Genomic DNA, 57,671 nt, shown 5'->3' with positions numbered 1-57,671 from the left:
CGATACTGGCCGCGCTGGCCAGCAAGGCGGGCACTTCGCGGCGCGCGCGCTGGAAGGCGAAAGCCAGCAGCGGGCAAAGCAGGCCCAGCGCAGGGGCGATCCAGGTCCACGGATGGGCGGCAAAGTTGAGGAACCAGGCGCCCACGTGCACTTCCGCCGTTTTCAGCAGCGGGTTCGACGGACCGTCGACCACCACCGTGCTGCTGATGCGGTAGCCATCGACCCACAGCCACAGGGCCACGCCGGCCAGCGCGTACAGCACGACGGTGGCAAGCGCCGCCACGCTGCCGTAGCGGCGCGCCCGCTCGGCAACCGGGCCGTCCGTTTTCAGCTGCAGCCAGGTGGCGCCGTGCATCACCAGCATGGCCACCGAGACAAGGCCGCACAGCAGGGCGAACGGGTTGAGCAGCGCAAAGAAGCTGCCGTCATAGAAGATGTGCATGTCTGGCGAGAAACGGAACGGCACGCCTTGCAGCACGTTGCCGATGGCCACGCCGCAAATCAGGGCCGGCACGAAGCCGCCCACGAACAGGGCCGCATCCCAGCGGGCGCGCCAACGCGGGTCTTCGCGCTTGCTGCGGAACTTGAAGGCCACGGGGCGCACGATCAGCGCCACGAGGATGACGAACATGGCCAGGTAAAAACCCGAAAACGAGACGGCGTACAGCTGCGGCCAGGCGGCAAAGATGGCGCCGCCGCCGAGGATCAGCCACACCTGGTTGCCTTCCCACACGGGACCGATACTGTTGATGACGACCCTGCGCTCGAGGTCCGTCTTGCCGACGAAGGGCAGCAGGATGCCCGTGCCCAGGTCGAAGCCGTCCGTGATGGCAAAGCCCACCAGCAAGATGCCGATCAGCAGCCACCAGATCAGGCGCAGTGTTTCGTAAGAAATCATTTCATGCAAAATCATGGTCTGGCCCTCCTTAGGCGCGTTGAGTATGAATGGCTGCGGGGGCTGGCACGGGGGCCGGCGCCTTCTCTTCCGGCCCCTTGCGGATGGCCTTGAGCATGAGCTTCATTTCAATAATCAACAGCACGGTGTAGATGGCGGCAAAGCCGGCAATCGTGATCAGCAGGGTCGAAGCGCCCAGGTTCGAGACGGCCACGGCCGTCGGCAGCACGCCTTCGATGACCCACGGCTGGCGGCCCACTTCGGCCACGATCCAGCCCGCTTCAATGGCCACCCACGGCAGCGGGATGGCGAACACGGCCAGCTTCAGCAGCCAGCGGTGCTTGTCCAGGGTGCGGCGCGTCGACAGCAGGAAGAACGTGCCAGTAAGCAAGATAAAGAACATGCCCAGGCCCACCATCACGCGGAAGGACCAGAACAGGGGCGCCACGGGCGGCACGGTATCGAGCGCGGCCTTGCGAATTTGCTCGGGCGTGGCCTGGCGCGGGTCGTCGACATAGCGTTTCAGCAGCAAGGCATAGCCCATCGACTGGCCTTTCGACTCGAACATGTCCTTCGCATCCTGCGGCACGGGGCTGCCCGGCGCCACGCTGCGGATGGTTTGCAGCGCGTCATACGCCTTGATGCCATCCTTGATCAGCAGTTCGCCGCGGTCGACCAATTGCTCGATGCCGGGGATTTCCGTCGTCAGCGAACGCGTGCCGATCAAGCCCATCACCATCGGGATGTGCACGGCGTAATGCGTCTCGCGCGCTTTCGCGTCGGGGAAGCCGAAGGCCGTGAAGGCGGCCGGGGCCGGCTCCGTGGTCCACATGGCCTCGATCGCGGCCAGCTTCATCTTTTGGTGTTCCGACGACAGGTAGCCGCTTTCATCGCCCAGCACCACCACCGACAGCGAGGCGGCCAGGCCGAACGAGGCGGCGACCGTCATCGAGCGCTTGGCCAGCTGCACGTGGCGCCCTTTCAGCAGATACCAGGCGGAAATACCCAGCACGAACACGGCTGCGGCCGTATAGCCGGCCGACACCGTGTGCACGAATTTCGCCTGAGCAACGGGATTCGTCAGCACGGCGCCGAAATCCGTCACTTCCATGCGCATGGTTTGCGGATTGAAGGCCGCGCCGACGGGATTTTGCATCCAGCCGTTGGCGATCAGGATCCACAGGGCCGAGAAGTTCGAACCGATGGCCACCAGCCAGGTCGTGACCAGGTGGCCCCGCTTTGACAGCTTGTCCCAGCCGAAGAAGAACAGGCCGACGAAGGTCGCTTCCAGGAAGAAGGCCATCAAGCCCTCGATGGCCAGCGGCGCGCCGAAAATGTCGCCCACGTAATGGCTGTAGTAGCTCCAGTTCATGCCGAACTGGAATTCCATGACGATGCCCGTCGCCACGCCCATGGCGAAGTTGATGCCGAACAAGACACCCCAGAACTTGGTCATGTCGCGCCAGATGGGGCGGTTCGTCATCACGTAAACCGTCTCCATGATGGCGAGGATCACTGACAAGCCTATCGTCAGCGGAACGAATATAAAGTGGTACAGGGCTGTCAGCGCAAACTGCAGTCTGGATAAAGCGACAATATCGAAGTCCATATGATTTCCTTGGTGTTTCCCTACTGTAATTGTAAACTTGGTATCTATCTGATGCTGTTCGGTTGGTTCCGCCGCCCTCGGGCTGGCGTGCGGCACCGCCTGTCTCCGTTCTTGTCAATCCCCCCGCAAGCCCGCCAGGGCCGCTTCGAAGCCATCCGTGCCGCGCCGCAGCTCTTCGACGATGCGGCCGTCGCGGATGCGCAGCAGCCGGTCCGCCAGCGCCGCTTCGCGCCGCAAGTGGGTTGCGATCAGCAAGCTGCGCCCTTCGCAGCGCGCGCGCAAGCGCTGCAGGACGTCGCTTGCCGTGCGCGCATTCAGCGCTTCCGTCGCTTCGTCGAGCAGCCACAAGGTCGATTCGTGCAGGAACAGCCGCGCCAGCGCCAAACGCCGCGCCTGCCCGCCCGACAAGCCCAGGCCGCCCTCGCCCAGCATGGTGTCGAGGCCGCCCGCCAGGGCGCGCACCTCGTCGTCCAGGCCGGCCGCCTGCAAGGCCGCCCACAGCTGCGCATCGCTGGCGGCGGGGTCGGCCAGGCGCAGGTTGTCGCGCAAGCTGCCCTGGAACAATTCCGTCTTCTGCGTGAACAGGCAGGCGCGCGGCGCGCTCACCTTGCCCGACAATGGCACCAGCTCGCGCGCGGCCAGGGCCAGCAAGGTGGACTTGCCCGCGCCGCTGGGGCCGATCAAGGCCACGCGCTCGCCGGCGGCGATGTGCAGCGATACGTCATGCAGGATGGCCACGTGGCTGCCCGCATGCGCGGCGCTGACGCGTTCCAGGCGCAAGCCCGGTGCGGCATCCAGGGGCAGCGTGGCGACATCCTGCTGCTCCAGGCGCGGCGCCAGGCGGCGCATCGCCAGCAGCATGCGCCCCGCCTCCAGCGCGCCGCGGCGCAATCCCGCAAACGGTTCCACGGCCGTCAGGGCGATCAGCAGGGCCAGCGCCGCGGCCGGCACGCTCAGCGCCTGCTGCTGCACCAGCGCGGCGACGGCCAGCAGCACCCCGGCCAGCGTCGCGCTGCCGGCCACGCCATACGCGGCGCCCGCCGCCGTTTCCAGGCGCAGCAGGGCGAAATCGGCTTGCGCCAGCGAGCGGTCGATCCGCCCCAGCGCCGCGCACTGGGCGTCGATGCGGCCCGCCATCACCAGGTCCGTCTGGCCCGCCACCAGGTCGATGGCGCCGGAACGCAGTTTTTCGATGGCGCGCGAGCGCATGATGGCCGGGCGGCGGGCGCGGCGCGCCACGCTCCAGCTGATGCCGCCGCCGGCGGCCAGCAGCCACGCGGCCAGTCCCAGGCCCAGCTGCCACTGCATCACGCCCAGCGCCACGCCAGCCAGCAAGGCCGCGCACAGGGCCGTGAAGGCGGGCACCAGCAGGCGCAGGTACAGCGATTCGAGCGCATCGATATCGGCCGTCAGGCGGAACAGCAGCTTGGCGGGCTGGCGCAGCAGGCGGCTGGCCGCTTCCGGGCGCGACCAGCCGCGAAACAGTTGCACGCGGATGCTGGCCAGCACGGCGAACGTGGCGTCGTGCGTGACGAGCCGTTCCGCATAGCGCGAACCCGTGCGGCCGATGGCCAGCAGGCGGATGCCGGCCGACGGGCCGAACACGTCGAACAGGATGGCCGTCGAGGCGTGCAGGCCGGCAATCGAGGTGGCCGTGATGAACCAGCCGGACAAGCCCAATAAGGCCATGCCGGACACCGCCGTCAGGGCCGCCAGCAAGGCGCCCCCGATCAGCTTGCCGGGTTGGGCCAGCAGCAATTGCCGCAGGACGGGGTTCGAGATCAGTGTAGTGTTCATGCGCGCAACTCCTGTGCCTGCGCCCGGGCATCGACCTGCACCGTGCCCTGCAGGCGCCCGGCCAGCACGGGGTCGTGCGTGGCGACGATCATCGTCTTGCCTTTCGCCAATTCCAGCAAGGCGTCCGTCACGCGCGCCGCCGTTTCGCTGTCCAGGTGGGCCGTCGGTTCATCGACCAGCAGCAAGTCCGCATGCGGATGCAGGGCCACGCGGGCCAGGGCCAGGCGCACGGCTTCGCCGCCGGACAAGCCCTGCCCGCCATCGCTGAGCATGACGGCCGGCTGCGCCTGCGCCACGGCAGCCAGGTCGGCCAGGTGCAGCGCCTGCGTCACTTGCGCGGCATGCGCGCCGACGCGGCCCAGGGTCACGTTCTGGCTGACGGAGGCGGCAAACACATGGGGACGCTGGCCCATCCACGCCATGCGCTGGCGCAAGGTATTCACGGTGCCGTCGGTCAGGCGTACGCCGCCGATGCGGATCTCGCCGCCGCTGGCGGGCAGCAAGCCGGCCAGCAAGGACAGCAAGGTGGTCTTGCCGGCGCCGCTGGCGCCCAGCAGCGCGACATGTTCGCCGGCGCGCACGGTCAGGTCGAAGCCGTCGAAGACGCGCGCCTCGCCGGGATGGGCAAAGCGCAGTTGATGGATATCAATAGCGGGCGGCGGCGCCACGGCCATGGCGGCGGCGGAGACGGCAGCGGCTGCCACGCCGGCGCCGGGCAGGGGCACGCCTTCGGCCGCCAGGTCGTGCAGGCCGGCCAGGCCCGCTTCGCCGGCCGCCTTGTCGTGCCAGACGGCGGCCAGTTCGCGCAAGGGTTCGAAAAACGCGGGCGCCAGCAGCAGGATGAACAAGCCCTGCCCCAGGCTCAGTTCGCGGCCCCAGGTGCCGAAATTGATACTGCCCAGCAAGGAGAAACCGATAAACGCGGCCACCATGGCGACACCGAGCGCGGAAAACAGTTCCAGCACGGCCGACGACAGGAAGGCGATGCGCAGCACGACCATCGTGCGCCGGCGCACGGATTGCGACGAGGCATCCAGCCGCGCGGCCGTGGCATCGACGGCGTCGAGCGCGCGCAGGGTAGCCAGGCCGCGCAGGCGGTCCAGCAGAAACGCGTTCATGCTGCCCATTTCCACCATCTGCGCGCGGCTGGCCGCTTGCGCGCCCATGCCCACCAGGGCCATGAAGACGGGAATCAGGGGCGCGGCGATGAGCAGGATCAGGGCAGCGATCCACGACAGGGGCGTCACCACGGCGAGGATCACGAGCGGCACGAGCATGACTTTCCAGCGCGCGGGCTTGTAGCGCACCAGGTAGGGCACGATGGCTTCGGCCTGTTCGGCGATGACGCTGGCCGCCTGGCCCGACTGGGCGCGCTGGCGGTCCAGCGGCGAACGGTGCGCCAGCGCTTGCGCCACTTGCGCACGCAAGGTGGACAGGTGGTCGCGCGCCGCCGCATACATGCGCCGCGCGCCCCACGCTTCGCCGCCGGCGCGCAGCACGCCCAGCAGCAGCACGCCGGCGGCCGGCAACAGGGCCGCGCGCCACGGTGCGCCGGCCAGCATGGCTTGCACGGCCCAGGCCAGCAAGGCCGCTTGCGGCAGCCACAGCAAGGCGGCGCCGCCCTGCGCCAGGCTGGCGGCGCGGGGAAGGATAAAGCGGGGCAAGGACAGCGGCGTGGTCGGCATATCTATACTTTTTGAGTTTTCAGAATTTTCTGTAAATTCGATATTTTGTATAATACTGCGAAACATGACATATATCAATTGACCCTGCGGGTGTGGCGTGAAAAAATTCAGATAATTATGAAAACTCAACATATCCAAATGACGCCGCTGATCCTGACCTTCGTCAGCCATTTCGGCGAGATGGGCAGCCGCTGGGGCTTTAACCGGACAGTGGGGCAAGTGTACGCCTTGTTGTTTGTCGCAGAGCATCCTTTACACGCGGATGAAATCGCGGAACACCTGAGTTTTTCACGCTCGAACGTGAGCATCGGCTTGAAGGAATTGCAGGGCTGGGGCTTGATCCGCCAGTCGCGCATCCCCGGCGACCGGCGCGAGTATTTTTCCTCGCTGGGTGATGTGTGGCAAATCTTCCGCGTGGTGGCCGCCGAGCGCCGCCGCCGCGAAGTGGCGCCGACCTTGACGGTGCTGCGCGAATCGCTGCTGGCGCCGGCCACGGAACCCGTCGACCAGTATGCGCAGGAGCGCATGCGCGAAATGTATGAACTGGTCGACCTGGCCAACACCTGGTTCGACGACTTGCAGCGCCTGTCGCCCGAATCGATGGCGCAGCTGATGAAAATGGGCGCCAAGGTGCAAAAGCTGCTCAATGCCAAGGATCGCTTGTTCGGCGTCAGCAATAACAACGACTGAAACCCGCCCCCCCTCCCTAATCAAGGCATTGCTAGCACAGGCTGGCATGCCTTGTCACGCCATTTCCGCTCGCCGTACAGGCTTTCGCCAGCACAGCCATACATAGCCGTATGCGATGTTGTCAAGCATGCCAATAGCATTATTTAAATTGTATTAATTTACATCAAGACTAAGCTTGCATATGCGTACTCACGCAAAGGCGACCGGGCGACAAGTCGACCTCCCTGACCGGACGGCGCGCACCCTGAAGCAGTGAAATGTCTGCAATAAAATAAAAGGGGATTTTCATGAAAAGCATAACAAGCATTGCCATACGGGCATCCATGCTGGCCGCCCTGACGGCCTGCATGGGCGTGGCACAGGCTGCTACATGGGTCGATGTGGGACCGGCCAGCGGTTTCAGCATCGAAGGCAGCACCGTCACTTACTCGCCGTCACCTGCCCTCATGGTGAAATACTATAACGACAATCTCGTGCCGCAGAGTCCCACCGACATCCAGGGCTATATCAACGGCGTTTTCGGCACCAGCCTGGGTGCGGCCGTCTCGTTTTGCGACAATGCCACCTCAGGCTGCACCGCCGGCACCACGGCAGGCGCCAGCGGCGGGGTGAATTCCTTCACGAGTGCGGCGGCCTATGATTACCTGGCCATCCATTTCGGCCAGGGCGAACTGGTCTTCCAATGGGCAGCGCCCGTCGCAGCCGGCACGACCTTCACGGTGGCAGGCTTGCCCAAGGACCTGAGCAATTACCGCGCCTACGTTTCCGCCGTCCCTGAACCGGAAACCTATGCCATGCTGCTCGCCGGCCTGGGTCTGCTCGGCGTCATGGCGCGCCGCCGCCAGGCAAAATAAGAGCATCGGGCAAGACCCGCAACACGGCGTCGGCGCACCCATGTTTACAGCGCGCTTGCGCCGCGCCGCCCACTCTTTACACCGCCTTTATGCCCCTCCCGCTATGCTGACCGGCATCTTCAGTCACCGTTGCGAGGGAGCCCACATGCATGAATCCCCATTCCAGCCGCGCGCGCGCCATGCGCTGCGCCAGCACTTGCCCGTGCGCGAACGGCTGCGCCTGGCACGCCTGGCCAGCAAGAAAGTGCTGTCGCTGTGTTCCGCGCTGCTGTGCGCGGCGCCGCTGCTGTATTTGCTGAGCTTAGTGCTGGGCGCGCAGCCCTGAACCGCTGCGCGAAAACCGGATGTGGGGGAAAGATGGGGTGCGTTGCGGCAGCTTGGCGCCGCATGATCGTGGCCAGTATGAAACTGGTCCGCCCAGAGGGAATCGAACCCCCATTCACGGTTTAGAAGACCGTTGTCCTATCCGTTGAACGATGGGCGGAGAGGTGCAGTATTTTAATCCATGCGCGCCAGCAATGAAATGCCAGCGCGGAATAGAAAACGGGCTGTCATTTCTGACAGCCCGCTTATGACTTTGGTCGGAGTACAAGGATTCGAACCTTGGACCCCCTGGTCCCAAACCAGGTGCGCTACCGGGCTGCGCCACACTCCGAAGACAAGATAATAACGCCCCCATCCAATTTCGTCAATTGCCATAGACGAATTAGATGGAAATAACTATCGGCGCCTGCCTTTACACAGCCACTTTATCCGCAATGCGGCGCGCCATCGACTCGGCCTTTTCCTTATCTTTCGCCTCGACCATCACGCGGATCAGCGGCTCGGTGCCGGAAGCGCGGATCAGCACGCGGCCCGTGTCGCCCAGTTCGGCCTCGACCAGTTCTTTCTCGGCCACCATGGCGGCATTTTTTTGCCAGTCGAAACCGGGCGCCACGCGCAGGTTGATCAGGGTTTGCGGGAACAGCACCAGTTCGGCCAGGCATTGCTGCAGGCTCTGGCCGCTGCGCTTGAGGGCGGACAATACTTGCAGCGCGGAAACGATGCCGTCGCCCGTCGTGTGCTTGTCCAGGCACAGCAGATGGCCGGAACCTTCGCCACCCAGTATCCAGCCCTTTTCCTTCATGACTTCCAGCACGTAGCGGTCGCCCACCTTGGCGCGCGCAAAGCCGATGCCCTGCTGCTTGAACAGCACTTCCAGCGCCATATTCGTCATCAGGGTGCCGACGGCGCCGGCCACGGGGCCTGTCGCCAGGCGGTCCTTGACCATGACGTACAACAACTCGTCGCCGTTATACAAGCGACCCGTGGCATCGCACATGATCAGGCGGTCGGCGTCGCCATCGAGGGCGATGCCCAGGTCGGCGCCGTGCTCGACGACGGCTTCGGCCATGGCCTTGGTTGCCGTGGCGCCGAAGCCCGCATTGATGTTGAAACCGTCCGGCTTGTTGCCGATGGCGATGACTTCCGCGCCCAGCTCATGGAACACGTGCGGCGCGATATGGTAGGCGGCGCCATGCGCGCAATCGACGACGATCTTCAGGCCGCGCAAGTCCAGCTCGTTCGGGAAGGTGCCCTTGCAAAATTCGATGTAGCGGCCCTGGGCATCGTCCAGGCGCTTGGCGCGGCCCAGCTTGTCCGAGGGCACGCAAGCCATGGGCTCGTCGAGTGCCGCCTCGATTTCCAGTTCCACGCTGTCGGGCAGCTTGGTGCCCTGGCCGGAAAAGAACTTGATGCCATTGTCGTGGTACGGGTTGTGCGAAGCGGAAATGACCACGCCGGCCGACAGGCGCAGCGCCCGCGTCAGGTAGGCGATTGCCGGGGTCGGCATGGGGCCGGCCAGCATCACGTCCACGCCGGCGGCCGACAGGCCCGCTTCCAGCGCCGCTTCCAGCATGTAGCCGGAAATGCGCGTGTCCTTGCCGATCAGCACCGTCGGTCGCGTCTTGCCGCCTTGCGACTTGGCCAGCACCTTGCCGGCAGCATAGCCGAGGCGCATGACGAAGTCGGGGGTGATCGGAGCCGTGCCCACCAGGCCGCGGATGCCATCCGTGCCAAAATATTTACGCGTCATAGTATTTCTCTTTTTGTTGTTTATGATAAATCTTACAGGCTCAGTGTGCCATGCGCCAGACCTTCAGTGCATCGACGGTTTCAGCTACATCATGCACACGGATAATTTCCGCACCTTGCGCTACCGCAGCAAGTGCACCGGCGACACTGCCGGCCAGGCGCTGCTCGACGGGACGTCCCGTGACGGCGCCGATCATCGACTTGCGCGACAGCCCGGCCAGCACAGGCAGGCCCAGTTCGCTGCGCAACTGGCGCGTGGCGCGCAATAAGGCATAGTTCTGCTCCACCGTCTTGCCGAAGCCAAAGCCGGGATCGACGCACAGGCGCTCGCGGGCGATGCCGGCCGCCGTCATCGTGTCGATGCGCTCGCGCAGGAAGTCGATGACTTCGCGCACCACGTCTTCGTACTGCGGCTGGGCTTGCATGGTTTCCGGCACGTTTTGCATGTGCATGATGCACAGCGCGCAATCGCTGTCCCGCACGACGTCGATGGCGCCCGGCGCGCGGAAACCGTTGATATCGTTGATCATGTCGGCGCCCGCCAGGATGGCTTCGCGCATCACTTCAGGCTTGTAGGTGTCGACGGACAGGGGTTTGCCGCAGTCGCGCAAGGCGTACAGTACCGGCATGACGCGCTGCAGCTCGTCGTGCAGCGGCAGCGGCGGCGCGCCGGGACGGCTCGATTCGCCGCCGATGTCGATGATGTCGACACCGTCCATGATCATCTGCTCGGCGCGGGAAATGGCAAATTCCAGGTGCTGGTACTGGCCCGCATCGGAAAACGAGTCGGGCGTGATGTTCAGGATACCCATCACCAGCGCCTGCGTGCCCTGCAGGTTGAAGCCGAAACGGCCGAATTGCAAATAGTGTCGCATGTGAATCTTTGTAGTCGTCAGGAAAAAACTGCGGCGGCAACGAAAAAGGGCAAGGATTGCTCCTTACCCTTCTCTTGCATGCCGCTAATCAGGCAGTGGTCGCTATCAGGCTGGCGCCGTCACGTTGGGCGAGATGCCGCCCGTGCCGCTGTCGCCCGCATTGCGGCGTGGCGGGATGACTTTCGGTGGACGCGGCTCCAGGCCGGCCATGATGTCATTGATTTGCTCTGCATCAATGGTTTCCCATTCCAGCAAGGCTTTTGTCATCATTTCGACCTTGTCGCGGTTGCCTTCCAGCAAGGTGCGCGCCAAAGCATATTGCTTGTCGAGAATGTTGCGGATTTCAGCATCGACCTTTTGCTGCGTCGCTTCCGAGATCGTCTTCGTGGCGCCACCGAAGAAACCTTCGTTTTCGCTGTCTTCGTAGACCATCACGCCCATGCTGTCGGACATGCCGAAGCGGGTCACCATGGAACGGGCCAGCTTGGTGGCGCGCGAAAAGTCGTTCGACGCACCCGTGGACATTTGGCCCACGAAAATCTCTTCGGCGATACGGCCACCGAACAGGATGGAAATTTCTTCCAGCATCTTGTCCTTGTAAGCGGACAAGTTGTCGTGTTCCGGCAACTGCCACGTCAGGCCCAGGGCCCAGCCACGCGGCATGATCGTTACCTTGTGCACGGGATCGGCCTTCGGCAACAGCTTGGCGACGACGGCGTGACCGGACTCATGGTAAGCCGTATTGCGACGCTCTTCCTCGCGGATGATCATCGATTTACGCTCGGGACCCATGTAGATCTTGTCTTTCGCATCTTCGAAGTCCGCCATTTCCACCAGGCGCTTGCTGCGGCGCGCGGCGAACAGGGCTGCCTCGTTGACCAGGTTGGCCAGGTCAGCGCCCGAGAAACCGGGGGTGCCGCGGGCCAGGATATCGGCTTTCACGTCGGTACCGATAGGCACTTTGCGCATGTGCACGTTCAAGATCTGCTCGCGGCCGCGGATATCGGGCAAGCCGACGGACACCTGGCGGTCGAAACGGCCCGGACGCAGCAGCGCTTTGTCGAGCACGTCGGCGCGGTTGGTGGCGGCCACGACGATCACGCCGGAGTTCGCTTCAAAACCGTCCATCTCGACCAGCAACTGGTTCAGGGTCTGTTCGCGTTCGTCATTGCCGCCACCCATGCCGGCGCCGCGGTGACGGCCGACAGCGTCAATCTCATCGATGAAGATGATGCATGGCGAATGCTTTTTCGCGTTTTCGAACATGTCGCGCACGCGGCTGGCGCCGACGCCGACGAACATTTCCACGAAGTCGGAACCGGAAATCGAGAAGAACGGCACCTTGGCTTCGCCGGCGATGGCGCGCGCCAGCAGGGTTTTACCCGTGCCCGGAGGACCGACCATCAGCACGCCGCGGGGAATGCGGCCGCCCAGTTTCTGGAATTTGCTCGGGTCCTTGAGGAAGTCGACCACTTCGTTGACTTCTTCTTTCGCTTCGTCGCAACCGGCGACATCGGCGAAGGTGACGGTGTTGCTGGCCTCATCCATCATGCGCGCCTTCGACTTGCCGAACGAGAATGCCCCGCCCTTGCCGCCGCCTTGCATCTGACGCATGAAGAACACCCAGACGCCGATCAACAGCAGCATGGGGAACCAGGAAACAAAAATAGTTTGCAGGAAAGACGCTTCCTCGGGCGGACGCACATCGAAATGCACGCCATTGTCGCGCAAGTCGCCGATCAAGCCCTTGTCGAGGCTGGTGGCGGTGGTACGCACCTTGGTGTCGTCCATCAGCTTGGCGGTGATCGACGAACCTTCGATCACGACATCCTTGACGCGCTTGGCTTTGACTTCATCCAGCAAATCGGAATAAGCGATGGCCTTGCTGCCGCCTGTGGCGCCATGACTGTCGAATTGCTTGAACAGCATGAACAACAGCAGCAATACGACTACCCAGATGGCAGATTTGGAAAACATGTTATTCACGAAGACTCCTTGGATGCAGTGCGCATCTCTTTACCTATAGCTAGAAACACGATTTTACTCGCAATAAGCGGGCCGTGCCAAAGCCCGCCGATCCGTGCGCGCGAAAAAATCGCGTTCACGCAAAAAAATGCAGTATAAACAATTTAGGCTTTTATGCCATCAGACGCTACTGCACTTCTCGTTCCCATGTGCGGATTCCCGCTTAAATATCAAGGGCGGAATCATCTTCTTCCACGGCATTTTTCAGCGGATTCTTGATTCCACGGCCCATCAGGAAGATTTCCGACGATTTATCGCGGCTGGCCTTGGGCTTTTTCTGCACCACGACCTTGAATTCAGCGCGGAATTTCTCCACGATCTGGCTGAAACCCATGTCTTTAAAGCATTTCACCAGCAGCACGCCAGACGGCTTCAGGTGCAATTGCGAAAATTCGATGGCCAGGTCGATCAAGTGCTCCATGCGCGCGGCATCCGCCGTGGCGATGCCCGACAGGTTGGGCGCCATGTCCGACAGGACCAGGTCGACCTTGCGGCCCTGCAACACCACTTCCAGCTGGCGCAGCACGCGCGCTTCGCGGAAGTCGCCCTGGATGAAGTGGAAATCGGCGATCGGCTCCATTTCCAGCATGTCCAGGCCAATCAGGGTACCATTGACCCCGCCGCCGTCCTTGCCGGCCAGCTTGCGCCGCGTGTACTGGGCCCAGCTGCCGGGAGTGCAACCAAGGTCGACAATCACCTGGCCAGGTTTGATCAGTTTCTCGTCTTCATCGATTTCTTTGAGCTTGTATGCTGCCCGGGCGCGGTAGCCCTCTTTTTGCGCCAACTTCACATAAGGATCATTTATGTGGTCGTGCAACCAGTTTTTGTTTAATTTCTTCTTTGCCATTCGCGTAGAATACTGCTTTTAAGGGAATTACTAAATATTATTATGCTAAAACTTACACCCGTAGAGCGCAGCGCACTGCGCGCCGAAGCACACGCGCTGAAGCCTATCGTCATTATTGGCGAAGCGGGCTTGACACCTGCTGTCCTCAAAGAGATCGACCTTGGCCTGGATTCGCACGGCCTGATTAAAGTCCGCGTGTTCGGCGACGACCGCGAAGCGCGCGTCGGAATGTACGATACGATTTGCGGCAATCTCGGCGCCGCCCCGGTACAACATATTGGCAAACTGCTGGTAATCTACCGTCCGAAAAAAGAAGTGGTTAAGGAGAAGGTCAGCGCCGGCAAAGGCATGCGCGAAGTGACCATCGTCAAGGCCAGCGCCAGCGGCACCAAGCGCCCGAGCGTGACGAAAGTCATGATCAAGGGCAATGAGCGCGTTACCGAAGGCGGTTCCATCAAGCGTGCCAAGCCACGTCAGAAAAGCGCCAAGAAAAGCGCACTGGGCAGCAAGTAAGCCTGTTCACCCGGCAACCGCAAGGCGGCCGGGCTTGAAACAAGAAGCGGAGCACGGGATATTCCCTGCTCCGCTTTTTTATTGCTATTACGATATTCACACGCCGGCGATTGTCGGATTACGCGTGGCCTGCGGCCTCGCTAATCCGACAACACCCGAGGCGATTACTGCTGTTTCCAGATCAGCACGCCCGCCAGCAAGCTCTGCACGGCAAAGATCAGGGTCGACACGCCATGCAGCATGCCGAAGCGGCTGCGCATGGCCTCGTCCATGATACCCGACGGCGCCTGCGCCTTGAGTTCAGCCATCAGGGGCGAGATGCCGAAATGGCTGAGCAATGCGCACACCAGCATCGACAGCACCAGCGCGCCCAGAAGGCGCCGGCGCTTGAGTTCCAGCGCGCCGGGAGCCCATTGCAGCAAGGCCAGCAGCACCAGCGCACAGGCGATCGACAGCCAGGCTTCGGCACGGAACATGCTGCCGGCGATATTGCCCGCCAGCACGCGGTCGCTCAGGGTGCCAAACAGGGTCGGCGCCACGATGAAGCCGATGGTCCACAGGCTGCCGGCCCACAGGGTGGCAACGAGGATGCGCACGCGGCCCAGCATCAGATGTACAGTACTTCCAGGATTTCGTATTCGCGCGGGCCGGACGGCGCCTGCACTTCCACCACGTCGCCGGCGTACTTGCCGATCAGCGCGCGGGCGATCGGGGACGTCACGGAAACCTTGTTCATTTTCAGGTCGGCTTCATCGAGGCCGACGATCTGGTACGTGACTTTCTGGCCCGATTCCAGGTCTTCCAGGTTCACGGTCGAGGCAAACACCACGCGGCCTTCCGCGTCGAGCGCGGTCGGGTCGATGATTTGCGCTGCACCCAGCTTGCCTTCAAGTTCGGCGATGCGGCCTTCGACGAAGGCCTGGCGTTCCTTGGCGGCATCATACTCGGCATTTTCCGACAAATCTCCGTGCGAACGCGCTTCGGCGATCGCATCGATGACGATGCGGCGTTCCTTGGTCTTCAAATGATGCAGCTCTTCCTTCAAGAGTTCTGCGCCGTATTTGGTCAATGGGACTGAGGTCATGTTATCTCTACTATCTGCTAGTTATCGGCGCCGCTGTCCGTGTTTTGCCACGGTTAACGGACTTACCAAGTGAAAACCACAGAGGCCGCGCGCTGCTCTGCACGGAACTCTGTGGTTGATAAGCATGCAGTGTACCGCCTAACGGCGGCCACTGCAAACGCACTTAGTTCAAGGTCTTGTGCAGACCTTGCAAATCGTACACACGCAGCTCATCCAGGTGGCGGATGCCTTCGACGGCCGCTTCCGCGCCCGCGATGGTGGTGTAGGTCGTCACGCGCGACGCCAGGGCCGACGTGCGGATGGCCCGCGAATCGACGATGGCGCTGCGCTTTTCTTCCACGGTGTTGATCACCAGCACGATTTCATGGTTCTTGATCATGTCGACCACGTGCGGACGGCCTTCGATCACCTTGTTCACTGGCGTGACGGCGATGCCGGCAGCAGCGATCACGGCGGCGGTACCCTTGGTGGCGACCACGGTGAAACCGGACTCGACCAGGTCACGCGCCACTTGCACGGCGCGCGGCTTGTCCGACGCTTTCACGCTGATGAAGACCTTGCCCGATTTTGGCAGGTTCACGCCGGCACCGAGTTGCGATTTCACAAACGCTTCGCCGAACGTCAGGCCCACGCCCATGACTTCGCCCGTCGATTTCATTTCAGGGCCCAGGATGGTGTCCACGCCAGGGAACTTGACGAACGGGAACACGGCTTCCTTGACGCTGAAGTATGGCGGCACGACTTCCTGCGTGATGCCTTGCGACGCCAGCGACTGGCCCACCATGCAGCGCGCGGCGATCTTCGCCAGTTGCAGACCGGTGGCTTTCGAGACGAAAGGCACGGTGCGCGAGGCGCGTGGATTGACTTCCAGCACGAAGACGACGTCTTTCAGCTGGCCATCGATCTCTTGTTTCTGGATCGCGAACTGCACATTCATCAGGCCGACCACGTTCAAACCCTTGGCCATCAGCGCCGTCTGGCGTTTCAGTTCTTCAATGGTTTCCGGTGCCAACGAGTATGGCGGCAGCGAGCAAGCCGAGTCGCCCGAGTGGACGCCAGCCTGTTCGATGTGTTCCATCACGCCGCCGATGAACGTCGTTTCGCCGTCGGAGATGCAATCGACGTCGCACTCGATGGCGTCGTTCAGGAAGCGGTCCAGCAGCACCGGCGAATCGTGCGACACCTTGACGGCTTCGCGCATGTAGCGCTCGAGGTCGCGTTGCTCGTGGACGATTTCCATGGCGCGGCCGCCCAGCACGTACGATGGACGCACGACCAGCGGGTAACCGATTTCCTGCGCCAGCGCCAAAGCGTCGGCTTCCGTGCGCGCGGTGCGGTTAGGCGGCTGGCGCAGTTCCAGCTTGTGCAGCATTTGCTGGAAACGTTCGCGGTCTTCGGCCGCATCGATCATGTCGGGCGAGGTGCCGATGATGGGCACGCCATTCGCTTCCAGGTCCAGCGCCAGTTTCAGCGGGGTCTGGCCGCCGTACTGCACGATCACGCCCACCGGTTTTTCGATGGCGACGATTTCCAGCACGTCTTCCAGCGTCAAGGATTCGAAGTACAGGCGGTCCGAGGTATCGTAGTCGGTCGAAACCGTTTCTGGGTTGCAATTGACCATGATGGTTTCGTAGCCGTCTTCGCGCATGGCGAGGGCCGCGTGGACGCAGCAATAGTCAAACTCGATACCCTGGCCGATACGGTTCGGGCCACCGCCCAGCACCATGATCTTTTTCTTGTCGGTCGGATTCGATTCGCACTCTTCGTCGTACGTGGAATACATGTACGCCGTGTCGGTCGAGAACTCGGCCGCGCACGTGTCGACGCGCTTGTAGACGGGACGGATATTCAGCGCATGGCGCTGCTGGCGCACGGCCGTGTCGGTCGTCTGCAGCAGGAAGCCCAGGCGGCGGTCCGAGAAGCCCTTCTGTTTCAACTTGTACAGGGTGTTCTTGTCCAGGTTTTCCAGCTTCTGCGTGTCCAGCCACAGTTCCAGGTCGACGATCTCCTTGATCTGGATCAAGAACCATGGGTCGATCTTGGTCAGGTTGTGCACTTCTTCCAAAGTGAAACCCTGGGCAAACGCATCGCCCACGTACCAGATGCGCTCAGGACCAGGCTCGCCCAGTTCTTCTTCGATCTTTTCGCGGTCCTTGGTCTTTTCATTCATGCCGTCCACGCCCACTTCCAGGCCGCGCAAGGCTTTCTGGAACGATTCCTGGAAGGTACGGCCGATGGCCATCACTTCGCCGACGGATTTCATCTGCGTCGTCAGGTGGTGGTCGGCGGTCGGGAATTTCTCGAACGTGAAACGGGGAATCTTGGTGACGACGTAATCGATCGACGGTTCGAACGATGCCGGCGTGGCGCCGCCCGTGATTTCATTGCGCAGCTCGTCCAGGGTGAAACCGACGGCCAGCTTGGCGGCGATCTTGGCGATCGGGAAACCCGTCGCTTTCGATGCCAGGGCCGACGAACGCGATACGCGCGGGTTCATCTCGATGACGATCATGCGGCCATCGACGGGGTTGATCGAAAATTGCACGTTCGAGCCACCCGTGTCGACGCCGATCTCGCGCAGCACTGCCAGACTGGCATTGCGCATGATCTGGTATTCCTTGTCCGTCAGGGTTTGCGCAGGCGCCACCGTGATGGAGTCGCCCGTGTGCACGCCCATCGGGTCGAGGTTTTCGATCGAGCAGATGATGATGCAGTTGTCCGCCTTGTCGCGCACCACTTCCATCTCGTACTCTTTCCAGCCCAGCAACGATTCTTCGATCAGCAACTCTTTCGTCGGCGAAGCTTCCAGGCCGCGCTTGCAGATGGTTTCGAATTCTTCTTCGTTGTAGGCGATGCCGCCGCCGGAACCGCCCATGGTGAACGATGGACGGATGATGGTCGGGAAGCCCAGGGTGCGCTGCACGGCCCACGATTCTTCCATCGAGTGCGCCACGCCGGAACGGGCCGAACCGAGGCCGATCTTGGTCATCGCGTCCTTGAACTTGGAACGGTCTTCGGCCTTGTCGATGGCTTCCGGCGACGCGCCGATCAGCTCGACGTTGTATTTTGCCAGCACGCCATTGTTGAACAGGTCCAGCGCGCAGTTCAGCGCCGTCTGACCGCCCATCGTCGGCAGGATGGCGTCAGGACGCTCCTTGGCGATGATGCGTTCAACGACCGACCAGGTGATCGGTTCGATATAGGTCACGTCGGCCATTTCCGGATCGGTCATGATGGTCGCAGGATTGCTGTTGACCAGGATGACTTTGTAGCCCTCTTCGCGCAGGGCCTTGCACGCTTGCGCGCCGGAATAATCGAATTCGCAGGCCTGGCCGATCACGATCGGGCCAGCGCCAATAATCAGAATACTTTTGATATCTAAACGTTTAGGCATTTTTCTTTTTCTCCTCCGCAGCCATCAAGTTGATGAAGCGGTCAAACAGGTAAGCAACATCCATCGGGCCCGGCGACGCTTCAGGGTGGCCCTGGAAGCAGAAGGCCGGCTTGTCCGTGCGGGCAAAGCCCTGCAGGGAACCGTCGAACAGCGATTCATGGGTCACGCGGCAATTCGCGGGCAAGGTTGCCGCGTCGACTGCGAAACCGTGGTTTTGCGAGGTAATCAAGACCTGTTTCGTTTCCAGGTCTTGCACCGGGTGGTTGGCGCCGTGGTGGCCGAACTTCATCTTCAGCGTTTTCGCGCCGGAAGCGATCGCCATGATCTGGTGGCCGAGGCAGATGCCGAAGGTCGGGATGCCCTTCTCGATCAGCTCTTTCGTCGCCGCAATCGCGTAGTCGCACGGTTCCGGGTCGCCGGGGCCGTTCGACAGGAAGATGCCGTCCGGATTGAGCGCCAGGGCGTCGGCAGCCGTCGCTTGCGCGGGCAGCACGGTGACTTTGCAGCCGCGCGCCGTCAGCATGCGCAGGATATTGCGCTTGACGCCGTAGTCGAAGGCGACCACGTGGTATTTCGCGTCCGCGTCGGCCAACTGGCCATAGCCTTCGCCCAGGGTCCATTCCGTTTCGCGGTACTCGTAGGCATCCTTGCTGGACACGACCTTGGCCAGGTCCATGCCGGCCAGGCCGGGGAAGGAACGGGCCAGTTCCAGCGCTTGCGCGGCGGATGGCTCGTTGCCTTGCGTACCGACGAGGATGGCGCCGCCCTGCGCACCTTTTTCACGCAGGATGCGCGTGAGCTTGCGTGTATCGATGCCGGCGATGGCGACGATATTTTCAGCTTTCAGATAATCGGACAGGGAGAGGGTGGAACGGAAACTGGATGCCAGCAATGGCAGATCGCGGATGATGAGGCCAGCGGCGTGAACCTTGGAAGATTCGACGTCTTCCGGATTGACGCCCGTATTGCCGATATGCGGATAGGTCAGGGTGACCATCTGGCGGCAATAGCTTGGGTCGGTAAGGATTTCCTGATACCCGGTCATCGAGGTGTTGAAAACAACCTCGCCCGTGGTATGACCGGCGGCACCGATCGAAAAACCTTTAAAGATCGTTCCATCAGCAAGCGCTAATATGGCTGGAACGGCAGGGCCAGAAAAAAATGGCGGCAAGGGCAACTCCTGATAAAGTTACCGTAGCTGCGCCACGTCAGACCGACCGCCTAGATACCCGAGCCAGATGCACTCAGGGTGTTTCAACGGTCATTTTGAATGAGGGGATGGGTAGTCGCTACGGTATATGTGTGATTGGCTAAACCTTTGAATTATAACCAAAAGGAAGCTTTTCCACAAGGAAGAAAACTCGGAATCGGCGGCATTTTTTTGCGCAGCAGCATAAATCCCCCGCCCCATGAAAAAAGCCGCCCGGCTTGCGCGGGGCGGCTCATTCTGCAATTGCGGCTACTACTTAGGCCGTCAGGGCCGCAATGCCCGCTTTCGCGATTTGCGCGTCCTCGGCGGACTTGACGCCCGAGACGCCGACGGCGCCCACGTAGTGGCCGTCGAACACGATGGGCACGCCGCCTTCCAGCAAGCCGTCGATTTCCGGCGCGCTCAGGAACGAGACGCGGCCGCCGTTGATCATCTCTTCATAGATGCGCGATTCGCGGCGGCCCAGCGCAGCCGTCTTGGCTTTCGATGGAGCGATGTGCGACGAGATCGGCGCCACGCCATCCATGCGCTGCAGCCACAGCAGGTGGCCGCCGTCGTCGACGATGGCGATCGTGACCGCCCAGTTATTCTTGACCGCTTCCGCTTCGGCGGCGGCAGCGATTTTCTTTACGTCGTCCAGGGTCAAAATCGGTTTCGATTGCATGGTGCATCCTTGTTATGTTGAATCAAAATTGTATACGAAATGCGGGGCCAGAATAACGACTTACTGCTCGCGCTTGGCTTTCAGCTTTTGCTTGAGCTGCGCCATCACGGCAAACGTCGCCTGCTCGCCCGCCAGGATCGCCTGGTTGCGGCTGTTGAAATCGTTGCCCTTCATGGTGCCCAGGCTGGGCTGGATCACCACGTCCGCATCCTTGAGCTCGAACTGGTTGATGCGCTGGCCCATGATGGCGAAGGTCTGCATCAGCACTTCCATCGAGCTGATGGCCTTTTGCGTATCCGTTTGCGACGAAATATTCACGGCGATGATGAAATCGGCGCCCATGTCGCGCGCGAAGCGCACGGGCACGGGAGCGACGAGGCCGCCATCGACATAGGTGTGGCCCGCGATCGTCACGGGCTGGAACACGCCGGGCACGGCCGACGAGGCGCGCACGGCCATGCCGGTGTTGCCACGCTGGAACAGGATCGGCTGGCCATTTTTCAGGTCGGTCGCCACCACGCCAAACGGAATTTTCAGTTTTTCCAGCGGCACGCCGCCCACGGCCTTGTTGACATAGCTTTGCAGCGCTTCGCCTTTCAGCACGCCGGACGACTTGCCGAACAGGGGCAAGGCCCAGTCGGAAATGGCCGCCTCATCCATGTCGAACGCCATCTTTTGCAAGGCGAAGCCGGAATTGCCCGCCGCATACATGGCGCCCACCACGCTGCCGGCGCTGGTGCCCGTGACGATGTCCGCGTTGATGCCCTGCGATTCGAGCGCCTTGATCACGCCGATGTGCGCGAAACCGCGCGCCGCGCCGCCGCCCAGGGCCAGGCCGATCTTGATCTTGCGCGGCGTGACGACGATGGGTTCGGGTGGCGTCAATACCTGGACGGGTTTCGGGGCGGTGGTTTCGCAGCCGGCCAGCGCAAAGGCGGCCAGGGCAAGCAGGGTCAGGCGTTTAGGGAACATGGTGGAGAATGAGAACCGCGCGCGGCAGTGGCAACAAAGGAGAGCCGATTGTAGCGCAAGCGGGGCCGCCCGCACTGAAGGCCGCCTTAAATGTTAATAAATAACAAGATTCCGAATCGTGCGCGCCACTGCGGCTGCTAGACTGGCGCCTGGCTTACCGCATCATTAATGTTGTTTTTAATATAATCAATTGCGCGCACCAGCCTGGCGCCGCAAGCCAACCTATATTGATCGGCTTATGAAAACAGACCTGTTACGCCTCATCGCCCATCCATGCCTGCTCGTTGCCGCCCTGCTGGGCGCGGCAGGCGCCAACGCCGTCGCGGCGACGCAGGGCGCCAATAACATCGCGGAGAAAATGGCGGGCTTTACCTGCACGGGGAACTTGCAGATGCCCATGGATCCGGGGGAGCACACGATAGCGCTCAGCTTTGACGCCCCCGACCAGCACGGGGCGCAAGGCACCCTCATGGTTGACGAGCGCGGCAAGGCGAGCAACTTCTACGACTGCCGGCAAAGCGGCGACAACCTGGCGTGCACGTATGACGCGGGACCGGCCAGCGGCCCTCTGACCATGCGCTTTAGCGGCAAATTGAAGGAAGTAAAGGGCGAGATCAATTCCCCGTTTGAAAACAGCGCCACCATGCACTTTTCCGCACGCTGCCAAAAATCGGCGCCGTAGCAGCCAACCCTCCGGCGTCGCAGCGTCCGGTGTATTGCTCAACCCTGCTTGCGCAACCCTGCCCCTGGCCAGGCAGGCAGTCAACCTATATAAACTCTTCTCACTCGCCGAATCACAGAACATGTCCGACGCATATCAATTTTCCGACAGCCGCGCCCTGAGCGACCCGTTTGCCCAACAGCTATCGCAGCAGCCGCCCGACGGCGCCCTCGCCTGGCTGACCGCCATCCTCGTCACGCAGGCGCCTGCGCTGCGCTCGTCGAACGCCACCTTGCTGGCTTACACGGGCAATCCGGCCGCCCTCGCCTGGATCGACGCCAATGTGGGCTCGCCCGTGGCGGGACAATGGGGCGTGGCGGCGGCGCTGCTGGACACGCCGTGGCCACGCATCCTGGACTGGCTGCAGCGCGGCGGCCCGCACCGGCTGATGGCGCTCGACACCTTGCTCGCCTACCGCAAGCCGGCCGTCAACATGTCGCCGCTGGAACAGATCGCCGCCCCCGTGCTGCCGCAGGCACCTACGCGCGCCGAACTCGACGCCGCGCTGGCCGCCTGCCTGGCCGCCTCGGCGACGCCGCGCATCCAGGCGGCCGTCAACTCGATCCAGCAGCATGCGGACGACATCCTGCGCGGCGGCCCGCGCGGCGTGGCCGTGGCCGACTTGCCGCGCCTGTATCTGGACCCGGCGCCATTCCAGGATGCGTCCGCTATCCTGGAACGGCACGAAACGGTGGTCGCCGGCATGCGTGCAAACCTGCAGAACTTGCTCAAGGGAATAGTGTGAAGAGACCAACCCTTGTGTCGGTCGACTTGAGCGATATCAACTCGCCGCGCCAGCTGCACGCGGCGCTGGCCGCCGCACTGGGTTTTCCTTCCTTCTATGGCATGAACTGGGATGCTTTCCAGGATGCCATCACGGGCCTGGTGGACATGCCGCAACAACTGGAGCTGCGCGGCTGGCCAGCCTTCGCCGCGCGCCTGCCCGACGAAGCGGCCATCCTGCAGCGCATCCTGGCGCGCATGGCGCAAGATGCGCCGGACGGGGCGGCGCAGCTACGCTATGCCTGACATGTCACCATCTTTTACTTCGAGTAACCCTGCTCATTGAATTGCCCCGCATCCAGCGTCGCCCAGGCATAGCGGATGCCCCACCACATCAGATAGGCATTGCCGCCGCCGCGCGCACGGAACCACGGTTTCACGGGGTCGATGGGCCGCACCTTGGCCGGGGGCAAGATCAACACGCCCGTCGTCTGGCCGGCGTCGCTGGTGCCCGCCACCAGCACGTTCTGGCCGAAGTGATTCGCCTGCGCGATGCCCAGCGCCACGTTCGTCAAGGCCGTGGCGGCGCCCATCTCGCCCAGCAAGGCCGGCGTATTGAAGGTCTGCTGAAGAAAATCGAAGGCCGGCAATTCCATCGTCAAGGTTTGCGCCAGGTAGGCGATGCGGTCCGATGAAGCCGGATGCGCGTTGTGCGCATCGTGGATCACATAGCCGATCTCGGCATCGGTCTTGCGTCCATTCACGGCCGCCTGCGCCAGCGTCGCTTGCCACGCCTGCACCGTCGGCGGCGGCAAGCCCTTCTGCGCAGCAAAGGCGCTGACCTGCTGCGTGGCCGGGTAGCCTATCCACGCCAGCGCATCGCGCTCCGTCTTGTAGTGGGGACCGGCCAGCACCAGCAACACCATGTTTTCATTGATCTGCTCATCTTTCGGAAAACTGGGCGCATCCCAGCTCATCACCCACACTGTTTCCTTCGGATGCGCCTGCAGGTAATCGAGCGCGGCCGCCAGGGAAACAAATCCGGCATGCGCGCCACCGGCCGTCACACGCACGTCAGGCGGGGTGGACTTGGTCCAGGAGTTGGGGAAACTTGGGTTGCCGATGGAAAAAGTATCGATGATTTCTTCGCGCAGGGCGGCGCCGGCCAAGAGAGGATCAAAACGCTCTGCGGGCACGGCATATTCGACATGGATACCCGCCAATTCATTCCAGCCTTTTTTATGTTTGAAGTCGTGGGCGTTATAAAAATAGGTGGGATTGGAAAAATACACACCGTGGAAATTACCTATCATTTCAAACAAATATTTACCATGAAAATTAAAAAAAGTGCCCTTTCCATTATTTGACGAAGCTATCCCCGAAACAGATCTTACTTCGGAAAATATAGCAGGATATTGTTCTAACATATCGTCTTTTTTATTTGGCTTTACTTTCCCGAGCGTCCATAGCAGTTGCCATTCGGTTGGATAATCCTGACGCTGCAGCGGATTTAACCATTGCACACCGACCACTTGAGCAACGAATGGCTTCTCTGCTTCGATTGCTTTTAGCATGTCGTCATTAGTAGTAGTTCCCGAATGCACAGCGCAGGAAGATAGTCCTATTGTGGCCATGAGCGCGACCATGGAGGTAAATCTGAATTTTTTAGCCATTATTAATCCCTCTAATTTTAATTACTGGCATCTTCGCGTGAATCTATAATTTTTTCCGGCATTGCTCCTCCTGTGGATTCTTTTATCCACTCCGAGGCAGTCTGCCGTTTTAATCTCCCTTTTTTTAGATACTCCTTAAATACGAGCATATCCTTGCTTCCCTCAAAATCATTAAGAAACCGCCAATCCGCCATCGTCCTCAATTCCCGCAGCTCCGTTTCCAACAAATGACAACAGCCCACGGCCACGTCATACGCCAGCGCCTTTCTGGAGTGCTCGCTGTTGGTCAGGATGGTGGAGTGATCGGCGGCATAGGTGCCGACGTTGCCAGCCAGGCCCGCCTGGATTTTCCGGTGGCGCCAAGCGGTGTATTCGGCGCTTGCCGTTTCGGGATGGTCTTCTTCGGTGACATGTTTGTCTTTCTGGACCTTGCCTTCGCGCTTGGCCATCATGCGCAGGGAGGCGTGGTATTCGTATTGCAGGGCCGCTTCGCTGCCTTCATCGCCGCGCGCCGCGTCCGTGCGCTGTTTTTCGCCATGCAGGCCGCCGCGCGGTATCGGCAACTCGCGCTCGCCATGGAAAGGGTCGCCCTGCGGATGGGCGGCATCCTTGTTGCGTTCCCAGCCGTGAGGATGCAGGCCCATGTCAAAGCTGGGGCAGATCGCGCCAAACAACTTCGCCTGCGGGAAGAACTTCTCCGGCAAGTCGGGCGCTTCCAGCGGGATTTTCCAGTACTTGTCGGGCGAGGCATTGATACGCTTGCGCATCAAGGTGGTGGCCACGATGGCGATGGGCGCAAACGCCACGGTGAGTATCTGGAACAGCCAGTTTTCTTGCGCCTCCAGCCCCTTTTCCACGCTATACGTGGAAATCATGGACGGCGGATTCCAGAAATGGTCGCTGCCGAAATCAATGGCAGGACGATGATCGCCCCAGTAGTCGTACGCGCCCTTTACGCCGACGGGAAAACCCTCGGCAAACACGCGCTGGGTAAATATTCCCTCGCCACCTGCCCTGGCGATTTCGCCAGGGTCGACCTTGCCCTGGCGGTCTCTCCTGGGCAGGCCGTCCTTGTTCAGCACCGGGCCGGCCAAGCCGCGCCAGCCGATGCCTTGCACCGTCAAGGACGAAATCACCTGGTCGTGCGGATTGCAATACAGGGTCACGCGGCCCACGGTCGCGCCCCGCACGCCATAGGCATCGATATCCTGCTGCGCCTTGAACGGGTGGTGCGCACTGCTCATGGCCTGATCGATCTTCCCGGCCGGCCATTGTGCGGCGCGCCGCTCGCCGATGAGGGCGAAAAAGGCCGCCAGCGTGTCGATGCGCGCCGCGGCCGTCTGGCGGCCCGTGCTGCCGTCCGCCGCCTTCAGGTTGGACGACGTCCAGTTCTCCGCCATGTTGTCTTCCACCACGCTGTAGGGTGGATTACACAGGACATAATTATCGGCAATGCAAGGCCATAGCCTGCCTTGGGAGTCCGCCACCTTGGGCAGGCGCTCGCCCAGGAAGGCCGCCGCCATGCTGACCATATTGCCCTGGCTATGGCACACGATGGTGATCGGCACATCGGCCTGCTTTTGCCGGATGGCCTCGATCAACCGCGCCAGGCGGTAGGCGGCCAGCACGAAATACGGCCGTGGCGGGCAAGCGTACACTTGCCGGTCATTGGTGGGATTCATGTGCTGGATCTGCATCCACAGGAATAGCTGGTCCGACAGGCCCTCGCCCCACAAGTCCGGCAGCGAAGTGCAGCCATTGGCAAAGGGCCCGCCGCCCCAGTAATTCTGTTCATTCAGGAAGATGCCGTCGCCATACGTCTGCAACTCGATATCATTGGCTGCGTAACCCCAGCGAAAACGGATCACGGGCGAATAGCCGTCGCCCTCCATGAAGGTCTTTGGTTTCATCAGGGGATTGATGAAACCGTCGCGCGTCAGCTGCTTCAGATAGCGGGCCGGCGTCATGGCGATGCCTTCCTGGGCGCCCCGCCCGGCATCGTGTACGCGCCGGTGCAGGCGGGCATTCAATCCCGCGCACAAACCGGCTTCCGCCTCGTCATACCACTCGCCATCGGAGTTGACGCCATGCACGAAAATCATGATCCCCGGCAAGGGCAAGCGCGTGCTAATCGGCAGCGTGTCATGGTCGAAGCGCAGCAGGCCATCGTTTTCGCCTATCTGCAGGTATTTGCTTTCATCGAAGGGCAAGGAACCGGCCTTGGGCTTATGTACACTCATGCTGGACTCCCGTGAATGGTGGACAATGCACGATCCATGCTCAGTCGCGCGGCCTGAAAATACGCACCTTGAGTTTTTCCAGGCTGTCGCCCACGATGGCCGCGCCCTTGCCTTCGCCATCGGCATCGACTACGTGCTGCGAGCCATCCTCGCGCTCGACGACGATCTTGACGCCGCTGACGGGACTGCCGTCGAGGCCGGAAAGCACCTGGGGCATGCGGCCCAGGTCGCCCTCATCAAAGCTCGGCAGTTCAGCCTTGCTGCTGGCCGGCCCATTCCAGTGATGGCCGTCAGTCTTGATAGTCAGCGCACCGGGGCCGCCCAGTTCCACGCTGCCGCCCGCCAGTTTCAGATAGGCGCCCCCGGCCGTCATGAACGTGATTTCATCCTGCGCCATGCCGATCAGGCGGGTATTCGCCGTCAATTGCAGGGCCTTGGCGGCGTTGAGCTGCATGTCGTCAAACTGGCTCTGCATGAGAAATTTGCCATGGTGCGCGATCTGGGCGATGCCGCCCTTGTGGGCAAACACGGAAACGCCATCGCCGGCCTGTACGCTGCAGCGCTGGCCGGCGATCACGTGCACATGCTGCTGCGCCACCGTGTCAACATTCACGCCGGCATAGCTGACGATGGTCTTGGGACTGCTCAGCGCCAGCCCCGCAGGCGCCGTCAGGCTGGCCGCAGGCGCCTCGGCACCAGCCACCGCTTCTTTCAAGGCGGCGGCGGGTGCCACGTCGACCGGCAGCGCCTGGTGCGCGCCAGCATACTCGCCCAGCGATTTGAACAAGTTCAAGCACTCCTGCATCAGGGCCACATGTTCCTCGGCCGATAGCTGGCCGCCTGCGGCGTCGAGCCGGCGCCAGGCCGACAGCAGCAATGCCTTGCCGCTGCGCACGGCGCCGCCATGATCGCTGCGCAACTCGAATCCGTCGCCGCGCTGGCGGCCCGCGCCGCCCGCGCGCGGCTCGACGAGAAATCCCAGGTTGAGCTCGGTGGCGGCGTGATCGCTGGCCAGCTGGGCGCTGATTTGCCGGGGCGTATCGTCGAAACGCAGCTGATTGCCGCCCTGGCCGCGCACTTCGCGGCTGCGCATGCCCGCCAGGTAGCGGTTGCCCGGCAGCGCGCCCCGCTTGCTGAGCGCCGGTGGCGGCGCCACCGTATTGAACAATTGCCCCAGGACAATCGGCCGGTCGGGATCGCCCGCCAGAAATCCGATCAGCACTTCCGAGCCGACGCGCGGCAATGCCAGCGTGCCGCACTGGTGCGCGCTGCCCTGTCCATCGCCAGCCCAGTTGCTGACGACGCGCAGCCAGGCCGTGTCGCGCTCCGTATCCGAAGCACCGGAACCTTGCGCGTGCGCATGATCGGCAGCACGGGTAGCGGGGAAACGCACCTTGATGCGCCCTTGTTCGTCGCAATGCACTTCTTCGCCGCCGGGTCCGACGACGATGGCGCTTTGCAGTTGCGGCTGGGGCACATCGCGCTGCGGATCGAAGGCGGGCACCAGGGCCACGCTGGAACGCACGCAGCGAAAGCGCATGCGATAACGCGGCGTTCCTGGCCCCGTCTCGCCCGCTCCCCAGGCCGCTCCTTGCCCCTGCCAGCCATTCGAGGCGAACAGGCGCGCGATGCGCGCATCCAGCGCTTGCGGCAGATTGTTGCTGGCATGCACCTCCAATGCCGTCACCAGGAAACGCCGACCCTCCGGCCGGTGCTGGTCGATTTCCGGATGTCCCGCCAGACTGAACTGCTGCCCCGCGCACAGCGTGCGCACCACGCCTTCGCCATGAAAGCACTTGGTTTCCACGTCATGGCGTGCCATCGCCAGCAAGCCCAGCCGTCGAAAATCCTCGGCGTCATTGCCCAGGTGCGGCGTCGCCACCAGATAATCGTCGAGGCTGGCGGCAAAACTATTGCCGCTGCTTCCCTGATCCGCCATCCCGCCAGCGTCCACCTGCATGAACTGGCGGTTACGCGGCGCCGCATAGTCCCAGCTGTGAAAGCCGGCACTGCCGGCTTGCAAGGTGCGCACGGCGCCCCAGGCCGTGATGGTATCGCTCTCTTCCGTGGCGTCCGCGCGGTGGTAGCGGATCACCGGCGCCGCATTCTCGGGCAGGCGGCTGGCATCGTCGAACAGCAACAGGACGTGCGAGGGCACGGCGTCGGATGCCCCGCTCAGTGCGGCGCCAGGCTGGATGACCCAGGAAATGCCGCGCCGCCGCAGCAGGCGCCGGATGAATGCGGCATCGGATTCATTGTGCTGCATGGTCAATTCACGGGCCGGGAATCGACGGTCGGCCAAGGCCTGATCGATTTTGCAGGCAAACGTGGCGCCGATGATGGTGCTGCCCAGCCGCCATTCGGCAATCAGCAATTCGACGATCTCCAGCTCCGTCTTGCCACGGAAAACACGCGTATTGCGGCGTTTCTCCATCAACGTCAGCGTATCGTGCAGCACCAGCTGGTAGGTGGCGAGGCCGCCATCGCTCAGTCCCGCGGATGCCTGCCCGACGATGCCGCACACGCTGCGCAACTGCCCTGCGTCGGTCACGATCTGCAACTCCGCCGGCACGCCGATGAACTGCTTGAGCGGCAGATGCGCATCGAGCGAAACGCAACGTATGTCGTACTCCAGGTTGCCGCAAATGGCTTCACGGCCATGCACCTGCTGCGGCAACAGCACATCATCGTTCACGCCGTCCGCATACGCCAGCCGCAGGCGCAATGGCCGGTTACTGGAGTTCAACTCCTTCGCCCCCAGCATGAATTGCATGAATTCTTCCGCGCTATCCATTCCACCTCCCTGCATGCCGACACGCATCGTCCCAAGCTCATCAGTATTCATCTATTTACCGGCGGCCAATTGCGGCGCGTCAAGCGGAACCGGGAAATCGGACGTCATAGTGCATGGCGTCGCAGTCGCTGCCTGCCGCTCCCGCCAGCAAACGCGCAGCTTGCCCGAGGCAGGCAGCACCCTGCCGAGCCGCCAGGGTGCTGCCGTGCACATCAGCAGCGCGCAGGATCAGACGGATGTCGTATTGCACGCAAGGCAGGCCAAACAGGCTCAACATGCTTTTCAAGGCCAGTGCGCCCGAATTTCCAGGAAGAAAATCGTCGAACCGTGCCCGCGTCAGAGGGCCCAGGCACAGGCGCACGCGCAAATCCCTGCGCCGGCAACGGGCACCCAGCATGGCCCCCTGCCCCAGGCTCGCATTGCTGCGATTGAGCAGCGAATGCTCATCGCTTGGGCGCACGTGCCAGGTGCTGACGAACGATTCGATGCGCAAGGGCACGTTGAAATAATCGGCCAGCACGTCGGCCATCCATGCGGCGCTGACGGGCCGCTGCCGCAGCGCCGCCGCGTAGTAAGCGAGCGCTTCCGGTGGCAATACGCCGGTGCTTGCCAGGCGCGAAGGCCAGGCGCCAGCCAGCGCCAGCTGCAATGACAGGAAGCCGGGGCGGCCGCTGGCGTCGACCTGGCACTCAATCCGACTGCCGGCCCAGGCCTGATACAACAGCACGGGAGCGCGTTGCGACAGGGCGTCGAGAAAGGCACGCGCACCGGCATTCCCCGTCGCCCGCTCCTGGCGCACCAGCCGCTCCGTATAGTGCAGGGGCAAGGTGCCGTTCACACCCAGCAAACCCGTGAAACTGGGCCGCAGGTGCAGGCGGCCATGCTCGCTGTCATGCCACACTGCCTCTATCTCGCAGGCAGGAAAGACCAGGGCAACGCTATGATGGAAACGCAATCCATCGTGCAAGGCCGACTCCGCGCACGCTCCCTGCCGGCATAGCCAGCGTTCGAGCAGGCGTACGGTCTGGAAGAAACCGAAACGGTACGGCGCCTGTGACAGCAGCGCGACTACGCCAGCGTTTGCTGGCCATTGCGGGGCAGGCATCGCAGCAACTCCTTCCCGCTTTTGTGCGAAATCACGAACAAACGGCAATAGCTGTTCACATGCACATACATGCCCAGCACATGGTCGATCACTTGCGCAAAGACATGCAGGCCACTGCCGATATAGGCTTCTTCCTCCACTGTCAGCAAGACGTCGATGCCAAACACCAGTACGCCGCCACTGGCGTCGGGCATCCAGGTGCTGCTGGCGCGGTGCGTCAATGCCTTGATGCCCTGAATTTGCCGTTGCGACATCAGGGAAGCCGGCAAATCATGCAGCGTCAGCATTTCCTGAAACAGCGCCACGCCATCGTCCAGCAAGGATTGATGATTCAATGACAGCAATGCCAGCAACCGGGCTTGCGCAGCCAAGTCGGCTTTAAAGCGGTACGCCGGACTCGGTTGACGCAACAGGCGCACCGGCAGCGCGCCAGCCGCCCCCTCGTGCCGCAGATCGCCGCCGGGCGAACCGAATGGCAATGCGCCCGGCAAATCGCGATTGCTGCACGTCAGGTCGACCGATACCGTCGCCATGCCCCCATGCGTATCGTCCTCGTCGCTGTCGACAAACGCCAGGCTGCTTTCGTAACCGGGATGGGCGAGCGCCCGCGCCTCATCGCGCCGCAGCACCCAGCAAGGGCTCTTCGCCCCGGCAGGCTGCCCATGGTGCATGGCATAAAACGGCTGGCATTGCGTGACCGTGCCGGCATTGGCCCCCTGCCGCACCAGGCGCACGGCGTCGACACTATGGATGTCATACGCATGCGCATATTTATGTTCGGCGAGCAAGGGATACTCGCTGTGCGTTTGCGTCAGCCTGATCGGTGCTGCCGCCTGCTGGAACAAGTTAATGACCGGCGTGCAGCCAAGCAGCAGATTGCTTGCCGATACAGAGCGCAGCAAACGTGCGCCAGCGCTGCCGGCAGCGATGTCCCGCAAGCCCAGGTGCAAGGTCCAGCGCTCGCATACGGGCGGCAAGCGTGGCGTAATCAAGCCAAGGTCGATATCAAAAAACTGGAATTTCTCAGGGAAGGCAAAGTATTCGGTCAGCAGGCAATAGGCGCGATGCGAGCCCGGCTTGCGCGGCAGCAGCGCTTCATCCGGCAAGAAACCGACGGCACGCAGCGGCACTTGCGGCAGTGGCAACTGTACGCCTCCCGCCTCGACCCACGCGTGCGCGGCATGCAGAAACAGGGCATCGCGCAACGTGGCGGCGAGCGATGGCGTGCCGTCGATGAAGACGCGCACGGCAGGCAGCGTGCATTGTTCCAGCGTGCCGGTGGCCGACGTGGAGACGATCTCGATGGCGATCGCGGTCGCGATGTCGGCGGGCAAATGCATCGCCGCAGTCACATCAATGATGGGAATGAAACGCGCGCCGGCAAGGCGGAGCGGTGCCAGCACCACATCATAAGCGGTGCGAAACTTGCAGACGACACCCTGATATTGGGCTGCATGCATCAAGGTTCCGCGCGGCAACGTATCGATGCCGTCACGCACCTGGCCCGCCGCCCCACTGGCGTCCACATGGGCAATCGAACACGCTGGAAACGGCCTCAGGTAGTGTGGGAAATTCACTTCCAGCATGGACTCGGTGAAGACACGGCGTGCGTCATCGATCTTCTTGGCCGTGCGGGCATTGCACAGGGCATATGCCTCGATCAGGCGTTCAATGTGGGGGTCCTGGCAATTGCTGCCCACGATACCCAGTGCGGCAGCGACACCAGGATAGCGCGCGGCAAATTCCTGCTGATGCGTACGCAGCATGCCCAGTTCGAGTTCATAGTATTTCAGCAAAGATTCCATGCCGGCGGCTCCAAGGCAGGACGGGCGACACATATCGCCAGACGGAAACTGCATTATTCAATAATGATAAAAAAGTAAATTGCGCAAGAACAATAAGTCGACCTGCGGCGTGGCGGCAGCATCGTTCCCTGCTGAAATATGCTTGACAGCCCCGCCTGATTTCCCGTACATTAAGTGCATGTCCTCCTTCAAACATTCCTCCCCTTCCCTGCTGTCGCTATCGCGACTACTACTAGCACGCGCATAAGTTTGCCGCATTGCTTCGCCTGGCCACACGCCGGCGTGTTTCAAAAACCCTGGAAGGTTTGATGATGTTTGCACCATCCCCATTCGTACACGTAATCCCCACTGCGACCGCCCCCGCTGGCATCGTCGCTGCACTGCTATCGCTACCGATCGCTTGCCTGGCCTAGTGTTGCGTGGCCGCCCGGCAAGCTTGCGCCACAACCATTGATTTCCCCCTATCTTCAGGAGTACCCGATCATGATGTTGCAAAACCCAGCTTCCAAATACCGCGCCTTTCCTCCCGTCAAATTGACCGACCGTCAATGGCCAAACCAGATCATCAGCAAACCGCCTATCTGGATGAGCACCGACTTGCGCGACGGCAACCAATCGCTGATCGAGCCGATGAGCGCGGAAAAGAAGCTGCGGTTCTTCGACATGCTGATCGCCATCGGCCTGAAGGAAATCGAAGTGGGTTTCCCATCGGCATCGCAGACGGATTTCGATTTCGTCCGCAAGCTCGTCGATGAAGGCCGCATCCCGGACGACGTCACCATCATCGTGCTGACCCAGTCGCGCGAAGAGCTGATCCGCCGCACGGTGGAATCCGTCGTCGGCGCCAAGCGCGCCATCGTCCACCTGTACAACTCCGTGGCGCCCGTGTTCCGCAAGGTCGTGTTCGGCATGTCGCGCGAAGAAATCACGAATATCGCCACCACCGGCACCACCCTCGTGAAGCAATTGGTGGCGCAGCATCCGGAAACGGAATGGGGTTTCGAGTACACGCCGGAATCGTTTTCCACCACGGAACTCGATTTCTCCAAGCATATCTGCGACGCCGTCAGCGCCATCTGGAAGCCGACGCCGGCCAACAAGATGATCATCAACCTGCCCTCGACCGTGGAATGCAGCACGCCCAACGTATATGCCGACCAGATCGAATGGATGTCGCGCAAGCTGGCGCGCCGCGATTCCATCATCATCAGCGTGCACCCGCATAACGACCGCGGCACGGCCGTCGCGTCGGCCGAGCTGGCCGTGATGGCGGGCGCCGACCGCGTGGAAGGCTGTTTGTTCGGCAACGGCGAGCGCACCGGCAACGTCGACCTCGTCACCCTGGCGATGAATCTGTACACGCAAGGCGTGCACCCGGGCCTGGATTTCTCCGACATCGATACCGTGCGCAAGTGCGTGGAAGAGTGCAACCAGCTGCCCGTCCACCCGCGCCACCCGTATGCGGGCGACCTCGTGTTCACGGCCTTCTCCGGTTCGCACCAGGATGCGATCAAGAAAGGTTTCGCCAAGCAAGAAGCCGGCGCCATCTGGGAAGTGCCGTACCTGCCGATCGATCCGGCCGACCTGGGCCGCAGCTATGACGCCGTGATCCGCGTCAACAGCCAGTCCGGCAAGGGCGGCATGGCGTACTTGCTGGAACAGGAATACGGCCTGGTCTTGCCGCGCCGCCTGCAGATCGAATTCTCGCGCGCCGTGCAAGCCGTGGCCGACGCCACGGGCCGCGAAATCGCCGCGCAGGATATCCACGACATCTTCCAGCGCGAATACCTGGAGCAGACGGCGCCGTACGCCTACGCTTCGCACCGCATGGTGGAAGACACGAGCAGCGACGAATCCGTGCAGATCGACATCAGCCTGTCGCACCGCCAGACGCCGCTGGCCCTGCAAGGCGGCGGCAACGGCCCCATCGATGCCTTCGTCAATGCGCTCGGTCTCGACATCAAGCTGATGGATTACCATGAGCACTCGATCGGCTCCGGCGCCAATGCGCAAGCGGCTTGCTACGTGGAATTGCGCCTCGACAACGGCCCGACCCTGTTCGGCGCCGCCATCGACAGCAATATCGTCACCGCCTCGTTCAAGGCCGTGCTGTCCGCCGTGAACCGCCGCATCGGGCAAACGGAAGCCGAAAAAACAACAGCGGCCGACGTGGCTGCCAGCGCCGCCTAAGCAATTTCGGCGCGCTCCAGAGGGAGAAAAAGCGGTACGGCTTGATCGCCGTGCCGCTTTTTCATTTCTATAGGGCAATTAGTAGTGCAAATCAGGTATCACCCACCTATAATTGTTTCATAACAAGACCACCGGAGACAGATCATTAGCTACCGAGGGAATCAGTATGAAATTAACGGATATGAAGATAGGCGTGCGCCTGGGTGCCGGTTTCGGCGTGGTGCTGCTGCTGATGGCAGTGCTGGTGGGCACGGGCCTGCTGCGCCTGGATAAGATCGGTGCGCTCAGCGAAGCTATCATCGAGAAAGACTGGGCCAAGGCCGACGCCATCGCCACCATCCGCAGTACCACGCGTTCGAACGCGGCCCTGGTGCTGGAACTGTTCATCCATGAAGATCCGGCCCGCGCCAACGCCATCCACGGCGAAATCGACGCCAACAAGGCCACCATCACCGATGCGCTGGTCGTGCTCGACCGCCTGATCGTGCTGCCTGAAGGCAAGGAACTGTTGGCCACCCTGAAGCAACAGCGCAAGGCCTATGTCGTGTCGTTCAGCCAGGCCGACAAGCTGCTGGTGGCCGGACAGCGCGCGGAAGCGGCCGTGCACGTGCGCGACGACACCCTGCCCGCCCTGAACCAACTGCAAAAGACGGTCAACCACCTGAATGAAATCCAGCGCGGCGTGGTCGTGCATGGCGGCCAGCAAATCAAGCAGAATATTTCCGCCGCCAATGTGCTGATGGCCAGCCTGGGCACGGCCGCCCTGCTGCTGGGCGTGCTCTTTGCCTGGTGGGTCACGCGCTCGATCACCACGCCGATTGCGTATGCCTTGCGCGTGGCGCAAGCCGTGGCCGGAGGCGACCTGAGCAGTAAAATCGTGGCCGACGGCAAGGATGAAGCGGGCCAGCTGCTGCAGGCGCTGCGCGACATGAACACCAACCTGGCCACCCTGGTGGGCCAGGTGCGCGGCGGTACGGGCACGATCGCCGTGGCGTCGAGCCAGATTGCCAGCGGCAATGCCGACCTGTCGGCCCGTACGGAAGCGCAAGCGAGCGCGCTGGAAGAGACGGCCTCGTCGATGATCGAACTGACGGGTACCGTGCGCAGCAACAGCGACAATGCGCGCCAGGCCGACAGCCTGGCACGCTCGGCATCGGCCATCGCGCAGCGCGGCGGCTCGGCCATGGCGGAAGTGATCGGCACCATGGACGCCATCAATGCCTCGTCGCGCAAGATCGTCGACATCATCGCCGTCATCGACGGCATCGCCTTCCAGACGAATATCCTGGCCCTGAACGCGGCCGTCGAGGCGGCACGGGCCGGCGAACAGGGACGGGGCTTCGCCGTCGTGGCTTCCGAAGTGCGCAACCTGGCGCAGCGCTCGGCGGCGGCCGCCAAGGAAATCAAGGAACTCATTGCCGACTCCGTCAGCCGGGTCGACCAGGGCGCGCAGCTGGTCAGCCAGGCGGGCGCCACGATGGATGAAGTGGTGGCCAGCGTGGGCCGGGTCAGCGCCATCGTCGGTGAAATCAGCGTCGCCAACCACGAGCAAAGCGAAGGCATCGAGCAAATCAATGCCGCCATCATGCAGATGGATCAGACGACGCAGCAAAACGCGGCCCTCGTCGAGGAAGCGGCCGCGGCGGCGGCGGCCATGCATGAACAGGCGGGCGACCTGGAAACCCTCGTCAGCCAGTTCAAGCTGGAATCCAGCGCCGGCGCCAAGGCGCCAGGCCGCCCTGCCCCGTCCGTTCCGCGCCTGCACTAAGCCGCTTATTCCACCTGACGCGCCAGGCGGATGCCGGAAAATTGCCAGCGCGCACCAGCCGGGAAGAAATTGCGGTAGCTGGCGCGCGCATGGCCGGCCGGCGTGGCGCACGACGAGCCGCGCAACACGTATTGATTCAGCATGAACTTGCCGTTGTATTCGCCGAGCGCCCCGGGCGCCGTGCGGTAGCCCGGATACGGCGCGTAGCTGCTGCTGGTCCACTGCCAGCAGTGGCCGAACATTTGCCGCAAGCCTGCGCCCGGCGCACCGGCGGCCGGATGCAGCCGGCCCGTTTCCACGGCGACACCTTGCGCCGCCACTTCCCACTCCGCTTCCGTCGGCAGGCGCGCGCCAGCCCAGTGCGCATAGGCGTCCGCCTCGAACAACGATACATGCGTGGCCGGCGCCTGGAGATCGAGCGGCCGCAAGCCGAACAAGGTGAACTCCTGCCAGTGGCCCGCGTCATCGCGCTGCCAGTACAGCGGACACGCCAGTTGCTGGCTGCGCACCCAGTCCCAGCCTTCGGCCAGCCACAGGTGCGCCGTGCGGTAGCCGCCCGCCTCGATGAAGGCGAGATAGTCGCCATTCGTCACCAGCGCGCTGGCCAGTTCGAAGGGCGCCACATATTGCGGATGACGCGGCAATTCATTGTCGAAGCAAAAACCGTCGCCCGCATGGCCGATCTGCGCCAGGCCGCCGTCGAAGGCGAGCCAGGCCGTGGGCTGCGCGTGTTCTTGCGCTGGCGCAAGCCCGCTGTCCCCGCGCTCCAGGTAGGCGGGAAACAGGGCGCTTTGCGCCAGCAGATGCTTGACATCCGTCAACAGCAACTCCTGGTGCTGCTGCTCGTGCTCGAGCCCCAGCGCCAGCAGCATGGTCAGCCGTTCGCGCTCGTCGCGCGCCAGTTCGCCCGCCAGCAGGCGCGCGATGCGCGCATCGACATTGGCCCGGTAGGCGCGCACGACATCCATGCCGGGGCGCGTCAGCAAGCCCCGCTGGGCGCGCGGGTGCTTCTCGCCCACGCCGTTGTAATACGAATTGAACAGCACGCGGAAGGCCGGATGGAAAGGCGCGAACGCCGCTTCCATGCTTTCCAGGATAAACGTTTCGAAAAACCAGGTGGTATGCGCGAGGTGCCATTTCACGGGACTGGCGTCCGGCATCGATTGCGCGCCGCAATCCTCGTCGGACAGGGGTTCGGCCAGCCGCAGAGAATGCTGGCGCACTTGATGGTAATGATCGATCAGCATCGTCGCCTTTTAGTCTCGAATCACGCGTGCGTAAATGACGGCAAACCACTGCTGCGGGTCCGTCCAGACTTGCACGGTGGAAAACCCTGCCTGCTCCAGCAAGCCGACGAAGGTGGCGCGCGTGTATTTGTAGCTGTCTTCCGTATGGATGCGCTCGCCCTTCGCGAAGCGCCGCTGGCCACCTTTCCAATGGACAACTTGTTCGCTGCGCGCTTCCAGGTGCATTTCGACCCGGCGCTCGTCGGCATTGAAAAAGCCGTGGTGCTGCCACGCGCGCACGTCGAAATCGGCGCCGATCAGCCCGTTCACGTGGCGCAGCATGTTCAGGTTGAAGGCGGCCGTGACGCCCAGCGCGTCGTCATAGGCGGCGTCGAGGATGGCGTCGTCCTTGATCAGGTCGACGCCGATCAGCAGGCCGCCATCGCCATCCGCATTCGCGCGCAGGCGGCGCAGGAAGGCGGTCGCTTGCTCTGGAGCAAAATTGCCGATCGACGAGCCGGGATAGAAGAACAGGCGCCGCGCCTCGCGCACGCTGTCGGGCAAGTCCAGGCGGCTGGAAAAATCCAGGCCCAGGCCCGTCATCTCGATGTGCGGAAAGCGCTGCTGCAGCCGGCTCAGCGATTCGCTGAGGAAATCGTAGGAAATATCCACGGCCACGTACTGGGCCGGGTGCAGCAGCGGGAACAGGCTGGCGGCCTTGGCGCAATTGCCGGCGCCCAGGTCGATCAGGGTGCTGCCCGGCCCCACGGCATGCGCGATCTCGGCGCCGTGGCGGGCGAAGATGGCCGCCTCCGTGCGCGTCGGATAGTACTCGGGCAAGGCGCAGATGGCTTCGAACAGTTTCGAACCGAGCGCGTCGTACAGGTACTTGGGCGAGGTCCAGGCCTGGTGCGCCAGCAGGCCGCTGCTGATCTCGGCTATCGTGGCAGGAGTGGCGCTGGCCGCCGCGGCGTGGCTGGCGGGGCGGAAATCGGACTGCTGTTGCGCAAGTGGCATGGTCATGGGCTGGCGTCGTCAATGTTAGGTTCACTAGTTTCACGAAAGGCTTGCACGGTCGGCCACCGGGCGCGCAGCCCCTGCCGTAGTGCTTGGCCGGCGCCTTGCCGATGACTTTTTTCCATCATAACGGAATCCGCGCAAGCCAGCCGTGCGGCAGGTAACTTAGGGTCCATGTCGGCGGCGTGCACGCAAAAGTGGTATTGCCAAGCAAAAAGCATAAGCCTGTCGTATACTACACATTGCCGGCCAAACAATCCGCGCCCCTTTGCAGTTCCCAGGCCCCCCTCTCCCCCGCGTGCCTCCCTTTACGATAGCCGTTAACACCATGCTCGAATTGCGCCATCTGTCGAAGTCCTATGCCAATGCCCGTCCCGTGCTGGCCAATATTTCCTGCCGTTTCAAGGCGGGAGAATTCATCGCCATCATGGGCGACTCGGGCGTGGGCAAGTCGACCTTGCTGAACCTGATCGCCGGCCTCGATACGCCCGACGCGGGTGCCGAAGCGCACCCTATCCTGGTGGACGGCATTGCCATGTCCAGCCTCGATGACGCCGCCGCCACCCGGCTGCGTCGCGCCCGCATGGGCTTTATTTTCCAGGCTTTCCACGTCTTGCCGCACCTGACCCTGCTGCAAAACGTGGCCCTGCCGCTGCTGCTCAACGGACTGCCCCAGGAGCGTGCCGCCAGCATGCTCGAGGCGGTCGGCCTGGGCGGACGCGGCGGCGACTTCCCGCAGCAATTGTCCGGCGGTGAAATGCAGCGCGTGGCCATTGCCCGCGCGCTCGTGCACAAGCCGGCGCTGGTGCTGGCCGACGAGCCCACCGGCAACCTCGACCCGGACACGGCACACAGCATCCTGCAATTGCTGCGCGCCGAAATCAAGGCCAACGGCAGTTGCGCGATCATGGTCACGCATTCGCTGGCCGCCGCCGAAATGGCGGACAGAACCATGATATTGACCAAAAGCGGACTACAAAATACAACAATCGTCAACCAAATTGATCAAACAATCAGTTAATTTAACTGACCATCTGTCACAAGTTTTGTTATCGTAGTATTATTGAAAACACTTGCCTGGTTATCAATGTTTTAACGCGAATGTTGTACTACGTCACCCAGACAGCCGTACTGCGATGACGAACTATAGCCGGGACCGCCCAAAGTGGTCTCGTCCCTTGCATAACCTGAAGGAGGAGTAAATGAACGTTCGGCAAAAGAAGCTGGAAATGATTGAAGCGATGAACCGGGCGCGTGCGCTCGAACCATCGAGTTTTGTGCCCAACAAGCTGCTCGACACCCTGATCGAGAAGATGAACCTGAAAAATGATGCGGAACTGTGCCGTGTACTGGAAGTGCAGCCTCCCATCATCAGCAAGATTCGTCACGGCAAACTGTCGGTCGGTGCAACGATTTTATTGCGCATGCATGAAAAATCGGACATCACCATCCGCGAACTGAAGGAACTGTCCGCCACGCCAGTCCATTGAGTTACCCGCTGTTGTAATGCCATGCCAGGCACCCAGGTTCCCGGCGCCATGAACTTTTGCCATACAATTCGCGTAGTTCGTTCACCGCACCGCATCCGGACACGATAGCGAAGAGACCCAGCCCAAACCATGCTGACCGTTTCTCTGCCTTCCAGCGCCCTCCCAGCTTCTCCCCTGCATTTCCACTCAAACTTGATCTGACACAACACGTATGGTCCGCGCAGGCATCAAGGTCAGCTTTTAACCAGCGATCCCAACCGCATGTCCAGCGATCCCCTTGCGCCGCCCGTGCTGCGCCTGACGCTCACGCGCGATCCCCTCGCCAGCGCCGGCGACTGCCCCGCCGCGCCCGGCTGGCATAGCCAGACCCACGTGCTGTCCGGCGCGCGCGGCATCGGCAGTTGCCGCATCGCCCTCGATATCGGCCCGGACGATGTCGTGCAACTGCTGCTGTGCGACGGCAGTTCGCTGCTCGCCGGCAGCCTGGACCTGCCACGCTACCTGGGGCCGGCCACGCTGGCGCGCGACGGCGCGCCAGCCAGCCTCGAAGTGGGGCTGGCCTTGCGCCCGCAGGCGGCGCGCCCGCCGCCCGGCGCCAGCCGCGACGGCCTGGGCGCGTGGATGCTGCGCGCCGTGCGCGTGTACCGCTGCGGCGGCGCCGCCATGACGGCGCTGGCGGCGGCGGGCGCCTTCCAGGATCGCCAGCTGGAACAACGCCTGGGCCTGTACCGCTGCAGCATCGAGGCGGGCAGCATGACGGCCGTCGCCAGCCTGCCCGCCGGGCCGGAACCGCTGCTGCTGCTGTTGCACGGCACCGCCTCGTCGACCCAGCGCAGCTTTGCCGGCCTGTGGCGCAACGGCCTGGCGCCCCAACTGGCGGCGCAGTACGGCAACCGCATCTATGGCTATGAGCACCGCAGCCTCAGCGACAGTCCCATCGAGAACGCGCTGGCCCTCGTGCGCCAGTTGCCGCACGGCGCCGTGCTGCACCTGCTGAGCCATTCGCGCGGCGGCCTGGTGGGCGAATTGCTGGCGCGGGCGCAGCGCATCGACAGCCGCGGCGCCGTCGACCTGGCAGGCGACGGCCTGGAGCGGCTGAGCGAAAACACGGTGGGCGGCGAAGCGTTCAACAGCCACGATATCGACCACTTCACGGCGCAGGCGCGGCTGGGCGGACGCGGCGGCTACGACGGGGATGCGGCGCGCCTGCGCGACTTGAGCATGGAGCTGAAGACGCGCGCCATCCGCATCGCCCGCTTCGTGCGCGTGGCTTGCCCGGCGCGCGGCACCACCTTGATGTCGGGCCGCCTCGACCGCTGGGCCAGCGCGATGTTCAACCTGCTGCTCCACGGCGGCCTGCCCGACGGCGCCATGGCCTTCCTGCTGGCCGTGGTGCAGCAGCGCTGCGACGCGCGCATCCTGCCGGGCCTGGAAGCAATGATGCCCGACTCGCCCCTGGTGGCGCTGCTCAATGCGCCCGACGTGCGCGTGGCCAGCCCGCTGCATGTGCTGGCCGGCGCGTGCAGCGGCGATAGCCTGCTGGGCTGGCTGGGCGACTGCCTCGACGACCAGCTGTATGGCGGGCAGAACGACCTGGTGGTCAATTGCGCCTCGATGGCTGGCGGCGCCACGCGCAGCACGCCCGTGCGGCAACTGCTGCTGCGCGGGCCGCACGCGCACCACCTCAACTATTTCGAGCGCGCGCCGTCCGGCCTGGCCGCCGTGCAGGCGCTCACCGGCGACGAGACTGCCTACCTGCCGCTGCCCGGCATCGAGCACGGCCCGCTGGCGCGCGGCGGCGAAGTGCCGAAACGGCGCGCGCACGCGCCCATCGTGCTGCTGCTGCCCGACATCATGGGCAGCCACCTGCAAGTGGGCAGCAACCGCATCTGGTTCGACCCCGTCAACCTGGTCGAAGGGCGCATCGAACGCCTGGCCGTGGGCCAGCCGCACATCGTCAGCGCCGGCTGGGTCGAGTCCTGCTATGAACCGTTTGCCCGCTTTCTCGCGCAAAGCCAGGAAGTGCGGCCCTTTGCCTATGACTGGCGCTTATCGCTGCAGCACTCCGGCAACGCCTTCCTGCCCGTGCTCGACGAGGCCATGCGCGACGCCGAACAGCGCGGCCAGCCGCTGCGCATCGTTGCCCACGGCATGGGCGGGCTGGTGGCGCGCCTGGCCCTGAAAGACCGCTGGCAGCGCTTCGGCGCCCTGCCCGGCAGCCGCCTGCTGCAGGTGGGCACGGCCAACCGCGGCACGCAGGCGATGGTGCAAGTGCTACTGGGGCGCGACCGGCTGGTGCAGATGCTGGCGTGCTGGATAGGCTGGAAGCACACGCGGCGCCAGTTTCTCGGCTTCGTGCGCGCCTTTCCCGGCGTGCTGGACATGCTGCCGTGGCCGCAGGCGGGCGGCATCGATTATTTCGACGCCGGCGCCTGGGCGCAGCTGGCCGCCGGCGACGCGCAGGCGGGCCTGCCCGGCGGCTGGCAGGCGCCCGAGGCCCAGGCGCTGGCCGCGGCGCGCGCCACCGTGGCCCTGCTTGAAGCGGCCCCGCCCGACGCCCGCCATTGCAGCTACCTGGCCGGCTGCGCCGACACGCCGGTGGCCCTGCGCCTGCGCGACGGCGGCATCGAGACAGCCTGGTCGCCGGACGGCGATGGCCGCACGGCCTGGCAAGGCGCGGTGCCGGACGGCGTGGCGGCCTGCTACCTGCCGGTGGCGCACGGCGACCTGCTGCTGCAAAAGGAGTACTACCCGGCCATCGCGCAACTGCTCGACAGCGGCCAAGGCACGGGCCTGCCGCGGCACCCGCCGCACGCGCCTGGCGGCGCCCCGCCCCGCTTCCATCCGTACGCCCCCGACGCCACGCCGCTGTACCCGCAGCCGCAGGAACTGCTCGACGCCGCCCTCGGCGCCGCCGGCCCCGCCATCGCGCCGGAGAACCGCGCGCCGCAGCTGAGCCTATCCATCATCCACGGCAGCATGGCCTCGGCCGACGCACCCGTCATGAGCGGCTGCTACGCCGCAGAATCGCTGCGCGGCAGCATGAGTTTTCTCGACCGCCTGCTGGCGGGCAAGCTGCAGGAAATCCACGCGCTGGGACGCTTTCCGCAGCGCCCCGACTCCGCCCTGGTGGTGCTGCAGCCCGATGCGGCGCGCCGGCCCGGCGGCGCCATCGTCATCGGCCTGGGCGCGCTGGGCGAGCTGACGCCGGGCGAACTGGCGCGCGCCTTTGCCGGCGGCCTGCTCGAATACGCGTGCGTCTGCCTGCAGGTGCGCGCCGCCGGCCATGCGGCCGCGCCGCCGATGGGCGAGCACGGCTTGCGCGTGGCCAGCCTGCTGTCCGGTTCCGGCTATGGCGGCTTGAGCATCGCCCTGTGCGCGCGAGCCCTGCTCGACGGCGCGCGCAGCGCCAACCGGCGCCTGGAAGACGCGGGCATGGCTTGCCGCATCGGCCATATCGCCATCTACGAACAGTCGGAGGCGCGCGCCATCGCCGCCGCCATGGCCATCGAGCAGATCATGGCCGAGGCGCGCTACCAGGGCAGCTTCACGTTCGAGCAGCGCATCCGCCACAGCCCCGGCGGCTACCGGCGCATCTTGCCCAGCCTGAGCGGCGACAATGGCTGGCGCCGCGTACAGATCGTCGCCGCCGACCTGTCCGGCGCCCTGCGCTTCACCGTGCTGACGGACCGCGCCCACAACAGCGTCGACGAAGAGCCGAACCAGCGGCAAGCCGTCGATGGCCTGATCATGGACGCCACCGACAACACCACCGACCAGCCGGGCCTGTCGCGCGCGCTGTATGAACTGATGCTGCCCAATGGCCTGAAGGCGGCCATCCCCGAGATGCGCGGCCTGATCCTGGCCGTCGACCAGAGCGCCGCCATCTATCCGTGGGAGCTGATGCGCGACGAGGCGGGCAGCGAGGAAAGCCCGCTGTCGACGCGCATCGGCATGGTGCGCCAGCTGGCCAGCCTGCGCGAGCAGCCATCGGCCGTCAGCCCGCCCAGCAACAGCGTGCTGGTGATCGGCGACACCGATTCCGGCCTGCCCGAGCTGCCCGCCGCGCAGGCCGAGGCGCAGGACGTGGCGCGCATGTTCGGTGCGTACGGCTACCAGGTGCGCGAGCTGCTGCGCCCGCAGGCGCAGCGCGTGCTGGTGCACCTGTTCGACGAGCGCTATTTCGCCATCCACCTGGCCGGCCACGGCGAAGTGGCCGGCCCCGGCATCGCCCATACGGGCCTGGTGCTGGGGCCGAAGACGCGGCTGACGGCGGCGCAGGTGGGCAAATTGAAGCGCGTGCCGCAATTCGTCTTCATCAATTGCTGCCACCTGGGCGACATGCGCCCGGACGCCATCGCGCCGTGGTCGAAGCTGGCCGCCAGCCTGGCCACGGCCTTCATCGAAATGGGCTCGCAGGCGGTGATCGCGGCCGGCTGGCGCATCGACGACCAGGCAGCCAGCATCTTCGCGCACAGCTTTTATCACGCCATGCTGAGCGGCGAATATTTCGGCGACGCCGTGCGCCTGGCGCGCGAGGCGGCGTACCTGCAGTTCCCGGCCTCAAACACCTGGGGTGCCTACCAGGCATATGGCGACGACCGCTACCGCTTCCCGAACACGCAGAGCCGGCCCTGGCAAGCGCCCGACTACCACTACCACGGCCACCTGCTGGCCGACCTGGAAACCCTGCACGCGCGCCTGGCGGGCGCCGATGCGGCGCGCCGCGCGGCCATCGAGGAAAAGCTGGGCAGCATCGAGGAAGCCGTGCGCGCCCGCTTCTTCGGCTGCGCCGACATCCGCGAAAACATGGCCGCCACGCGGGCCGGCCTCGGTGGCCTGGAAAACACCCTGCGCGCCATCGAACACTACCGGGCGGCGCACAGCGCGGCCGACGGCAAGGTGGGCTTGCGCGCGCTGGCGCACTGGGCGGAACTGGAAATACGCCAGGGCGCGGCCCTGTGCGGCCTCGATGCGGGCGCCGGCATCGAGGTGCCGGCCGTGCCCGATCTGGCGCAGGGACGGCAGTTGCTGCAGGATGGAAAACAGCATATCGACCTGCTGGTGGCGCTGGCGCCCACGGCGCAGCGCCTGGCCCTGCTGGGCCGCTACTGGGCCTTGCAGGCGCGCCTGGCCTGCCGCGCTGGAAGCTCCGGCGCGCCGGCCCTGCGCGCCATGACGGATGCCTGCCTGGCCGCGCTGGAAGAAGCGCGGCGGCGCAGCGGCGTGGCCGATTGCGACCTGATTTTCCAGGTGCTGGCGGGCGCCCTGCTGTTGAAGGCCCATGGCGACAGCGGCGCCTGGCGCGCGCTCGATCCGCAGCTGGGCGACCTGCTGCACGACGCCATCGCCTATGCGCGCCAGCGCCACGCGGACGAACACCGCGCCATCGACGCCGGCGCCCCCGTGCGCGCCGCCCTGCTGGCGGCCCTGTGGCAGGCGCCGGACGGCCAGCCTTTCGACGCCTCCGCGCGCACCGCATTCCTGGCCCTGTACCACGACGCCGTGCGGCGCCACGGCAGCATCGGCGAACCCGAGGCGATCACGGCGCCGCTGCGCTTCCTGCTCGAACTGCTGCCACCCGACGGCGCGGAGAGCGGCTTGCGCAGCGCCGTGCAGGCGCTGGCCAGCCAGCTGCAGGCCTCACTGCCCGGCATTCACTTCAATAGCCTTAACCAGGCACCACGCCATAGTGGCGCGCATAGCGCTCGTCCAGATTCGCCAGCGGCATCATCATGAACATGTCGGCGCTTTCGAAATCAGGGTCCCACGCCGGTTCGCCGCAAATCCAGGCGCCCGAACGCAGATAGCCCTTGATCAGCGGCGGCACCTGCGGCTTGTGCGCCGCTTCCACCTGGTGGATGGGGAAAGGCAGGTGCGGCGTGACGCGGTATTCGCTTGGGGCCATGTGCTTTTCGGCCAGCGCCTGGTACACGGCGACGGCGTTATGGCCGCCATCGGCCAGGCTGATGCTGGCGCAGCCGACCAGGTAGTCGCAGCGCTCGCGGCGCATGTACTCGGCCAGGCCGGACCACAGCAGCATGATCACGCTGCCGCCCCGGTATTTCGGGTGAATGCAGGCGCGGCCCGCTTCGACCATGCGTCCGCGCAGGTTCTTCAGGCGGCTCAGGTCGAACTCGTTTTCCGAATACAGGCGGCCGATCTTGGCTGCCTTTGCCGCGCTCAGCACGCGGTAGGTGCCCACCACTTTCAGGGTATCGGCGTCGCGCACGATCAGATGATCGCAGTGCGCGTCGAATTCGTCGCTGTCGAGGCCATCGGCGTTGGCCAGCGACGTCAAGCCCATGGTCTCGATAAACACCTTGTAACGCAAACGCTGGACTTCGCGCAATTCCGCCGCGGTCGTGGCCTGGCTCAGCACCAGTTGGACCGGCCGGGCCTTGGCTTCGTTTGATGCGACTATGTTCTGCATGGTTTCATCCCCTGTGATCAAGACGACTCCAGCGTACTTGTCTAATATGTCAGGAAAATGACAGCCGAATGTCATTTCCATGACGCAAGTCAATGTCATCCGGGGATCGTGCATAATTACCACACTCGCCCAGCCGAAAGAGCCCATGAAAGACCAGGACGCACCGCACATCACGCCCTACACCAGGCCGGCCGCCGGCTGGGACGCCTTGAAACACGTGGCCATCAGCCTGCGCCAGGAGCGCGTCGCGCCCGGCAACCTGAAGGCGCTGCTGGCGCAAAACCAGCCGGACGGCTTCGATTGCCCCGGCTGCGCCTGGCCCGACCGCGACCACGCTTCCACGTTTGCCTTTTGCGAAAACGGCGCCAAGGCCGTCGCCGCCGAAGCGACCAGCCGCCGCGCCGGACCTGAACTGTTCGCCAGCCATACCGTCACGCAGCTGCTGGCACAGTCGGACTACGCGCTAGAACAGCATGGCCGCCTGACGGAGCCGATGGTGTACGACGCCGCCAGCGACCGCTACGTGCCGATCTCCTGGGATGACGCCTGCGCCCTCGTGGGCCGCCACCTGCGCGCCCTGGCCAACCCGAACCAGGCCGCGTTCTATACGTCGGGCCGCGCCAGCAACGAAGCGGCCTTCCTGTACCAGCTGATGGCGCGCCTGTACGGCACCAACAACTTCCCCGACTGCTCCAACATGTGCCACGAGGCGACCAGCCGCGGCTTGCCGGCCACCGTGGGCATCGGCAAGGGCACGGTGACCCTGGCCGACTTCGAACTGGCCGACACCATCCTCATCTTCGGCCAGAATCCCGCCACCAACCACCCGCGCATGCTGGGCGAATTGCGCGACTGCGCGCGCCGCGGCGGCAGCATCGTTTCCATCAATCCCCTGCGCGAGCGGGGTTTGCAGCGCTTCATGGACCCGCAAAGCGCGCTGGAAATGGCAACCCTGGGCAGCACGCGCCTGGCCGGCCTGTTCGTCCAGCCGACCCTGGGCGGCGACTTCGCCCTGATCAAGGCCGTCGCCAAGCGCGTCGTCGAACATGACGATGCGGCGCTGGCGGCCGGCAAGCCCGCCGTCATCGACCACGCCTTCATCGCTGAACATTGCAGCGGCTTCGACGCCTTCCGCGACGACTTGCGCATGGAAAGCTGGGAACTGCTGCTGCGGGAGTCCGGCGTGGCGCGCGTGCAGATCGAGGCATTGACGGACATCTTCGTCAAGGGCCAGCGCATCATCGCCACCTGGGGCATGGGCTTGACGCAGCACAAGCACAGTGTCGCGGCCATCCGCATGCTGTCGAACCTGATGATGTTGCGCGGGCAGATCGGCAAGCCGGGCGCCGGCCTGTGCCCCGTGCGCGGCCACTCGAACGTGCAGGGCGACCGCACGGTGGGCATCGAGGAAAAGCCGACCAGGGCCTTCCTCGACCGCCTGGGCCAGGTGTATGGATTCGAGCCGCCGCGCGCGCATGGCCACGACGTGGTGGCCACCATCGAAGCCATGCAGCGCGGCGACGTCAAGGTATTCATCGCGCTGGGCGGCAATTTCGCCGCCGCCACGCCGGACACGCCGCTGACCTTTGCCGCCCTGCGCCAGTGCGCGCTGACGGTGCAGGTGGCCACCAAGCTCAATCGCAGCCACCTCGTCATCGGCAAGGAAGCGCTGCTGCTGCCCACCCTGGGGCGCACGGAAATCGACTTGCAGCACGGCGTGGCGCAGGGCGTGACGGTGGAAGACTCGATGAGCATGGTGCATATCTCGTACGGCCGCAATGCGCCCGCTTCGCCGCAGCTGCGCTCGGAAGTGGCCATCGTGGCCGGCATGGCCGAAGCGACGCTGGGCAGCGCCCTGGTGGACTGGCGCACCTATGCGGCCGACTATGCGCGCATCCGCGACGATATCGAAAAGGTATTCGACGATTTTTACGACTACAACGCCAGGGTGGCGCAGCCGGGTGGCTTTCACCTGACGGTGGCGTCGCGCGAGCGCGTGTGGAAGACGGCCAGCGGCAAGGCCAGCTTCCTCGTCGCCCCGCTGGACCTCGATACGCCGCTGCACCGCGCGAAACAGCGCCATGGCGAGCGCCTGATGGTGTTGATGAGCACCCGCTCGCACGACCAGTACAACACCACCATCTACGGCATGGATGACCGCTACCGCGGCGTGTACGGCACGCGCAAGGTGGTCTTCGCCAGCAAGGAAGATATCGCCATGCTGGGCTTTGCCGATGGCGAGCTGGTGGACCTGATCGGCGCCTGGGACGATGGCGTGGCGCGCCGCGCCGACGGCTTCCGTCTCGTCGCCTACGACATCCCGCGCGGCTGCCTGGGCGCGTATTATCCGGAAACGAATGCGCTGGTGCCGCTGGCCAGCACGGCGGACGGCGCCGGCACGCCCACGTCGAAGTCCGTGCCAGTTTTGCTGGAGCGCAGCGGAAGCTACAAGGTGATGCCGGGCGTGTAATCGACGTACGCATCCTGGCGGCAGAAACCCACCAGCTTCATGCCCGCCTGCGTGGCGATGGAAATGGCCAGCGAACTGGGGGCGGAAATCGTCGCCAGCAGCGGAATCTGCATGCGCGCCGCCTTGCGCGCCAGCTCGTAGCTGCCGCGGCTGGACAGGAAGACGAAGCCGCGCCGCATGTCCGCCCCGCTCAGTGCCAAATGGCCGATCAGTTTATCCAGGCCATTGTGGCGGCCGACATCCTCGAAGACGTGCACGATATCGCCGTCGGGTGTGCACCACGCAGCCGCATGCACGCCGCCCGTTTCGCGCATCAACGCCTGGTGCGCGCGCAAGCCGGCGGAGGCACGCGCCAGGGCGGCCGGCAGGTCGACATGGATCAGGGCCGGCGGCAGCGCCTGCGGCTGCAAGTCCAGCATCTCGATGCTGTCGATGCCGCACACGCCGCAGCCCGTGCGGCCCGTCAGCTGGCGGCGCCGGTCCTTCAGGCGCACGAAATCCTCCTGGGCGATGCTCAAAGCCACTTCGGCGGAGTCGGGACGCAGGAACACTTCGCAATCGAAGATGGCGCCGGCGGAAGCGACCACGCCTTCCGTCAGCGCGAAGCCATAGGCAAACGCTTCCAGGTCGCGCGGGGTGGCCATCATGACGACGTGGGAAATACCATTGAAGACCAGCGCGACGGGGACTTCCTCGGCGACACGGTCGATGGCTGGGGTAGAGACGCCCGCCTGGTGGCGGACGATGGCGCGCTCGACGAAGCCGGCGCGTTCGATATCTGTATCTTCTGACATGGCAACCATGGGGGAACTATCACAGGCCCCATGGTAAACCAGAATGGACAGGCAGGGGCGGCCCCTGCCCGCGCCATCAATCCTTCTTCGGGCGGCCCGTTTTCAGCTGCGGCAGGCCAGCCAGCACGTTTTGCAGGGTCGCCAGGTCGATCTGGCTGATCAGCGCCACGCCGATGCGCAGCAATTCGCTTTTCTTGATCTCGAAACCGGCCTTCAAGCAGGCTTTCTTGACCTGGCCCAGGACTTCGTATTCCGCTTCCGGCATGGTGAAGCTGTCGCGCACCAGTTTCGGCTTGCGGGCTTTTTCCTTGACGGCGGCGACCTTGGCAACCGGCGCCTTTTTCGCTGGCGCAGGCTTGGCGGCCGCCTTGGCTACCGGTTTGGCGGCGGCTTTCGCGGCCGGCTTGGCGACGGTCTTCACCGCAGGCTTGGCGACAGCTTTCACGGCTGGCTTGGTTGCCGGCTTGACGGCGGCTTTGACGACGGCTTTGGCTGCAGGCTTGGCAACGGCGGCCTTCGCTACCGGCTTGGCGGCTGGCGCCTTCGCCGCGGCTGGCTTGGCCGCCGCTGGTTTGGCCGCCGCTGGTTTGGCTGCCGCTGGCTTGGCGACTGCCGGCTTGACGGCGGCTTTTGCCACAGGCTTGGCGGCTGGTTTCGCAGCTGGTTTAGCGGCGGGCTTGGCAGCCGGGGCGGCCTTGGCCGCTGCCGCATTGATCGAAGCGCTGGTAGGGAACATCGATACGGGCGCGCTGTCGGCTTTTTTCGCTGGGACGGTTTTGGTCATGGATTTTCCAATCTAGTAATTAATATAAACAATATATACTGTTTTTTGAAATCTTGCTTGCTGCACATCAAGTCATGTGCACGACATGACCTCCTAGGCGCTGGCGCGGATGGTAAAATCGACCCCGACCTCATCCCAGAATTCCTGCTCCTTCTCGATCCAGAACGACACGGTGGGATGGTGCGCCACCCAGCCGCGCTTGATATCGAGTTCGATGCGGCTCTTCATGCGCAGGCGCAGTTCGCTGAAATCGGCTTCGATGCGCGCATGCATGAGCAGGATCGACAGGCGCAGCGCCAGCACGGCCTTGGCGAAATCGGGATCGGACAGCACTTCGCCGATCTTGCGCAAGTTGCCCTTCTGCGCCAGGATCAGCCGGCTCATGGTCTTCTGTTCGCGCGTGGTAAAACCGGGCAAGTCCGCGTTCTCCACGATATACGATGCATGCTTGTGGTAGCCCGTCTGCGACACGACCAGGCCCACTTCGTGCAGCAGGCTGCTCCAGCGCAGGGATTTCACCAGGGCGTCGGACGTGGGCTTGAGCTGCGCATACATGGCCAGCGCCTGCTCGGCCACCCGGCCGGCGCGCTGCTGGTCGATATGGAATTTCTCCATGCAGCCCTGCACCGACTGTTCGCGGCGGTCGCGCTTGGTCGAGCGCAGGTACAAATCCCACATCACGCCCATGCGCAGACCCGCCTCGATCGGCGTCATGGCGGGAATGGCCAGTTCGCGGAACAGGCCGATCAAGATGGCCAGGCCGCCGACGATGGTGCTGGCGCGGTCGGGGCGCAAGCCGGGCATGTCGATGCGGCTGGTGTGACCGAGCTCGATGAAGCGGCGCGCCAGTGCGTCGAGGCTGGCGCTCGTGAGCAAGCCGTCGCCCAGCTTGTTGCGGGCGATGATGTCAGCGATGGTGCGGATGGTGCCGGAAGAGCCGTAGGCCGTCTTCCAGTGCTGCGGGCGGTACGGCGGCGCGGCATCCTCGAAATGGCTGCGCGCCGACAGGATGGCCGCCTCGAACGACGGCGCGTCGATGCGCCCGCCGATGAAGAACGACAGGCTTTGCTTGACGGTGCCCAGGCTGAAGGACTCGACGCGCTCGATATCGTTGCCGCGCCCCAGTATCAGTTCGGTCGAGCCGCCGCCGATATCCATCACCAGCCGGCGTTCGCCGGGAATGGCCAGAGCATTGGCCACGCCCATGTAGATCAAGCGCCCTTCTTCCTCGCCCGAGATGATCTCGATCGGATGGCCGATGGCTTGCTCGGCCAGCGGCAGGAAGACGGCGCCGTTGCGCGCCACGCGCATGGCCGACGTGGCCACCACGCGCACGGCATCGAGTTCGAAGCCGGCGAGAATGGCGCGAAAGCGCTGCAGGCAGGCCAGCGCGCCCTGCATGGCCGCCTCGGTCAGGTCGCCATTGGCATCCAGGCCGGCGGCCAGGCGTATCGGGTCGCGCACGCTCTTGACCACGCGGATCGTGTCGCCATCATGCTTGCCGACGTGTAAACGAAAACTGTTGGACCCCAGGTCCACCGCTGCATACATACTGGCCTCTTGTCTTGTCATTACTGTGCCAACTGAAAAAGTTGGCAAAATCAGTTACTAAACTATATAAATCATTTAAACGATTTAAAAATCCTACCACACTACCCTCATCGTATGACAGCGGCGTGACAGGATTGTGACAAAACGGCGGGCAGCCGTGGCGCTTACGGCACGATGGTGGTAAATAAATAAACGGCGAAAATCACCAGGTGCACCGTACCCTGCATGACCGTAGTGCGGCCCGTGCCCAGCGACAGGGTGGCCACCATCAGCGACAGCAGCAGCAGCACCGTCGACTTGATATCGAGACCCAGGGTAATCGTCAGGCCCGTGGCCAGCGACACCACCACCACAGCCGGAATAGTCAGGCCGATGCTGGCCAGCGCGGAGCCGAGCGCCAGGTTCAAGCTCGTTTGCAGGCGATTCGCGCGCGCCGCACGTACGGCGGCCAGGCCTTCGGGCAGCAGCACGATGGCGGCGATGACGATGCCGACCAGGGTTTTCGGCGCGCCCATGGCGGCAATCGCCGTCTCCAGCGCGGGCGCCAGCGACTTGGCCAGCAGCACCACGGCACCCAGGCACACCAGCAGCGCGCCGGCGCTGACCCAGGCGACGGTGGGCGTGGGCGGCGCCGCATGCACCTCTTCATCGCCGACGGCTTCCTTGGGCAGGAAGTAATCGCGGTGGCGCACCGTCTGCACCAGCACGAAGGTGCCGTACAGGACCAGGGAAATGACGGCGATGAAGATCAGCTGGCTGGAATTGTAGAAGGGGCCGGCGGCGCTCGAGGTGTAGTTCGGCAGCACCAGGGTCAGAACGGCGATGGCCGCCAGGGTGGCCAGCGAAGCGCTCACGCCCAGCAGGCCGAAGCTCTGCTCGCGGTGGCGCCCGGCGCCCAGCAACAGGCAGATGCCGACGATGCCGTTCAGGATGATCATGATGGCGGCAAACACGGTATCGCGCGCCAGGCCCGTCGTTTCCGGTCCGCCGGCCAGCATCAGCGAAACGATCAGCGCCACCTCGATCAGGGTCACGGCCAACGCCAGCACCAGGGTGCCATACGGCTCGCCGATGCGGTGCGCCACCACTTCCGCGTGGTACACGGCGGCCAGCACGCTGCCGATCAGGCCAGCCACCAGCAGGATCTGGTAGGCGCCGCCGACATTGAAGGTGGAACCGAACAGGAACAGCCAGCCGGCAACGGGGGCGGCAAGCGGCCATACAGGCAGGGATTTGAGCATTTTCATTATGGGCCTGGCAAGAGTAAGAAAGAGGAACTGCGGTGTGGACGGCACAGGGCAGCCTGGCGTGCGCTCGATAGCATAACTTGCTTAGCTTAAATGAAAGTTAGGGAATGCACACGTTCGGGCAGCGGCGCCCCGCGCCTTGCTCACCATTCGAGCGCCTTGCTGTGATGCACCTGCTTGCTACCAGTAACTATAGTCCCTTTGGTAACATGCCGTTGCAATTTTCTTGTGTTTTTGCTTCCGGCTGGCATCATAATGCCAGGTTCGCCCTCGCGGCACCGACCAAGGACAGACCATGATTTCCGTAAACAGCGCCGCCATGCGTGCGTTCATCCTCGCGGGCAACTTGCTGAGCGCCGCCGCACACGCGGACACACCGCCAGCGCAGGTCGACGCGAACTGGGCCACCGCGCCCGCGCCTGCCGCACAGCCAAGGTGGCAAGACAGCCTGCCGCCCGCGCCGCCCGTGGAACCACGCGAAGAAAAGATCCTGCCCAAGAGCGAATGGCTGACCGTCGAACCGATGAAGGCGCCTGACCATCGCTGCGATCCCGGCCTCGATGCCTTGTTCTTGCCCAAGGAATGCGGCAAGGAGCCCAGCTGGCTCGGCTCGCGCAAGAAGTAAGCGGGCTTACACGTCCAGCGTACTGGCGCCTTGCGCCTCGACGACGCGATTGCGGCCCGCCTGCTTGGCCGCCTGCAGCGCCTCGTCGGCCCGCTTGAACAGGCTGACGGTGCTGTCTTCGGCACGGATGGTGGTCACGCCCAGGCTGGCCGTCAGTTGCAGCACGGCGCGCTCCGTCTTGACGGGCAGCACTTCGACGGCGGCGCGGATGCGCTCGGCCACCATCAGCGCATCGGCCAGGGTTGTGCGCGGCAGCTGGATGGCGAATTCGGCGCCGCCCAGGCGGCCCATCAGGTCGCTGTCGCGCAACTGCTGGCGGCAGGTATCGACGATGGTTTTCAGCACCGCGTCACCCACCGGATGACCGTAGCTGTCGTTGACTCTTTTAAAGTGGTCGATATTGAGCACCACCAGCGCCGTCGGCAAGCCGGGCCGGCGCGCCAGTGCCATCCACGGCGCCAGCGCCTGGTAAAAGCCGCGCCGGTTCGGCACGCCCGTGGCCGCGTCGAGCACTTCCAGGCGCGCCAGTTCGCCGCCCAGCTTTTCACGCGACAGCAGCAGATAGCCGAAAGCGTTCGTCAGCATCATCAGGTACAGGGCGCCGAAGCCGGCCAGCTGCATCAATTCCGCATCGAAACCGGGCACGGCGGCGGCCAGCACGCCGCGCGCGGCGATCAGCAGCGACAAAATACCCATGCTGACGACGAGGAAGCGGCGCAGCATGCTCGCCTCGCGCCATTTCAGGCACAAGGCCGCCACGCCGGCGAGGAAAAAGCCGGCCACGATCAGCGAACCGCCAGCGCTGCGCAGCAGCGGCGCCACGTCGAACAGATAGCAGGCGGCGAACAACGTCACCGACAGCCCCAGCGCCGGCAGCACGGTGCGGCGCCAGCCGCTACGCCCGGCCGCCTGCCACAGTGCGCCCGCATCGAGCGCCATGCCGGCAAACAGCAGGCTATTGCCCAGCAAGATGGAGAGAAAATCGGGCAGCACGCCGCGGAAATACAGCAGGCACCAGGCCACGGCCTGGCATTGCTTGGCCACCGCCCAGGTGGACATGCTGAGCGACTTCTTGCGCTCATACTCGAAGAAGAAAAGGGCCGCGCACAGGCTCAGGTTGCCGAGCGCCAGGGCCAGTACCAGGGTCTTGATATCCATGGGTTACACCGTCGCCGCGCAGGCGCGGCAGGCCAGGTCAGATTTCGTGTTCGACATTGGTGCTGCCGTCGCCGATCTTGCTGGCCCACGCCTGCACGAAATACTGTTTTTCCACCTCGCTGGGCGCCTCGTGCCAGAAGACGATGAGGGTGCCCTTGTGGTCGTGGATTTGCGCCACTTTTTCAATGAAGCCGACGTTGGCGGCCTGGTCGGCCAGCGCCGCCGCGTAGCCGTACACGCGCGTCAAGCGCTCGATGCGGTCGGGCTCCGTAAAACTGTTCGTCGCCGTAATGATGGGGTGATCCAAAAACATGCTTGTCTCCATGGTGCCCGACTGCGCGGCCGTGCCGCCGCGCGCCGATATACGCATGCTCGGCGCGGATTAATCGGGTATGCTCACGGGAGCTTATCAGATTTCTCTGAATGCAACAAAGCATCTCCCCCAGTCCACTCAGCGAAGTCGTCCCATGCCGGAAAACAGAAGCACCACCCCGCTTGCCCCGCAGGTGCATACCTGTGGCGACCGGCGCCGCCTGGAATTCCAGCCCGGCATGATCCAGAGCGAAATGCTGCTGTCGCGCCCCGACCATCTGCTGCTGCGCTATGCGCGCGCCATGATGTGCTTTACCCTGTTCGTGCCCCGTCCCCGCCACATCCTGATGGTGGGACTGGGCGGCGGTTCGCTGCTGAAATTCTGCCACCGGCACCTGCCCGACACCCGCATCACGGTGCTGGAACTGCGCGCCGACGTGATTGCCCTGCGCGAGCAATTCATGCTGCCGCCCGACGACGCTCGCCTGCGCATCATCGAGACGGACGCCGTCAGCTATATCCGCCAGCATCCGGGCTGCGCCGACGTGCTGCTGCTCGACGGCTATGACGAAACGGGCTTGCCGCCGGCACTGGGCAGCGCGCGCTTCTATGCGGACTGCCTGCGCGCCCTGCTGCCCGGCGGCGTGCTGGTGGCCAACCTGTTCAGTTATGACGAGCACTACCCCGCCATGCTGGCGCGCCTGATGCTCACCTTCCGCGGCGCCGTGTGCCACTTCGACGGCATCGCCGGCAATAACCGCATCATCTTCGCCGCCAGGCCCGGGCAAGGCGCCGACGGCCGCGCCGTGCGCGTGGTGCGCCTGGTGCGCTGGCGGCGGATAGCCGGCCTGGCGTTCCTGAACCGCTGGCTGCCGGCATGGCAGTTGTGGCGCTTGCGCCGCCAGTCAGGCGCGGGCAGCGACTGAAAGTCGTCTTCCCCGGTCATAGATATTGTTGCTTACTAGCAGTAATTTGGTGCAAAATCCGCATGATGGATGTGGTTTATGACAAACTACCGCCTGCGTGGGGCCGGCAGGCGCCGCCGAACCCAAGTGTCCATGAAGTGAGATAGGAAAAACCATGCTGCGTGGCCGCCTGCCATTGTCGATTTCCGCCGCGGCCGCGCTGACCTTTGCCTGCGGCGTCAGCGTGACGGCCGTGCTGTTTGCCGCCATCAGCCAGCTCGAATACGACAAGATGGGCCTGAGCCTGCAGCAGCGCGCCGGCGCCAGGGTGGCCGCCATCGAGCAGGGGCTCGACGACGCGGTCGAGGTGCTGACGACAACGAACCAGCTGTTTGCCGCCGTCGTGCCCGTCACCCGGGAACAGTTCCACGACTTCACCACGCCGCTGCTGCAGCGCCACCCGTTCATCCAGGCCTTCAATTTCCACCGCATCGTGCCGCATGCGCAGCGCGCCGCCTTCGAGACGGAGTTGCGCCGCATCGTGCCCGACTACGCCATGACGGAAATGCGCGCCGGCGTCGTCGTGCCGGCGACGACGCGCGCCAGCTACCTGGTGGTCGACTACCTCGAACCCCTGCAGGGCAACCGCCCCGCCTTCGGCCTGAACGTCAGCCCGAGCGGCGTGCTGGCGCGCGCGCTGGAACAGGCGATCGTCAGCGGCCAGACCACCGCCACCGGCCTGCTGGCCCTGGCGCAAGGGCCGCAACGGGGCTTCGTCATCGTGCGCCCCGTGTACCGCCACGGCGTGCCCCTGCAAACGATACAGCAGCGGCGCGCGGCGCTGATCGGCGATACGGCCGTCATCGTGCGCGCCGGGGAACTGGTGCAGAAAATCCTCGCCGGCGCCGACCTGCTGGGCGACTCGCAGCTTGAACTCAGCGTCTACGCGGACGCCGGCGCCGACCCGCACCAATTGATCTTCCGGCATGGCCAGGCGCCTGCCGACGAACCTGGCGGTGCCTGGGAATCGCTGCCCCGCTGGCTGCACTTTGCCTACCACAGCCATTACGACCGGGCCTTCGTTTCCGCCGGCCGGCCCTGGCATGTGCGCGTGGTGGCCCATCCGCGCCCCTTCCTGGCCGACCATCTGGGCTCCCTGTTCACCCTGATCACGGGTTTGCTGTTCAGCGTACTGACGGCCGCCTTCGTGCAATCGCTGACGCAGCGCTCGCGCCGCGTGCAATTGCTGGTGGAGCAGCGCACGGCCGACCTGAAACGCAGCAATGAGCTGCTCAGCGCCGACGTGCGGGCGCGCCAGCGCACGGAGCGCGCCTTGCAGGAAAGCGAAAAGCGCTTCCGCCGTCTGCTGGCCCTGTCTTCGGACTGGTACTGGGAACAGGACGCCAACTTCTGCTTCACCCACATCACCAGCGGTTTCACGGACAAGTCGAAC

At 63.9% G+C, this 57,671-nt stretch carries 45 protein-coding genes and 2 tRNA genes (2 of these 47 running past the window's edge); 17 read left to right on the top strand and 30 right to left on the bottom strand.

The window, feature by feature from the left end; translation table 11 throughout:
- The 4 genes from cydB to cydD all read right to left on the bottom strand — a co-directional run.
- Positions 1 to 913, bottom strand: the 5' portion of a protein-coding gene (gene cydB, locus O3299_RS03690; protein WP_305061534.1) for a cytochrome d ubiquinol oxidase subunit II. It extends 242 nt beyond the left edge of the window; 913 of the gene's 1,155 nt are visible here — the first part of the coding sequence; it begins with the start codon at positions 911 to 913; the stop codon falls past the left edge of the window.
- Between the two features lie 13 nt (positions 914 to 926).
- Positions 927 to 2,504 (bottom strand): cytochrome ubiquinol oxidase subunit I, encoded by a 1,578-nt coding sequence (locus tag O3299_RS03685; protein WP_289905483.1) that lies wholly within the window; start codon positions 2,502 to 2,504, stop codon positions 927 to 929.
- Between the two features lie 114 nt (positions 2,505 to 2,618).
- A complete protein-coding gene (locus tag O3299_RS03680; RefSeq protein WP_305061533.1) occupies positions 2,619 to 4,301 on the bottom strand; it encodes an amino acid ABC transporter ATP-binding/permease protein in 1,683 nt (560 codons plus the stop codon).
- Complete coding sequence (gene cydD / locus O3299_RS03675; RefSeq protein WP_305061532.1) at positions 4,298 to 5,986, bottom strand: thiol reductant ABC exporter subunit CydD; 1,689 nt, start codon at positions 5,984 to 5,986, stop codon at positions 4,298 to 4,300. The genes O3299_RS03680 and cydD overlap by 4 nt, the downstream gene beginning before the upstream one ends.
- 138 nt (positions 5,987 to 6,124) lie before the next feature.
- Between cydD and O3299_RS03670 the strand changes: the two genes are divergently transcribed.
- The 3 genes from O3299_RS03670 (at position 6,125) to O3299_RS03660 (ending at position 7,855) form a co-directional block, all read left to right on the top strand.
- Positions 6,125 to 6,676 carry a GbsR/MarR family transcriptional regulator gene (locus O3299_RS03670; RefSeq protein ID WP_175560510.1) on the top strand — a complete coding sequence of 184 codons (552 nt, stop codon included), beginning with the start codon at positions 6,125 to 6,127 and terminating at the stop codon, positions 6,674 to 6,676.
- 287 nt (positions 6,677 to 6,963) lie between these two features.
- Positions 6,964 to 7,530, top strand: coding sequence for a PEP-CTERM sorting domain-containing protein (locus O3299_RS03665; protein WP_305061531.1), 567 nt, complete (start codon positions 6,964 to 6,966; stop codon positions 7,528 to 7,530).
- Positions 7,531 to 7,675: 145 nt separating this feature from the next.
- The gene (locus O3299_RS03660; RefSeq protein WP_251351227.1) at positions 7,676 to 7,855 is read left to right on the top strand and encodes a hypothetical protein; all 180 of its coding nucleotides are present in this window, start codon (positions 7,676 to 7,678) and stop codon (positions 7,853 to 7,855) included.
- A gap of 84 nt (positions 7,856 to 7,939) precedes the next feature.
- On the opposite strand, the gene O3299_RS03655 is transcribed toward O3299_RS03660, so the two are convergent.
- From O3299_RS03655 to O3299_RS03630, 6 genes are all read right to left on the bottom strand, one after another.
- A tRNA-Arg gene (locus O3299_RS03655) sits at positions 7,940 to 8,014 on the bottom strand.
- 94 nt (positions 8,015 to 8,108) lie between these two features.
- Positions 8,109 to 8,185: transfer RNA gene (locus O3299_RS03650), tRNA-Pro, on the bottom strand.
- A gap of 81 nt (positions 8,186 to 8,266) precedes the next feature.
- Positions 8,267 to 9,604 (bottom strand): phosphoglucosamine mutase, encoded by a 1,338-nt coding sequence (gene glmM, locus O3299_RS03645; protein WP_099664491.1) that lies wholly within the window; start codon positions 9,602 to 9,604, stop codon positions 8,267 to 8,269.
- Between the two features lie 40 nt (positions 9,605 to 9,644).
- Entirely contained in the window at positions 9,645 to 10,478 is an 834-nt protein-coding gene (folP, locus tag O3299_RS03640) for a dihydropteroate synthase (RefSeq protein WP_305061530.1), read from the bottom strand.
- Positions 10,479 to 10,583: 105 nt separating this feature from the next.
- Positions 10,584 to 12,464 (bottom strand): ATP-dependent zinc metalloprotease FtsH, encoded by a 1,881-nt coding sequence (gene ftsH, locus O3299_RS03635; protein ID WP_035817778.1) that lies wholly within the window; start codon positions 12,462 to 12,464, stop codon positions 10,584 to 10,586.
- Positions 12,465 to 12,666: 202 nt separating this feature from the next.
- Positions 12,667 to 13,350: an RlmE family RNA methyltransferase gene (locus tag O3299_RS03630; RefSeq protein ID WP_034757436.1), complete on the bottom strand. Its 684-nt coding sequence runs from the start codon at positions 13,348 to 13,350 to the stop codon at positions 12,667 to 12,669.
- Positions 13,351 to 13,392: 42 nt separating this feature from the next.
- Here O3299_RS03630 and O3299_RS03625 point away from each other — a divergent pair, with 42 nt between their 5' ends.
- Positions 13,393 to 13,863 carry a YhbY family RNA-binding protein gene (locus tag O3299_RS03625; RefSeq protein ID WP_010397237.1) on the top strand — a complete coding sequence of 157 codons (471 nt, stop codon included), beginning with the start codon at positions 13,393 to 13,395 and terminating at the stop codon, positions 13,861 to 13,863.
- 164 nt (positions 13,864 to 14,027) lie between these two features.
- Here the strand turns inward: O3299_RS03625 and O3299_RS03620 are convergent, their stop codons facing one another.
- The 6 genes from O3299_RS03620 to O3299_RS03595 form a co-directional block, all read right to left on the bottom strand.
- Positions 14,028 to 14,471 carry a DUF4149 domain-containing protein gene (locus O3299_RS03620; protein WP_305061529.1) on the bottom strand — a complete coding sequence of 148 codons (444 nt, stop codon included), beginning with the start codon at positions 14,469 to 14,471 and terminating at the stop codon, positions 14,028 to 14,030.
- Positions 14,471 to 14,947: a transcription elongation factor GreA gene (greA, locus tag O3299_RS03615; RefSeq protein ID WP_034757428.1), complete on the bottom strand. Its 477-nt coding sequence runs from the start codon at positions 14,945 to 14,947 to the stop codon at positions 14,471 to 14,473. The genes O3299_RS03620 and greA overlap by 1 nt, the downstream gene beginning before the upstream one ends.
- Before the next feature lie 163 nt (positions 14,948 to 15,110).
- Entirely contained in the window at positions 15,111 to 18,341 is a 3,231-nt protein-coding gene (gene carB / locus O3299_RS03610; protein ID WP_099664494.1) for a carbamoyl-phosphate synthase large subunit, read from the bottom strand.
- Positions 18,334 to 19,512, bottom strand: a complete 1,179-nt coding sequence (gene carA / locus O3299_RS03605; protein WP_251351224.1) for a glutamine-hydrolyzing carbamoyl-phosphate synthase small subunit — start codon at positions 19,510 to 19,512, stop codon at positions 18,334 to 18,336. Before carA ends, carB begins: the two co-directional genes overlap by 8 nt.
- Before the next feature lie 295 nt (positions 19,513 to 19,807).
- Positions 19,808 to 20,215, bottom strand: coding sequence for a heme-binding protein (locus tag O3299_RS03600; protein WP_034786036.1), 408 nt, complete (start codon positions 20,213 to 20,215; stop codon positions 19,808 to 19,810).
- 60 nt (positions 20,216 to 20,275) lie between these two features.
- Complete coding sequence (locus O3299_RS03595) at positions 20,276 to 21,187, bottom strand: patatin-like phospholipase family protein (RefSeq protein ID WP_251351223.1); 912 nt, start codon at positions 21,185 to 21,187, stop codon at positions 20,276 to 20,278.
- Positions 21,188 to 21,425: 238 nt separating this feature from the next.
- Here O3299_RS03595 and O3299_RS03590 point away from each other — a divergent pair, with 238 nt between their 5' ends.
- From O3299_RS03590 to O3299_RS03580, 3 genes are all read left to right on the top strand, one after another.
- Positions 21,426 to 21,869 carry a hypothetical protein gene (locus O3299_RS03590; RefSeq protein WP_305061528.1) on the top strand — a complete coding sequence of 148 codons (444 nt, stop codon included), beginning with the start codon at positions 21,426 to 21,428 and terminating at the stop codon, positions 21,867 to 21,869.
- 121 nt (positions 21,870 to 21,990) lie between these two features.
- Positions 21,991 to 22,653 (top strand): hypothetical protein, encoded by a 663-nt coding sequence (locus O3299_RS03585; protein ID WP_305061527.1) that lies wholly within the window; start codon positions 21,991 to 21,993, stop codon positions 22,651 to 22,653.
- On the top strand, positions 22,650 to 22,937 hold the full coding sequence (locus O3299_RS03580) for a barstar family protein (RefSeq protein ID WP_305061526.1): 288 nt from the start codon (positions 22,650 to 22,652) through the stop codon (positions 22,935 to 22,937). Before O3299_RS03585 ends, O3299_RS03580 begins: the two co-directional genes overlap by 4 nt.
- Positions 22,938 to 22,951: 14 nt before the next feature.
- Here the strand turns inward: O3299_RS03580 and O3299_RS03575 are convergent, their stop codons facing one another.
- Complete coding sequence (locus tag O3299_RS03575) at positions 22,952 to 23,800, bottom strand: hypothetical protein (protein WP_305061525.1); 849 nt, start codon at positions 23,798 to 23,800, stop codon at positions 22,952 to 22,954.
- A 39-nt stretch (positions 23,801 to 23,839) separates the two neighbouring features.
- On the opposite strand from O3299_RS03575, the gene O3299_RS03570 reads away from it, so the two are divergent.
- On the top strand, positions 23,840 to 23,998 hold the full coding sequence (locus tag O3299_RS03570; protein ID WP_305061524.1) for a hypothetical protein: 159 nt from the start codon (positions 23,840 to 23,842) through the stop codon (positions 23,996 to 23,998).
- Positions 23,999 to 24,321: 323 nt separating this feature from the next.
- Here the strand turns inward: O3299_RS03570 and O3299_RS03565 are convergent, their stop codons facing one another.
- The 4 genes from O3299_RS03565 to tssF all read right to left on the bottom strand — a co-directional run bounded on the left by O3299_RS03565 (position 24,322) and on the right by tssF (position 32,248).
- Complete coding sequence (locus O3299_RS03565; RefSeq protein ID WP_305061523.1) at positions 24,322 to 26,544, bottom strand: DUF3274 domain-containing protein; 2,223 nt, start codon at positions 26,542 to 26,544, stop codon at positions 24,322 to 24,324.
- Positions 26,545 to 26,584: 40 nt separating this feature from the next.
- On the bottom strand, positions 26,585 to 29,338 hold the full coding sequence (locus O3299_RS03560; protein ID WP_305053207.1) for a type VI secretion system Vgr family protein: 2,754 nt from the start codon (positions 29,336 to 29,338) through the stop codon (positions 26,585 to 26,587).
- Positions 29,339 to 29,417: 79 nt separating this feature from the next.
- Positions 29,418 to 30,443 (bottom strand): type VI secretion system baseplate subunit TssG, encoded by a 1,026-nt coding sequence (tssG, locus tag O3299_RS03555; RefSeq protein WP_305061522.1) that lies wholly within the window; start codon positions 30,441 to 30,443, stop codon positions 29,418 to 29,420.
- Complete coding sequence (gene tssF, locus O3299_RS03550; protein WP_305061521.1) at positions 30,407 to 32,248, bottom strand: type VI secretion system baseplate subunit TssF; 1,842 nt, start codon at positions 32,246 to 32,248, stop codon at positions 30,407 to 30,409. Before tssF ends, tssG begins: the two co-directional genes overlap by 37 nt.
- A gap of 483 nt (positions 32,249 to 32,731) precedes the next feature.
- Here tssF and leuA point away from each other — a divergent pair, with 483 nt between their 5' ends.
- Positions 32,732 to 34,438, top strand: coding sequence for a 2-isopropylmalate synthase (leuA, locus tag O3299_RS03545; protein ID WP_099664506.1), 1,707 nt, complete (start codon positions 32,732 to 32,734; stop codon positions 34,436 to 34,438).
- Positions 34,439 to 34,604: 166 nt separating this feature from the next.
- Positions 34,605 to 36,206, top strand: coding sequence for a methyl-accepting chemotaxis protein (locus O3299_RS03540; RefSeq protein ID WP_305061520.1), 1,602 nt, complete (start codon positions 34,605 to 34,607; stop codon positions 36,204 to 36,206).
- Positions 36,207 to 36,211: 5 nt separating this feature from the next.
- Here O3299_RS03540 and egtB read toward each other — a convergent pair whose 3' ends face one another.
- On the bottom strand, positions 36,212 to 37,453 hold the full coding sequence (egtB, locus tag O3299_RS03535; RefSeq protein WP_305061519.1) for an ergothioneine biosynthesis protein EgtB: 1,242 nt from the start codon (positions 37,451 to 37,453) through the stop codon (positions 36,212 to 36,214).
- Positions 37,454 to 37,462: 9 nt separating this feature from the next.
- Positions 37,463 to 38,455, bottom strand: coding sequence for an L-histidine N(alpha)-methyltransferase (gene egtD / locus O3299_RS03530; protein ID WP_305061518.1), 993 nt, complete (start codon positions 38,453 to 38,455; stop codon positions 37,463 to 37,465).
- A gap of 322 nt (positions 38,456 to 38,777) precedes the next feature.
- Here egtD and O3299_RS03525 point away from each other — a divergent pair, with 322 nt between their 5' ends.
- The 3 genes from O3299_RS03525 to O3299_RS03515 all read left to right on the top strand — a co-directional run bounded on the left by O3299_RS03525 (position 38,778) and on the right by O3299_RS03515 (position 45,678).
- The gene (locus tag O3299_RS03525; protein ID WP_034757401.1) at positions 38,778 to 39,470 is read left to right on the top strand and encodes an ABC transporter ATP-binding protein; all 693 of its coding nucleotides are present in this window, start codon (positions 38,778 to 38,780) and stop codon (positions 39,468 to 39,470) included.
- A gap of 181 nt (positions 39,471 to 39,651) precedes the next feature.
- Entirely contained in the window at positions 39,652 to 39,939 is a 288-nt protein-coding gene (locus tag O3299_RS03520; RefSeq protein WP_034786045.1) for a hypothetical protein, read from the top strand.
- 261 nt (positions 39,940 to 40,200) lie between these two features.
- Positions 40,201 to 45,678 carry a CHAT domain-containing protein gene (locus O3299_RS03515; RefSeq protein WP_305061517.1) on the top strand — a complete coding sequence of 1,826 codons (5,478 nt, stop codon included), beginning with the start codon at positions 40,201 to 40,203 and terminating at the stop codon, positions 45,676 to 45,678.
- Here the strand turns inward: O3299_RS03515 and O3299_RS03510 are convergent.
- Complete coding sequence (locus O3299_RS03510) at positions 45,611 to 46,372, bottom strand: GNAT family N-acetyltransferase (protein ID WP_099664512.1); 762 nt, start codon at positions 46,370 to 46,372, stop codon at positions 45,611 to 45,613. The genes O3299_RS03515 and O3299_RS03510 overlap by 68 nt on opposite strands.
- 145 nt (positions 46,373 to 46,517) lie before the next feature.
- Between O3299_RS03510 and O3299_RS03505 the strand changes: the two genes are divergently transcribed.
- Entirely contained in the window at positions 46,518 to 48,842 is a 2,325-nt protein-coding gene (locus tag O3299_RS03505) for an FdhF/YdeP family oxidoreductase (RefSeq protein ID WP_305053214.1), read from the top strand.
- Here the strand turns inward: O3299_RS03505 and fdhD are convergent.
- The 4 genes from fdhD to O3299_RS03485 all read right to left on the bottom strand — a co-directional run bounded on the left by fdhD (position 48,818) and on the right by O3299_RS03485 (position 53,218).
- On the bottom strand, positions 48,818 to 49,645 hold the full coding sequence (gene fdhD / locus O3299_RS03500) for a formate dehydrogenase accessory sulfurtransferase FdhD (RefSeq protein WP_289905498.1): 828 nt from the start codon (positions 49,643 to 49,645) through the stop codon (positions 48,818 to 48,820). The genes O3299_RS03505 and fdhD overlap by 25 nt on opposite strands.
- A gap of 67 nt (positions 49,646 to 49,712) precedes the next feature.
- Positions 49,713 to 50,420 (bottom strand): hypothetical protein, encoded by a 708-nt coding sequence (locus O3299_RS03495; protein ID WP_305053215.1) that lies wholly within the window; start codon positions 50,418 to 50,420, stop codon positions 49,713 to 49,715.
- Between the two features lie 93 nt (positions 50,421 to 50,513).
- Positions 50,514 to 51,971, bottom strand: coding sequence for a Ppx/GppA phosphatase family protein (locus tag O3299_RS03490; RefSeq protein WP_305062943.1), 1,458 nt, complete (start codon positions 51,969 to 51,971; stop codon positions 50,514 to 50,516).
- A 164-nt stretch (positions 51,972 to 52,135) separates the two neighbouring features.
- Positions 52,136 to 53,218: a calcium:proton antiporter gene (locus O3299_RS03485; protein ID WP_099664517.1), complete on the bottom strand. Its 1,083-nt coding sequence runs from the start codon at positions 53,216 to 53,218 to the stop codon at positions 52,136 to 52,138.
- Positions 53,219 to 53,513: 295 nt separating this feature from the next.
- On the opposite strand from O3299_RS03485, the gene O3299_RS03480 reads away from it, so the two are divergent.
- The gene (locus O3299_RS03480; protein ID WP_305061516.1) at positions 53,514 to 53,843 is read left to right on the top strand and encodes a hypothetical protein; all 330 of its coding nucleotides are present in this window, start codon (positions 53,514 to 53,516) and stop codon (positions 53,841 to 53,843) included.
- 6 nt (positions 53,844 to 53,849) lie between these two features.
- Here the strand turns inward: O3299_RS03480 and O3299_RS03475 are convergent, their stop codons facing one another.
- Complete coding sequence (locus O3299_RS03475) at positions 53,850 to 55,001, bottom strand: diguanylate cyclase (protein ID WP_251351212.1); 1,152 nt, start codon at positions 54,999 to 55,001, stop codon at positions 53,850 to 53,852.
- 37 nt (positions 55,002 to 55,038) lie between these two features.
- Positions 55,039 to 55,314 carry a hypothetical protein gene (locus O3299_RS03470; protein WP_034757372.1) on the bottom strand — a complete coding sequence of 92 codons (276 nt, stop codon included), beginning with the start codon at positions 55,312 to 55,314 and terminating at the stop codon, positions 55,039 to 55,041.
- A 154-nt stretch (positions 55,315 to 55,468) separates the two neighbouring features.
- Here O3299_RS03470 and O3299_RS03465 point away from each other — a divergent pair, with 154 nt between their 5' ends.
- Positions 55,469 to 56,239 carry a transferase spermidine synthase gene (locus tag O3299_RS03465; RefSeq protein WP_305061515.1) on the top strand — a complete coding sequence of 257 codons (771 nt, stop codon included), beginning with the start codon at positions 55,469 to 55,471 and terminating at the stop codon, positions 56,237 to 56,239.
- Positions 56,240 to 56,393: 154 nt separating this feature from the next.
- On the top strand, positions 56,394 to 57,671 hold the start of the coding sequence (locus tag O3299_RS03460; RefSeq protein WP_289915776.1) for an EAL domain-containing protein. The gene runs 1,602 nt beyond the window's last position; the window shows 1,278 of its 2,880 coding nt (coding positions 1-1,278); the start codon lies at positions 56,394 to 56,396; its stop codon lies off the right edge, out of view.

It is taken from the genome of Janthinobacterium sp. SUN176 (genome assembly GCF_030587335.1).
GTDB classification, from domain to species: Bacteria; Pseudomonadota; Gammaproteobacteria; order Burkholderiales; family Burkholderiaceae_D; genus Janthinobacterium; species Janthinobacterium kumbetense.
Note: the sequence above shows the minus strand (reverse complement) of the source record. Positions and strands in the feature narration are given on the sequence as shown.

Excerpts from the sequence above, each read along its gene's own strand:
- O3299_RS03560 (WP_305053207.1), bottom strand. The coding sequence starts at position 29,338 with ATGGATAGCGCGGAAGAATTCATGCAATTCATGCTGGGGGCGAAGGAG.
- O3299_RS03630 (WP_034757436.1), bottom strand. The coding sequence starts at position 13,350 with ATGGCAAAGAAGAAATTAAACAAAAACTGGTTGCACGACCACATAAAT.
- O3299_RS03670 (WP_175560510.1), top strand. The coding sequence starts at position 6,125 with ATGACGCCGCTGATCCTGACCTTCGTCAGCCATTTCGGCGAGATGGGC.
- greA (WP_034757428.1), bottom strand. The coding sequence starts at position 14,947 with ATGACCTCAGTCCCATTGACCAAATACGGCGCAGAACTCTTGAAGGAA.
- O3299_RS03525 (WP_034757401.1), top strand. The coding sequence starts at position 38,778 with ATGCTCGAATTGCGCCATCTGTCGAAGTCCTATGCCAATGCCCGTCCC.
- O3299_RS03620 (WP_305061529.1), bottom strand. The coding sequence starts at position 14,471 with ATGCTGGGCCGCGTGCGCATCCTCGTTGCCACCCTGTGGGCCGGCAGC.
- O3299_RS03565 (WP_305061523.1), bottom strand. The coding sequence starts at position 26,544 with ATGAGTGTACATAAGCCCAAGGCCGGTTCCTTGCCCTTCGATGAAAGC.
- tssG (WP_305061522.1), bottom strand. The coding sequence starts at position 30,443 with ATGCCTGCCCCGCAATGGCCAGCAAACGCTGGCGTAGTCGCGCTGCTG.
- cydD (WP_305061532.1), bottom strand. The coding sequence starts at position 5,986 with ATGCCGACCACGCCGCTGTCCTTGCCCCGCTTTATCCTTCCCCGCGCC.
- O3299_RS03505 (WP_305053214.1), top strand. The coding sequence starts at position 46,518 with ATGAAAGACCAGGACGCACCGCACATCACGCCCTACACCAGGCCGGCC.
- O3299_RS03570 (WP_305061524.1), top strand. The coding sequence starts at position 23,840 with ATGGATACCCGCCAATTCATTCCAGCCTTTTTTATGTTTGAAGTCGTG.
- O3299_RS03595 (WP_251351223.1), bottom strand. The coding sequence starts at position 21,187 with ATGTTCCCTAAACGCCTGACCCTGCTTGCCCTGGCCGCCTTTGCGCTG.
- fdhD (WP_289905498.1), bottom strand. The coding sequence starts at position 49,645 with ATGGTTGCCATGTCAGAAGATACAGATATCGAACGCGCCGGCTTCGTC.
- glmM (WP_099664491.1), bottom strand. The coding sequence starts at position 9,604 with ATGACGCGTAAATATTTTGGCACGGATGGCATCCGCGGCCTGGTGGGC.
- O3299_RS03470 (WP_034757372.1), bottom strand. The coding sequence starts at position 55,314 with ATGTTTTTGGATCACCCCATCATTACGGCGACGAACAGTTTTACGGAG.
- O3299_RS03680 (WP_305061533.1), bottom strand. The coding sequence starts at position 4,301 with ATGAACACTACACTGATCTCGAACCCCGTCCTGCGGCAATTGCTGCTG.
- O3299_RS03540 (WP_305061520.1), top strand. The coding sequence starts at position 34,605 with ATGAAATTAACGGATATGAAGATAGGCGTGCGCCTGGGTGCCGGTTTC.
- egtB (WP_305061519.1), bottom strand. The coding sequence starts at position 37,453 with ATGCTGATCGATCATTACCATCAAGTGCGCCAGCATTCTCTGCGGCTG.
- O3299_RS03590 (WP_305061528.1), top strand. The coding sequence starts at position 21,426 with ATGAAAACAGACCTGTTACGCCTCATCGCCCATCCATGCCTGCTCGTT.
- O3299_RS03515 (WP_305061517.1), top strand. The coding sequence starts at position 40,201 with ATGTCCAGCGATCCCCTTGCGCCGCCCGTGCTGCGCCTGACGCTCACG.
- O3299_RS03485 (WP_099664517.1), bottom strand. The coding sequence starts at position 53,218 with ATGAAAATGCTCAAATCCCTGCCTGTATGGCCGCTTGCCGCCCCCGTT.
- folP (WP_305061530.1), bottom strand. The coding sequence starts at position 10,478 with ATGCGACACTATTTGCAATTCGGCCGTTTCGGCTTCAACCTGCAGGGC.
- leuA (WP_099664506.1), top strand. The coding sequence starts at position 32,732 with ATGATGTTGCAAAACCCAGCTTCCAAATACCGCGCCTTTCCTCCCGTC.
- O3299_RS03520 (WP_034786045.1), top strand. The coding sequence starts at position 39,652 with ATGAACGTTCGGCAAAAGAAGCTGGAAATGATTGAAGCGATGAACCGG.
- O3299_RS03475 (WP_251351212.1), bottom strand. The coding sequence starts at position 55,001 with ATGGATATCAAGACCCTGGTACTGGCCCTGGCGCTCGGCAACCTGAGC.
- O3299_RS03585 (WP_305061527.1), top strand. The coding sequence starts at position 21,991 with ATGTCCGACGCATATCAATTTTCCGACAGCCGCGCCCTGAGCGACCCG.
- egtD (WP_305061518.1), bottom strand. The coding sequence starts at position 38,455 with ATGACCATGCCACTTGCGCAACAGCAGTCCGATTTCCGCCCCGCCAGC.
- O3299_RS03510 (WP_099664512.1), bottom strand. The coding sequence starts at position 46,372 with ATGCAGAACATAGTCGCATCAAACGAAGCCAAGGCCCGGCCGGTCCAA.
- O3299_RS03625 (WP_010397237.1), top strand. The coding sequence starts at position 13,393 with ATGCTAAAACTTACACCCGTAGAGCGCAGCGCACTGCGCGCCGAAGCA.
- O3299_RS03495 (WP_305053215.1), bottom strand. The coding sequence starts at position 50,420 with ATGACCAAAACCGTCCCAGCGAAAAAAGCCGACAGCGCGCCCGTATCG.
- O3299_RS03660 (WP_251351227.1), top strand. The coding sequence starts at position 7,676 with ATGCATGAATCCCCATTCCAGCCGCGCGCGCGCCATGCGCTGCGCCAG.
- O3299_RS03480 (WP_305061516.1), top strand. The coding sequence starts at position 53,514 with ATGATTTCCGTAAACAGCGCCGCCATGCGTGCGTTCATCCTCGCGGGC.
- tssF (WP_305061521.1), bottom strand. The coding sequence starts at position 32,248 with ATGGAATCTTTGCTGAAATACTATGAACTCGAACTGGGCATGCTGCGT.
- carB (WP_099664494.1), bottom strand. The coding sequence starts at position 18,341 with ATGCCTAAACGTTTAGATATCAAAAGTATTCTGATTATTGGCGCTGGC.
- O3299_RS03665 (WP_305061531.1), top strand. The coding sequence starts at position 6,964 with ATGAAAAGCATAACAAGCATTGCCATACGGGCATCCATGCTGGCCGCC.
- O3299_RS03490 (WP_305062943.1), bottom strand. The coding sequence starts at position 51,971 with ATGTATGCAGCGGTGGACCTGGGGTCCAACAGTTTTCGTTTACACGTC.
- O3299_RS03465 (WP_305061515.1), top strand. The coding sequence starts at position 55,469 with ATGCCGGAAAACAGAAGCACCACCCCGCTTGCCCCGCAGGTGCATACC.
- O3299_RS03685 (WP_289905483.1), bottom strand. The coding sequence starts at position 2,504 with ATGGACTTCGATATTGTCGCTTTATCCAGACTGCAGTTTGCGCTGACA.
- O3299_RS03600 (WP_034786036.1), bottom strand. The coding sequence starts at position 20,215 with ATGCAATCGAAACCGATTTTGACCCTGGACGACGTAAAGAAAATCGCT.